The sequence below is a fragment of the Parafrankia sp. BMG5.11 genome, from assembly GCF_004337455.1.
The window spans coordinates 1-57,671 of the sequence record NZ_SJXI01000020.1; the positions used below are offsets into that span (position 1 = coordinate 1).

Annotated in this window: 44 protein-coding genes and 1 pseudogene (1 of these 45 running past the window's edge); 14 read left to right on the forward strand and 31 right to left on the reverse strand. The window is 73.3% G+C overall.

The window, feature by feature from the left end; all coding sequences use genetic code 11:
* Positions 1-19: 19 nt before the first annotated feature.
* The 5 genes from E0504_RS15885 to E0504_RS15905 all read right to left on the reverse strand — a co-directional run bounded on the left by E0504_RS15885 (position 20) and on the right by E0504_RS15905 (position 6,079).
* The gene (locus E0504_RS15885) at positions 20-649 is read right to left on the reverse strand and encodes a hypothetical protein (RefSeq protein WP_112106542.1); all 630 of its coding nucleotides are present in this window, start codon (positions 647-649) and stop codon (positions 20-22) included.
* A 43-nt stretch (positions 650-692) separates the two neighbouring features.
* Entirely contained in the window at positions 693-1,550 is an 858-nt protein-coding gene (locus E0504_RS15890) for a hypothetical protein (RefSeq protein WP_165938530.1), read from the reverse strand.
* A 210-nt stretch (positions 1,551-1,760) separates the two neighbouring features.
* Positions 1,761-2,633 carry a succinate--CoA ligase subunit alpha gene (gene sucD / locus E0504_RS15895; RefSeq protein WP_020463421.1) on the reverse strand — a complete coding sequence of 291 codons (873 nt, stop codon included), beginning with the start codon at positions 2,631-2,633 and terminating at the stop codon, positions 1,761-1,763.
* Between the two features lie 22 nt (positions 2,634-2,655).
* A complete protein-coding gene (sucC, locus tag E0504_RS15900) occupies positions 2,656-3,822 on the reverse strand; it encodes an ADP-forming succinate--CoA ligase subunit beta (RefSeq protein ID WP_071066100.1) in 1,167 nt (388 codons plus the stop codon).
* A 466-nt stretch (positions 3,823-4,288) separates the two neighbouring features.
* On the reverse strand, positions 4,289-6,079 hold the full coding sequence (locus tag E0504_RS15905; protein ID WP_131625055.1) for a protein kinase: 1,791 nt from the start codon (positions 6,077-6,079) through the stop codon (positions 4,289-4,291).
* Positions 6,080-6,437: 358 nt separating this feature from the next.
* On the opposite strand from E0504_RS15905, the gene E0504_RS15910 reads away from it, so the two are divergent.
* The 3 genes from E0504_RS15910 to E0504_RS15920 all read left to right on the forward strand — a co-directional run bounded on the left by E0504_RS15910 (position 6,438) and on the right by E0504_RS15920 (position 9,926).
* Positions 6,438-8,033 carry a carboxyl transferase domain-containing protein gene (locus E0504_RS15910; protein WP_131625056.1) on the forward strand — a complete coding sequence of 532 codons (1,596 nt, stop codon included), beginning with the start codon at positions 6,438-6,440 and terminating at the stop codon, positions 8,031-8,033.
* Positions 8,020-8,961 carry an alpha/beta fold hydrolase gene (locus E0504_RS15915; RefSeq protein ID WP_071066103.1) on the forward strand — a complete coding sequence of 314 codons (942 nt, stop codon included), beginning with the start codon at positions 8,020-8,022 and terminating at the stop codon, positions 8,959-8,961. Before E0504_RS15910 ends, E0504_RS15915 begins: the two co-directional genes overlap by 14 nt.
* Positions 8,962-9,071: 110 nt before the next feature.
* Positions 9,072-9,926, forward strand: a complete 855-nt coding sequence (locus tag E0504_RS15920) for a M23 family metallopeptidase (protein ID WP_235014025.1) — start codon at positions 9,072-9,074, stop codon at positions 9,924-9,926.
* A 39-nt stretch (positions 9,927-9,965) separates the two neighbouring features.
* Here the strand turns inward: E0504_RS15920 and E0504_RS15925 are convergent, their stop codons facing one another.
* Complete coding sequence (locus tag E0504_RS15925; RefSeq protein ID WP_200835300.1) at positions 9,966-10,514, reverse strand: TetR/AcrR family transcriptional regulator; 549 nt, start codon at positions 10,512-10,514, stop codon at positions 9,966-9,968.
* Here E0504_RS15925 and E0504_RS15930 point away from each other — a divergent pair.
* Positions 10,509-10,913: an FAD-dependent monooxygenase gene (locus tag E0504_RS15930; RefSeq protein ID WP_304598624.1), complete on the forward strand. Its 405-nt coding sequence runs from the start codon at positions 10,509-10,511 to the stop codon at positions 10,911-10,913. The genes E0504_RS15925 and E0504_RS15930 overlap by 6 nt on opposite strands.
* Positions 10,914-10,956: 43 nt before the next feature.
* Here the strand turns inward: E0504_RS15930 and pcrA are convergent, their stop codons facing one another.
* The 3 genes from pcrA to guaA form a co-directional block, all read right to left on the reverse strand.
* On the reverse strand, positions 10,957-13,548 hold the full coding sequence (gene pcrA / locus E0504_RS15935; RefSeq protein WP_112106538.1) for a DNA helicase PcrA: 2,592 nt from the start codon (positions 13,546-13,548) through the stop codon (positions 10,957-10,959).
* Between the two features lie 173 nt (positions 13,549-13,721).
* Positions 13,722-15,152, reverse strand: a complete 1,431-nt coding sequence (locus E0504_RS15940; RefSeq protein WP_112106537.1) for a pyridoxal-phosphate dependent enzyme — start codon at positions 15,150-15,152, stop codon at positions 13,722-13,724.
* 918 nt (positions 15,153-16,070) lie between these two features.
* On the reverse strand, positions 16,071-17,675 hold the full coding sequence (gene guaA / locus E0504_RS15945) for a glutamine-hydrolyzing GMP synthase (RefSeq protein WP_071066107.1): 1,605 nt from the start codon (positions 17,673-17,675) through the stop codon (positions 16,071-16,073).
* A gap of 463 nt (positions 17,676-18,138) precedes the next feature.
* On the opposite strand from guaA, the gene E0504_RS15950 reads away from it, so the two are divergent.
* The 4 genes from E0504_RS15950 to E0504_RS15965 are packed head-to-tail and all read left to right on the forward strand — an operon-like array spanning position 18,139 to position 23,395.
* Complete coding sequence (locus tag E0504_RS15950) at positions 18,139-22,014, forward strand: nitrate- and nitrite sensing domain-containing protein (protein WP_165938531.1); 3,876 nt, start codon at positions 18,139-18,141, stop codon at positions 22,012-22,014.
* Positions 22,011-22,433 carry a roadblock/LC7 domain-containing protein gene (locus E0504_RS15955; protein WP_020463433.1) on the forward strand — a complete coding sequence of 141 codons (423 nt, stop codon included), beginning with the start codon at positions 22,011-22,013 and terminating at the stop codon, positions 22,431-22,433. The genes E0504_RS15950 and E0504_RS15955 overlap by 4 nt, the downstream gene beginning before the upstream one ends.
* Before the next feature lie 25 nt (positions 22,434-22,458).
* Complete coding sequence (locus tag E0504_RS15960; protein WP_006541596.1) at positions 22,459-22,818, forward strand: DUF742 domain-containing protein; 360 nt, start codon at positions 22,459-22,461, stop codon at positions 22,816-22,818.
* Positions 22,799-23,395, forward strand: coding sequence for an ATP/GTP-binding protein (locus E0504_RS15965; RefSeq protein WP_020463435.1), 597 nt, complete (start codon positions 22,799-22,801; stop codon positions 23,393-23,395). The genes E0504_RS15960 and E0504_RS15965 overlap by 20 nt, the downstream gene beginning before the upstream one ends.
* A 189-nt stretch (positions 23,396-23,584) precedes the next feature.
* On the opposite strand, the gene E0504_RS15970 is transcribed toward E0504_RS15965, so the two are convergent.
* The 5 genes from E0504_RS15970 to guaB form a co-directional block, all read right to left on the reverse strand.
* Positions 23,585-24,883, reverse strand: a complete 1,299-nt coding sequence (locus E0504_RS15970; RefSeq protein ID WP_235014023.1) for an ABC transporter substrate-binding protein — start codon at positions 24,881-24,883, stop codon at positions 23,585-23,587.
* A 428-nt stretch (positions 24,884-25,311) separates the two neighbouring features.
* Positions 25,312-28,440 (reverse strand): hypothetical protein, encoded by a 3,129-nt coding sequence (locus E0504_RS15975; protein ID WP_131625058.1) that lies wholly within the window; start codon positions 28,438-28,440, stop codon positions 25,312-25,314.
* Between the two features lie 490 nt (positions 28,441-28,930).
* On the reverse strand, positions 28,931-30,358 hold the full coding sequence (locus E0504_RS15980; protein ID WP_131625059.1) for a hypothetical protein: 1,428 nt from the start codon (positions 30,356-30,358) through the stop codon (positions 28,931-28,933).
* Positions 30,359-30,476: 118 nt separating this feature from the next.
* Positions 30,477-31,607 (reverse strand): GuaB3 family IMP dehydrogenase-related protein, encoded by a 1,131-nt coding sequence (locus tag E0504_RS15985; RefSeq protein ID WP_071066114.1) that lies wholly within the window; start codon positions 31,605-31,607, stop codon positions 30,477-30,479.
* Positions 31,608-31,766: 159 nt separating this feature from the next.
* A complete protein-coding gene (guaB, locus tag E0504_RS15990; RefSeq protein WP_071066115.1) occupies positions 31,767-33,398 on the reverse strand; it encodes an IMP dehydrogenase in 1,632 nt (543 codons plus the stop codon).
* Between the two features lie 540 nt (positions 33,399-33,938).
* Between guaB and E0504_RS15995 the strand changes: the two genes are divergently transcribed.
* Together E0504_RS15995 and E0504_RS16000 are read left to right on the forward strand one after the other, a co-directional pair.
* Entirely contained in the window at positions 33,939-34,355 is a 417-nt protein-coding gene (locus E0504_RS15995) for a DUF5319 domain-containing protein (RefSeq protein WP_018505081.1), read from the forward strand.
* Between the two features lie 527 nt (positions 34,356-34,882).
* Complete coding sequence (locus E0504_RS16000; protein WP_083391293.1) at positions 34,883-35,215, forward strand: WhiB family transcriptional regulator; 333 nt, start codon at positions 34,883-34,885, stop codon at positions 35,213-35,215.
* Positions 35,216-35,672: 457 nt separating this feature from the next.
* On the opposite strand, the gene groL is transcribed toward E0504_RS16000, so the two are convergent.
* From groL to E0504_RS53470, 4 genes are all read right to left on the reverse strand, one after another.
* The gene (gene groL, locus E0504_RS16005) at positions 35,673-37,322 is read right to left on the reverse strand and encodes a chaperonin GroEL (RefSeq protein WP_112106531.1); all 1,650 of its coding nucleotides are present in this window, start codon (positions 37,320-37,322) and stop codon (positions 35,673-35,675) included.
* Between the two features lie 125 nt (positions 37,323-37,447).
* Positions 37,448-37,756, reverse strand: a complete 309-nt coding sequence (groES, locus tag E0504_RS16010) for a co-chaperone GroES (RefSeq protein ID WP_026240216.1) — start codon at positions 37,754-37,756, stop codon at positions 37,448-37,450.
* A gap of 124 nt (positions 37,757-37,880) precedes the next feature.
* Complete coding sequence (locus E0504_RS16015; RefSeq protein WP_131625060.1) at positions 37,881-38,171, reverse strand: hypothetical protein; 291 nt, start codon at positions 38,169-38,171, stop codon at positions 37,881-37,883.
* Between the two features lie 19 nt (positions 38,172-38,190).
* A complete protein-coding gene (locus E0504_RS53470) occupies positions 38,191-38,898 on the reverse strand; it encodes a MarR family winged helix-turn-helix transcriptional regulator (protein WP_306769245.1) in 708 nt (235 codons plus the stop codon).
* A gap of 257 nt (positions 38,899-39,155) precedes the next feature.
* Here E0504_RS53470 and E0504_RS16025 point away from each other — a divergent pair, with 257 nt between their 5' ends.
* The gene (locus E0504_RS16025) at positions 39,156-39,791 is read left to right on the forward strand and encodes an FMN-dependent NADH-azoreductase (protein WP_112106529.1); all 636 of its coding nucleotides are present in this window, start codon (positions 39,156-39,158) and stop codon (positions 39,789-39,791) included.
* 127 nt (positions 39,792-39,918) lie between these two features.
* Here the strand turns inward: E0504_RS16025 and tsaD are convergent, their stop codons facing one another.
* From tsaD to E0504_RS16055, 6 genes and pseudogenes are all read right to left on the reverse strand, one after another.
* Positions 39,919-40,941 (reverse strand): tRNA (adenosine(37)-N6)-threonylcarbamoyltransferase complex transferase subunit TsaD, encoded by a 1,023-nt coding sequence (tsaD, locus tag E0504_RS16030; RefSeq protein WP_112106528.1) that lies wholly within the window; start codon positions 40,939-40,941, stop codon positions 39,919-39,921.
* Positions 40,942-40,993: 52 nt separating this feature from the next.
* Positions 40,994-41,551 carry a ribosomal protein S18-alanine N-acetyltransferase gene (gene rimI / locus E0504_RS16035; RefSeq protein WP_071066121.1) on the reverse strand — a complete coding sequence of 186 codons (558 nt, stop codon included), beginning with the start codon at positions 41,549-41,551 and terminating at the stop codon, positions 40,994-40,996.
* A 218-nt stretch (positions 41,552-41,769) separates the two neighbouring features.
* A pseudogene (gene tsaB, locus E0504_RS16040) lies at positions 41,770-42,564 on the reverse strand (tRNA (adenosine(37)-N6)-threonylcarbamoyltransferase complex dimerization subunit type 1 TsaB); the annotation flags it as partial.
* 682 nt (positions 42,565-43,246) lie between these two features.
* On the reverse strand, positions 43,247-44,140 hold the full coding sequence (locus tag E0504_RS16045; protein ID WP_131625061.1) for a TetR/AcrR family transcriptional regulator: 894 nt from the start codon (positions 44,138-44,140) through the stop codon (positions 43,247-43,249).
* Between the two features lie 721 nt (positions 44,141-44,861).
* Positions 44,862-45,383 (reverse strand): tRNA (adenosine(37)-N6)-threonylcarbamoyltransferase complex ATPase subunit type 1 TsaE, encoded by a 522-nt coding sequence (gene tsaE, locus E0504_RS16050; RefSeq protein WP_112108866.1) that lies wholly within the window; start codon positions 45,381-45,383, stop codon positions 44,862-44,864.
* Positions 45,384-45,529: 146 nt separating this feature from the next.
* Complete coding sequence (locus E0504_RS16055) at positions 45,530-46,795, reverse strand: alpha/beta fold hydrolase (protein ID WP_071066125.1); 1,266 nt, start codon at positions 46,793-46,795, stop codon at positions 45,530-45,532.
* 216 nt (positions 46,796-47,011) lie between these two features.
* On the opposite strand from E0504_RS16055, the gene E0504_RS16060 reads away from it, so the two are divergent.
* Positions 47,012-47,317, forward strand: a complete 306-nt coding sequence (locus E0504_RS16060) for a hypothetical protein (protein WP_071066126.1) — start codon at positions 47,012-47,014, stop codon at positions 47,315-47,317.
* Between the two features lie 34 nt (positions 47,318-47,351).
* On the opposite strand, the gene alr is transcribed toward E0504_RS16060, so the two are convergent.
* The 3 genes from alr to E0504_RS16075 form a co-directional block, all read right to left on the reverse strand.
* Entirely contained in the window at positions 47,352-48,494 is a 1,143-nt protein-coding gene (alr, locus tag E0504_RS16065) for an alanine racemase (RefSeq protein WP_071066127.1), read from the reverse strand.
* Positions 48,491-50,026 (reverse strand): NAD(P)H-hydrate dehydratase, encoded by a 1,536-nt coding sequence (locus E0504_RS16070; RefSeq protein ID WP_131625062.1) that lies wholly within the window; start codon positions 50,024-50,026, stop codon positions 48,491-48,493. The genes alr and E0504_RS16070 overlap by 4 nt, the downstream gene beginning before the upstream one ends.
* Before the next feature lie 104 nt (positions 50,027-50,130).
* On the reverse strand, positions 50,131-50,673 hold the full coding sequence (locus E0504_RS16075; RefSeq protein WP_131625063.1) for an SWIM zinc finger domain-containing protein: 543 nt from the start codon (positions 50,671-50,673) through the stop codon (positions 50,131-50,133).
* Between the two features lie 128 nt (positions 50,674-50,801).
* Between E0504_RS16075 and E0504_RS16080 the strand changes: the two genes are divergently transcribed.
* Positions 50,802-51,752, forward strand: a complete 951-nt coding sequence (locus tag E0504_RS16080; protein WP_131625064.1) for a PadR family transcriptional regulator — start codon at positions 50,802-50,804, stop codon at positions 51,750-51,752.
* A 98-nt stretch (positions 51,753-51,850) separates the two neighbouring features.
* On the opposite strand, the gene glmS is transcribed toward E0504_RS16080, so the two are convergent.
* From glmS to rplM, 4 genes are all read right to left on the reverse strand, one after another.
* Complete coding sequence (gene glmS, locus E0504_RS16085; RefSeq protein WP_112108129.1) at positions 51,851-53,746, reverse strand: glutamine--fructose-6-phosphate transaminase (isomerizing); 1,896 nt, start codon at positions 53,744-53,746, stop codon at positions 51,851-51,853.
* A 185-nt stretch (positions 53,747-53,931) separates the two neighbouring features.
* Entirely contained in the window at positions 53,932-55,335 is a 1,404-nt protein-coding gene (gene glmM, locus E0504_RS16090; RefSeq protein ID WP_112108127.1) for a phosphoglucosamine mutase, read from the reverse strand.
* Positions 55,336-55,494: 159 nt separating this feature from the next.
* Positions 55,495-55,902: a 30S ribosomal protein S9 gene (rpsI, locus tag E0504_RS16095; RefSeq protein ID WP_020463457.1), complete on the reverse strand. Its 408-nt coding sequence runs from the start codon at positions 55,900-55,902 to the stop codon at positions 55,495-55,497.
* Positions 55,903-56,034: 132 nt separating this feature from the next.
* Positions 56,035-56,478, reverse strand: coding sequence for a 50S ribosomal protein L13 (rplM, locus tag E0504_RS16100; protein ID WP_071066133.1), 444 nt, complete (start codon positions 56,476-56,478; stop codon positions 56,035-56,037).
* A 546-nt stretch (positions 56,479-57,024) separates the two neighbouring features.
* On the opposite strand from rplM, the gene E0504_RS16105 reads away from it, so the two are divergent.
* A protein-coding gene (locus tag E0504_RS16105) for a hypothetical protein (protein ID WP_131625065.1) crosses the window boundary here: on the forward strand, positions 57,025-57,671 show its start. It continues 1,051 nt past the right edge of the window; only the first 647 of its 1,698 coding nucleotides appear in the window; the start codon lies at positions 57,025-57,027; the stop codon falls past the right edge of the window.

Sequence of the window (57,671 nt, forward strand, 5' to 3'; positions counted from 1 at the left end):
TCCGAACTTGGAACAGACCCTAACCCTCGGCCCGCGCGCGGCGCAGCGCCCACGCACAGGCGACGAGTTCGACCGTCGTGCCCGCGAGCCCGGCGAACAGCCCGTCCCGGGCCACACCGGGCATCGCCGGATGGCCGCCGGCCGGCAGGACGGGATCGGCCATGGCCGGCGCCGTCATCCACCCGATCAGGATCGCCATCACGGCCGCGCCGGCGACGGCAACGGCGACGGCGGCGGTCAGCCGGGCGGGCGGCGTGTCGGCGACCCGCAGCGCCACCCGGGCCGCGAGGCCGCCGAATCCGTCGGCGCCATCGGAACCGCGCGGCGCGCGCGCGAGTCGCGCCGTGGCCCATCCGCGTACGTCGTGGTGACGGCGGTGGGCCCAGCCGAGCATCCGGTCCTCGGCACGAGACAAAACCGGGAGACGTCGGATGATCAGGGGAAGGAGAACGCCGGCGGTCAGCAGCAGGCCGAGGACCAGCGCGAGGCGCCCGGCCGGACCGGCGTCCCAGCCGGCGGACGACGTCCCGTAGGCGGCGTCCGCCGGGGCGAACCAGGGGCGGAACCCGGAGATGAGGACCAGCGCGCCACCAGCCGCAAGCCCGTACGTGACCGGGCGGCCGGCGAACCGGCCAGCGGGTGGCGCCACTGGCTCTCTCCCTCCGTCACCGGACGTCGTCCGGTGAGGGGATCTAGCGATCCGACGGCGGCTGGCCGTAACCGCCCTGCGGCGGCTGGCCGTACCCGCCCGTGGGCGGCTGGCCGTACCCGCCCGTGGGCGGCTGCTGGCCGTAACCACCGGCCGGCGGCTGCTGTCCGTAACCGGGCTGCTGACCATAGCCGCCCTGCTGCTGGCCATAACCGCCCTGCGGCGGCTGGCCGTACCCGCCCGTGGGCGGCTGCTGCCCGTAACCACCGGCCGGCGGCTGCTGCCCGTAACCGGCCGGCGGCTGCTGGCCGTACCCGGCGGGCGGCTGCTGGCCGTAGGGCTGGCCGTACCCGGCGGGCGGCTGGCCGTACCCGGCGGGCGGCTGGCCGTACGGTGGCTGGCCCTGGCCCGGCCAGCCACCGGGCTGCGGCGGCTGGCCCGTGACACCAGAACCGGAACGGATGTTCAGTACCCCGAACACCGTCTGCGCGATGGCCGCGATCAGCCCGATGAACAGGCCGTACGAAGCGCCGCCCTCAAAGCCTTCAGGAATCTTGGGGTAGGCGATCCAACGGATCAGAATCAGCAGCACGGCGAGCCCGGAGGCACCGGCCAGGACCAGCGGGAGCGGGACCGGGAGCGTCGGGAGGCGGAGATTGGCGACGAACGTGAGGGCCGCGGTCAGCCCCGCGACCGCGAGGAGGAGGAGGATGGCGAGCCATCCCCAGAACCAGCCACCGACGTCGGTGTTCCACGCGCTCGCGCTGTCGGAATAGGACGAGCCGAAGAAGTCGCCCTTGAGCGAGAACCACGCCAGGAAGCTGAAGATGAACGCTACGGCGCCGGCGGCCATGATCCCGACGTCGTTGGTCGCGACGTTACGACCACCAATCTGTACCACGACAACAATCCCCACTTCGTCAGGTCGGTCGGTCGGGTGGGCCGACCATCGTCCCACAGCCCACCCTGACCACATCAGGAGTCTTACAGCAACGCCGCAAGACGGAAAGCGTTCGCGTCCGCGTCCCCGCCCCAACGACCCAAAGAACCCCTGGACCGCCCGACGCGGGGGCCTTCCCCCAGGTCAGAGGAAGACCCCCCGCGAACAGAGCTACAACGAACGCATGATGTCAGCCATCAGTCGCGCCGTTTCGGTTGGGGTCTTGCCGACACGCACACCGGCCTTCTCGAGGGCCTCCTTCTTGGCCTGCGCGGTACCCGAGGAGCCCGAGACGATCGCGCCGGCGTGGCCCATGGTCTTGCCTTCCGGGGCGGTGAACCCGGCGACGTAACCCACGACGGGCTTCGTCACGTGCGCGTCGATGTGGGCCGCGGCACGCTCCTCCGCGTCACCGCCGATCTCACCGATCATGACGATCGCGTCGGTGCCCGGGTCGGCCTGGAACGCGTCGAGGGCGTCGATGTGCGTGGTCCCGATGACCGGGTCACCGCCGATGCCGACGCAGGTGGAGAAACCGAACTCACGCAGCTCGTACATCATCTGGTAGGTCAGCGTGCCGCTCTTGCTGACCAGGCCGATCCGCCCGCCCGGCGTGATGTCGGCGGGGATGATGCCGGCGTTGGAGACGCCCGGGCTGGCGATTCCGGGGCAGTTCGGCCCGATGATCCGGGTCGTGCCCTTGGACTGCGAGTAGGCGAAGAACTCGGTCGTGTCGTGCACCGGCACGCCCTCGGTGATGACGACGGCGAGCGGGATCGCGGCGTCGACCGCCTCGATCGCGGCATCCTTGGTGAACCTCGGCGGAACAAAGATCACCGAGACGTTGGCGCCGGTCTCGGCCATGGCGTCGGCCACCGAGCCGAAGACCGGGACCCCCTCGACCTGCTGGCCGACCTTGCGCGCGTTCACGCCGGCGACGACCTTGGTGCCCGCCGCCAGCATCCGCCGGGTGTGCTTGCTGCCCTCGCCACCGGTGATGCCCTGCACCACCACGCGGCTGTTCTCGTCAAGCCAGATAGCCATCGGTTGTGTCCTCCGACCCAGGTCAGGCCGCGGCCGCGGCGAGCTCGGCGGCGAGCTTCGCTGCGCCGTCCATCGTGTCCACCGGCTTGACCACCGGGAGGTTGGCCTCCTTCAGGATCCGGCGGCCCTCCTCGGCGTTGTTGCCGTCGAGACGCACCACCAGCGGGGTGCTGACGTCCCCGACGATGGCGAGCGCCTGGACGATGCCGTTCGCGACGGCGTCACAGGCCGTGATCCCGCCGAAGATGTTGACGAAGACGCTCTTCACGGACGGGTCGCTCAGGATGATCGACAGGCCGTTCGCCATCACCTCGGCCGAGGCGCCACCGCCGATGTCGAGGAAGTTCGCCGGCCGCTGGCCACCGAACTCCTCACCGGCGTAGGTCACGACGTCCAGCGTCGACATGACGAGGCCGGCACCGTTGCCGATGATCCCGACCTGGCCCTCGAGCTTGACGTAGTTGAGGCCCTTCTCCTTGGCCTTCTGCTCCAGCGGGTCGACCGCGGCGACGTCGACGAGCTCGGCGTTCTCCGGGTGCCGGAAATCCGCGTTCTCGTCCAGGGTCACCTTGCCGTCGAGCGCGATGACCTTGCCGTCGCCGGTCAGGATGAGCGGGTTCACCTCGACCAGCGTGGCGTCGGCCTTGACGAACACCTCCCACAGCTTCACCAGCAGCACGGACGCACCCTCGAGGGCGGCCTCGGGCAGCTTGGCGGCGACGGCGATCTCGCGGGCCTTGGCCGCGTCCACGCCGGTCAGCGGGTCGATGTGGATGCGCGCGAGCGCCTCCGGGTTGGTGGCCGCGACCTCCTCGATCTCCATGCCGCCCTCACGGGAGGCCATGGCGAGGAACGTGCGGTTCGCCCGGTCGAGCAGGAAGGAGGCGTAGTACTCCTCCGCGATGTTGCTGGCCTGCTCGACGAGGACGGAGTGGACCGTGTGGCCCTTGATGTCCATCCCCAGGATCGCCGACGCCTTCTCGAACGCGTCGTCGGGCCCGTCGGCGACCTTCACACCGCCGGCCTTGCCTCGGCCTCCGGCCTTGACCTGAGCCTTGACGACCACCTTGCCGCCGAGCTCGGTCGCGATCTCACGTGCCTGTTGGGGGGTTGTGGCAATCTTCCCGGTGGGTACCGGTACGCCATGTTCGGCGAAAAGCTTCTTCGCCTGGTATTCGAAGAGATCCACGGTCCGTCCAGTCGGATGCGGTCGGTCAGGGGATGCACAGAACGCCTGCGAGCCTACTGACGAGGCCGTTGGGACGCTCGGCGCCGGCCGGTGACCCAGAGTTGATCCCCGTCACCTCCTCCACGGGCACCGCCCGGCCCCGCACCCCCGCCGCGCACCCGTCCGCCGGGCCGGCCGGCGCGCTTTCGTGCCAGCGGCACTTCGCGCGGAACCCTCGTCAGGAGTGCGGGTTTCGCTTCATTTCGTGTCCGGGACAGCCCGCGAGACCGGCAACCGCAGGGACACCGCGGGGCAACACGCCCCGTGGCGGACCGTTACCAGGCCCGCGCGCGGGCGCACCGGCCTCGGTTTCCCACCGCGACGGCACACTCGGATATGTCCGATCTCACACAACCATGGGGAACACTGATCAGCTCACGGAGGAGATACGCGCCGCGAGAGCCCTTCCGCTCCGCAGAGAAGTTCCTCAGAGAATGAGCCGCACCAGGGCCGCGATCACCGCGCTCGTGGCGATGCCGAGCCACCCCAGGCCGATGCCCACCGTCGCGGCGAGCGAGCCCCGCTGGCCCCGGCGGCGGATCTGCAGCCGCCCGACATGGCCCAGCGCCACCGCCGCGACGCTGCCGAGGCCAAAGATCCACAGGATGCCCAGGGCCAGCGACAGCAGCGCGCAGGTGTTCCACCGCTCGAAGGGCCCAGGGCCCTGACCGGCGCGGCGGGCGGGCGACGCGCGGCCGCCGGGGGCCGGCGGCCGGGCCGCCTGTCCCGCCTGTCCCGCCTGTCCCGCCGGCCCGTGGTGCCCGGCCGGCCCGACGGGCGGCGGGTACCCGGCGGGCGCCTCCGGCACGGCCGCGGGCGCGACGGGCCCGCCCGGCCGCGCCTGGGCGTACCCGCTCGGTACCGGGAACGGCGCCGGCCCCGCGGAGGTACGTCCGGGCTGGTAGGGCGGCTGCGCCGGATCAGCGCCGGCCGCCGGCCGCCCGGACGCCGCCGCTCCCCGCGCCGGCCACGATCGCGGGTCGGGCGGAGCGGCCGGCGGCATCGGGTCAGCCGGGCGGTACGTGGATTCGCCGCCGGGGCCGCCCGGGCCGCGCCGCGCGAGACCGGGACCGGAGGTCGCGCGGAACGCCGAGGCCGGCGGCGGTGGACCCAGCGGGCCCGACGCGGTGGGTGGCGACGGCAACGACGGCCCCGGTGCCGACGACGACCCGGGCGTCGACGACGGGGTGGGCGCCGCGGGCGGTCCCGGCGCCGGAGAGACCCCCGGCAGCCAGGCGGCCCCCGGCGAGTTGGCCCATCCGGACGGGCTGGAACGCGACGGCCCACTCGAAGCCGGCCGGGCGGGAGGGCGCGCGGCCACGGCCGGCGGCGTGCCGAACGCCGGCGACGGCCCCGTCCAGGTCTGCTCGAGGACGGACCCCGCGGCCGCGTCGGCGTCGGTGACGCCGTGTACCTCATGCCCGACGAGCGCGGCCAGCAGACCGGACGCCCCCGGTCGCTCGCGCGGTGCCTTGGCCAGCGCCTGGCCGACCAGGCCGCGCAGGTAGGGCGGAACCGCGTCGAGGTCGGGCTCGTCGCGCTGGACGCGCTGCGCCAGCAGGTCGGGGGCGTCGGCGTGGAACGGGTGGCGACCGGTCGTGGCGTAGGTGACGCAGCTCGCCCAGGCGAAGACGTCCGCCGCGGTGCCGGCCGGTTCGCCGCGCATCTGCTCCGGCGCCATCCACGCCAGGGTGCCGATGACATGACCGGTCCTGGTCAGGGTGGCGCTGTCGGTGAGCTGCGCGATGCCGAAGTCGATGACCTTGGGGCCGTCCCAGGCGAGCAGGATGTTCGACGGCTTCAGGTCGCGGTGGACGACGCCCGCCGCGTGGATCGCGACCAGCGCGTCGGCGAGGCCGACAGCCAGCCCGCGCACGAGGTGCGCCTCCAGCCGCCCCCGGCGGCGGACGGCGTCGGCCAGGCTGACGCCCTCGACGTACTCGGTCACCATCCACGGCTGGGCGGCGCTCGTGTCCGCGTCCAGCACGCTGGCCACGGCACCGCCCCGGACCCGCAGCGCGGCCCGGACCTCGCGCTCGAAGCGGGACCGGAACTCGTCGTCCTCGGACAGCTCGGCGGCGGCCACCTTCACCGCGACCGGTTCGGAGCCAGGGGTGAAGCCGAGGTAGACGGTGCCCATCCCGCCGGCACCGATCCGGTTGTGGAGCCGGTACCGGCCGACCTGCCTCGGGTCGTCGTCCGTCAGCGGTGTGAGCATGACTCCCCTCGGCCGGCCGGGCGCCGTGTGACCGCTCCACGAACAGAGCACACAAGACTATTCCGCACCTTATGACGCACGGCCGACGGGTCAGCGACAGCGGGCGACAACGTAACCGCACCCTGCCGGCGTCCAGGACGATTTCCGAGCCTGCCTCGCCCGCCTCATCCCAGCCGCGGCATCCCACCTGCGGCGCCCCGGCCGCGGGACGGCGTGCCGGCGCCGGACGATTCAGGACCCCGGCGGGAACGGGCAGACCGGCCGGCCGTGGCGGGCCGACGGTGACCGGGGGCGGGCGGACGAGCGATCCCACACGTCACAGCACTGCCGGAGCCGATCGCGGCGAGGATCTGTAGGCATGGCTGAGCGCGATTCCACCGCCACGGCCCGGGACTGGCGGGCCGCCGTCCTGGCCGATGTCATCCGCCGGCCCGCCGTCGCCGGCGCGCCCAACCGCCTCGGCTGGCCGGGCTACGACGGACGTCCCGCGCTGTGGTGGGGCACCGGCCCGGTCGAGGGCGTGGACGCCGTCGTCGCGGTCTGGGACTTCGCGGTCAACGGGGGCAGCTTCGGGGAGGCCGACGCGGGCGCGTTCGCGGACGCGGCGGGCGCGGCCGTCGCCGGGCGGCTTCCGCTGGTGTCACTCGTGCGCAGCGGTGGGACGCGGCTGCAGGAGGGCGTGGCCGGGCTGGTGGGGCTGGCCCGGGTGTCCCTCGCGCTCGCCGAGGTCGCCGCGGCGGGCCTCCCCCATGTCGCCGTCTCGGACCAGCCGACCACCGGCGGGATGTGGGTCACCGTGGGCTCCCGCGCCGATCTGCGGTGCGCCGTGCTGGGCGCGACGGTGGGGTTCGCCGGGCCCCGGGTGGTGGCCGCGGTCACCGGCGAGGCTCCCCCGGCCGGCGCCAGCCACACGGCGGCGGCCGCCCACGCCGCCGGGCTGGTGGACGCGGCCGTCGCGCCAGCCGCCGTCGCCTCGTGGCTGCGGCGCGCGCTGGACGCGGTCGCCGTTCCCGCCCGTGTCCTGCCCGCCGCGCGCGCACCCGACCGGCCCGCCAGGACAGACGCCGACGGCGACCGGGCCGGCATCGCCGACAACAGCCGGGCCGACGCCAGCCGGGCCGACGCCAGCCGGGCGGGGAGTGGGCCGGCACCGGCCCGCGGCGGGTGGGAACAGGTCCTCGCCGCCCGCACCGGCCAGCGCAGGCATGCGGGCGACATCCTGGACGGCCTGTTCCCCGCCGGGGTGGACCTGACCGGCCCGGACCGCACGGTGCGCGCCCGGGTCGGCCGGCTGGCCGGGACGCCCGTCACCGACGGGGAACACAGCGCCGACGGGGAATTGAGCGCAGGCGGTGAACCCGGCGCAGGCGGGCTCGGGCCGCGCGCCGTGGGGGTCGCGCTGGCGGTCGAACGCGGCGGCGCGCCGGGGCCGGCCGGGTACCGGCTGCTCGTGCGGGCCGCGGGCCTCGCCAGCCGGCTCGGCCTGCCACTCGTCACGCTGGTCGACACCCCGGGGGCGGAGTGCGGGCCAGCGGCCGAGGCGGGTGGCATCGCGGCCGAGATCGGCGCGGCGATGGCGGAGGTGCTCGGCTGCGCGTCGCCGACGCTCTCCGTGATCGTCGGTGAGGGCGGCTCGGGTGGGGCGCTGGCGGCGTGCTGTACCGATGTGGTCCTGATGTCGCCGGACAGTTACGTCACGGCGCTGTCACCCGAGGGCACGGCCACCACGCTCCGGATCAGCGTCGAGCAGGCCGCGGACACCGCGGGGCTGCGCCCGTCGGACCTGGTCAGCCTGGGTTTCGCCGACGGCGTCCTCACGCCGCGCGACACCGGTCCGCCCGGCCTGGCACACCGGGTGACCGAGGTGCTGACCGAGCTGACGATGCGCGACAGTGATGTCCGCCTTCGCCAACGAAGGGCAAAATGGTCGACAGGATTGGGTGGCTTTCTGTAACGTCGTTAACCCAACCTGCCACGGGAGACAGGTCGTCACGAAGGGGACGGTCATCGGCACTCGGCTGTTCACCCGAATCGGCGGCGCCCAGCTCGACGGCGTGAAGGGCCTCGTGGTCGAGGCCGCCTGCCTGGCCACCCACGCCGCGCTCTACCCGGCCGCGGCACTGCCGCGCCGGCGCCGCGACGACGACGGACTCGCCGACCGCTACCGGCTCGCCGGCCTGACACCATTGCAACGCGGCCTGCTCATCGGCGACCCGATGGCGGCCGGGACGCCGATCCTGCTGGTACACGGCCTCGTCGACAACCGGTCCGTGTTCGCCCGGCTGGAACGCTCCCTGCGCCGCCGCGGCTTCACGACTGTGACCTCGGTGGACATCCCGCTGTTCGCGACGAGCGTCCAGGCGGCCGCGGCGCAGCTCGCCGAGACCGTCGAGCAGGTCGCCGGCCGCCACGGCGACACCGGCGTGCACATCGTCGCCCACTCGCTCGGCGGCCTGGTGGCCCGCTACTACGTGCAGCGGCTCGGCGGCGGCGACCACGTGCAGACCCTGGTCACGCTGGCGACGCCACACAACGGCACCCGGCTGGCCTGCCTGGTTCCGAAGGCCGTCTCCTACCGGCTCGTCAGCCAGCTTCGCCCCGGTTCACCGCTGCTGAGGGAGCTCGTCGAGCCGGCTCCCGGCGTCCGGACCCGCTTCATCGCCGTCGCCGGCGGCCTCGACACGGTGGTCCGCCCGGGCGAGGCGGCGCTCACCCATCCCGACCTGGTGACCGAGAACGTGGTCGTCGAGGGGGCGGGGCACCACGGCCTGCCGTTCAGCAGCGGGGTGGCGCACATGATCGCCCGCAGGCTGGCCACGGACTCCGCCGGCGGTCGCCAACCGTCACAGACCACCACGAAAGTGCCACATCTTTGTGGCTAGCTAGGGGTATCTGTCCGAATCGCACGGTGTAGCCTCCTCATCGGTTTAGAGGTCCCCCTCCCCGACCGGTTTGTCCGGCGGATGCCTTGCGACCATGGGAGTGCGTGTTGATGCGACCGCAGTTCCCGAGATCCGAACACGGAGCACGCCGCCGCCGGAATGCTGGATCCTCCGACGAGCAGGACTCGTCCGCGTTCGGTAGATCGGGTTTCACCGCCATCCAGCTACGGCGCACGGGTGTCGCCACCGCGGTGGCGTCCACCATCGGGCTTGTCATGATCAACAGTACCGGGGTGGCGCACTCGGAGACCTCCCCGTCGCCCGAGATCCGACCGACCGGCACTGTGCTCGGCGCGTCCGCCGGCCCGAGCGGTACCGCGCCGGGAACGGTCAACGTCATCTCCGCCGACGGAACGGACGATCTCTCCGCCGGGGCCCCCGACGGCGAGGCCGCCGAGGCCCAGCGCCGGCTGAGCGCCTACCTGCAGGTCACCGACCAGATCGTGGCCCGCGAGGCCGCGGCCACGTTGAGCCAGCACGCCGCGGCGACCGCCGCCGAGACCGAGCGGCTGGAGGCCGCCCGGTGGGTCCGCCCGATCGAGGCACGGATCACCCAGGGATTCGGCGGCGCCAACCGTCACATCGGCGTGGACTTCGGCGCGGCGCACGGGACGCCGATCCACGCGGCGCACCGCGGCACCGTCATCTACGCCGGCTGGGAGTCGGGATACGGCAATTTTGTGCAGATCATGCACGAGAACAACGTGGTGACCAGCTACGGCCACCTGTCGCGCATCGACGTGCGACTCGGGCAGGAGGTCGCCACCGGCGAGCAGATCGGCCTGGAGGGCAACACCGGCAAGTCCACCGGTCCGCACCTGCACTTCGAGGTCCGCCTCAACGGCCAGTACGGGACGAAGGTCGACCCGCTGACCTGGCTCGCCGGTCACGGCGTCCACTACTGAGACCGAGCCTGGTGCGACCGAGTCGCCGAGGCCGAGCCGCTAGCTCGGGTCACCGGCCTCCGGCGACTCGCCCCGCACACCGGCGAGCAACAGCTCGGTGAGCGTGCCGACGACTTCCTCGTCGGAGAAGCCGGCCTCGTTCGACGGAAGCAGGGCGTAGGCCAGCGTCGACAGCAGCGCCCCCATCGCCGCGGCGACGAGAACCGGCTCGCCGGGCAGCCGGTGGCCGCGGTCCCGCAGGTACTCCAGGTGCTCGCGCAGCACGGCCGTGTCCTGGACGAGCTGCTCCCACAGGGCATCCGACCGGACCCCCCGGGTGATGGCCGACTCGTACAGCGCGACCACGACCGGCAGGTTGGCCCGCATCACTCGCCAGGCCACGGCCAGGTGCGCACGCATCTGCGCGCGGTCGGTGAGGTCGTGCTCGCGGGGATGCTCCGTGCCATCCCCCGGTTCCTCCCCCGCGCCCGGCATCGCCCCGTCCGCCATCGCCTCGCCCGCCTGCCCGTGCATGTCGGCCAGCAGGGCCTGCAGCAGGTTCTCCTTCAGCGGGCCGTCGCCGTCCTGCGCGCGACGACCCGCGTGCACGGCGGCACGCTCCTGCACACCCTGCCGCTCGTGCGTGGTCACCATGACGGCCGGATCGTCCTGATCGGCGACGCGGCCCATCCGGTGGGCGCCGGGCAGGGCGCGTCGATGGCGCTGGAGGACGCCGTCGTCCTCGCGCGGGAGCTCGGCCGGCGGACCACTACGAGCGACGCGCTGGCGGTCTACGACCGGCTGCGCGGCGACCGGCTCGGGAAAATGGTGAAGGCCGCCATCGCGAACCGCGATGCCAAGACCGCGGGCCCGGTGGCCGCCCGGCTGCGTGACCTGATCATGCCGATCGTCTTCCCGCGGATGTACGAACGGGCGACCGGCTGGCTCTACGACTACGACCTCGGTGCCCTGCCGACCGCGGCGTCGGCGACAGCCGACGCGGGCTGACCTCGCCCCACGCCCCACGCCGCCGCGCCGCCAGACCTCCGGGCTAGAGCTTCTCGACCGGGGCGTAGCGCAGGAGGAGGTCCTTCGTGCCGGTCTCGGCGCCGAAGTCGACCTTGGCCTGGCGCGAGTCCCCCACCCCGCTCGTCGTGACGACCACACCGAGACCGAACGTGTCGTGGGTGACACGGTCGCCGGGGGTCAGCTCGATGATCGGACGCGCCGCCGGGCGGCTGGGCTTCGCCCCGAACGGGGAGCTCGGCAGCTTCCCGCCGGACCCACCGGAACCGTTGCCCGCGCCCGCCGACCCACCGCCGGAGAACCGCCCACCGCCCGCGGCCGGGGCAGGCTCGGGCAGCCGCCGCCACTCCACGAGCGAGTCCGGCACCTCCCCCAGGAACCGGGACGGCGGGTTGTAGGCCGGCTGCCCCCAGGCGCTGCGTACCTGGGACCTGGTGAGGTACAGCCTCGCACGGGCCCGGGTGACGCCCACGTAGGCGAGCCGGCGCTCCTCCTCCAGCCCGGTCGGGTCACCAAGCGTGCGCATGTGCGGGAAGACGCCGTCCTCGAGCCCGGTCAGGAACACGACGGGGAACTCGAGGCCCTTCGCGCTGTGCAGGGTCATCAGCGTGACCACGCCGTCCGAGCCGTCGTCGTCGGGTATCTGGTCGGCGTCGGCGACGAGCGCCACCTGCTCCAGGAACTCGGCGAGGGTGCCGTCCGGGCGCCGCTCGGTGAACTCCTGGACGACCCCGACGAGTTCGCGCAGGTTCTCCACCCGGCCCTGTGCCTCGATGGTGTCCTCCGCGACCAGCTCCGAGAGGTAGCCCGTCCGTTCCAGCGTCGCCTCGATCACGGCCAGCGGGCCAGCGGGCAGCTGCTCGCGCAGGCCCTCCAGGAGGGCGACGAAATCTCGGATCGAGCGGGCCGACCTGGTCGCCACGCCGGGTACCTCGTCCACCCGGGTGAGCGCCTCGGAGAAGGCGATCCGCTCCCGCTCGGCGAAGGCCGAGACCATCGCCTCCGCGCGGTCACCGATGCCGCGCCGCGGAACGTTCAGGATGCGCCGCAGGTTCACCGTGTCCGTCGGGTTCACCAGCACCCGCAGGTAGGCGAGAAGATCACGGATCTCGCGGCGCTCGTAGAACCGGACGCCGCCGACGACCCGGTACGGCAGGCCGACCCGGATGAAGATCTCCTCGAACACGCGGCTCTGCGCGTTCGTCCGGTAGAAGACGGCGACGTCCGCCGGCCTGGCCAGGTTCTCGTCGCCGAGGCGGTCGATCTCCTCCGCGACGAACGCGGCCTCGTCGTGCTCGTTGTCGGCGACGAAGCCGACGATCCGCTCGCCGTCACCGGCGTCCGACCACAGGCGCTTGGGCTTGCGCTGGGCGTTGCGGGCGATGACCGCGTTCGCCGCGGAGAGGATCGTCTGCGTGGAGCGGTAGTTCTGCTCCAGCAGGATGACCGCCGCGTTCGGGAAGTCCTGCTCGAACTCGACGATGTTGCGGATGTTCGCGCCACGGAAGGCGTAGATCGACTGGTCCGCGTCACCGACGACACACAGCTCCGCGGGCGGAACGGCACCCGACGGCGGCACCGCCTTCGCGGGCCACCCCGCCCCGTCGGGCTCAGCGGAACCGCCGTACTCCGAGGAACCGTCGGGCTCCGCGGAACCGCCGGAGTACACAGCCTCGCCGGAGCCCGCAGCCGGCTCGTCAGCCGAGGACGCCGAGCGGCCCACGAGCTCACGGATGAGCACGTACTGGGCGTGGTTGGTGTCCTGGTACTCGTCCACCAGGACGTGGCGGAACCGGCGCCTGTAGTGCTCGGCGACGTCCGGGAACGCCTGTAGCAGGTTGACCGTGGTCATGATCAGGTCGTCGAAGTCCAGCGCGTTCGCCTGGGTCAGGCGCTGCTGGTAGGCGGCGTAGACCTCGGCGACCGTGCGCTCGATGTGGTTCGTGGCCCTGTCCCGGGCCGTCTCCCAGTCGACCAGCTCGTTCTTCAGCGCACTGATCGCCGCGGCGAGCCCACGGGCCGTGTGCCGCTTCGGATCGAGGTCGAGATCCCTGGTGACCAGCGTGATGAGGCGCTGGGCGTCCGCCGCGTCGTAGATCGAGAAGGAGGAGCCGAAGCCAAGCCGGCTCGCCTCCGAGCGCAGGATGCGCACGCAGGCGGAGTGGAAGGTGCTCACCCACATCGCCCGGGCGCGGCCGCCCACGATCGCCTCGACGCGCTCCTTCATCTCGCCGGCGGCCTTGTTGGTGAAGGTGATCGCGAGGATCTCGCCGGGCCGCGCGCCGCGCGCCGCGAGCAGGTACGCGATCCGGTGCGTGAGCACGCGGGTCTTGCCGGACCCGGCACCCGCGACGACCAGCAACGGCGAGCCGGCATGCACCACCGCGGCACGCTGCTGCGGGTTGAGCCCCTCGAGCAGCTCGTCCGGGTCGAGCCTGGGCGCCCGGGCGCGGGTGGCTCCGCCCTGCTCGAGCACCGCCGGGCCGAAGGCCCCACGGGACGCCCGACCGCCACCGGGAAGATCACCGTGCGGCTCGTGGCCGTCGCCGGAGCCGGCCGGGGCACCGCCGTCGACCAGGGCCCCGGGGCCGAAGGTGTCGTCGAAAAGAGTGCTCATCAGACCTCGATCGTACGTTCGACGGGCCAACCACCCGGCGCCGCGGCCACGCCGACCGCCACGCCATGCTGCCGGGCGGGTCCGACACTTCCATGCCCCGCCCGAGCCCTCGCGGCCGGGTCTCGCCTGCCCCAACCTCCGGGCACAGGCCCGCCGGTCGGCGCCGCGGGCGGTCAGGCAACCGTTCGACGGCCCGCGGCCGAGCCGGCCGGGTCGGCACCGACGCTGCCGGTACCGGCAGCGCTGAGAGCACCGGCGCCGGCGAGTGCGGCGACCCTGGCGTCGACGGCCGGGTCAAGGTTGCCGCCGGAGATCACCACCGCGGTGGGCCCGACCGCGAGCCGGGGGGTCCGCAGCAACGCGGCGACACCCGCCGCGCCCGCGGGCTCCACCCGCTGGCCCGCCCGGCGCAGCAGGACCATCGCCTCCCAGAACGCACTCTCGTCGACCGTGACGACGTCGTCGACGAGACGGGTGGCGAGCTCGAGGGTGAGCCGCCCGGGCGCGGCCACGGCCATCCCGTCGGCGATGGTGCCGGCGGCGGTTCCCGGCTGGCCGACCGTCTCCGTCGTGCCGGCGCTGCCCGGGGGCACCGTGACGCGGCGACCGGCGCGGAAGGATGTGGCGAAGGCCGGCGCGGCGGCGGACTGGACGCCGATGACGCGGACGTCCGGGCGCAGGCCCTTGATCGCTACGGCAAGGCCACACAGGAGACCACCACCGCCAACTCCGACGATGACGGTGGAGAGGTTCGGGACCTGCTCGAGCAGTTCCAGCCCGATCGTCCCCTGCCCGGCGATGACGGCGGCGTCGTCGAAGGGATGGACCAGCAGCCGGCCGCCCTCGTTCGCGAACGCGGCCGCCGCCGCGAGCGCCGCGTCGACCCCGCCCGGGACGTACTCGACCCGGGCGCCCCAACGCCGGGTGCTGGCGACCTTCGACGGGTTGGCGCTCTCCGGCACGAAGATCGTCGCTTCGACGCCGAACCGGGCCGCGGCGAAGGCGACGCCCTGCGCGTGGTTACCCGCGCTCGCGGCCACGACCCCCCGCTCGCGGGCGTGCGGGCCAGCGGCCGCGATCCGGTGATATGCGCCGCGCAGCTTGAACGAACCGGTGTGCTGCTCGTGTTCGCACTTGAGCCAGACCGGCGAGCCGGTGAGCCGGGTCAGGTCGGCGTCGGCCACGACCCGGGTGCGCCGGGCGACCCCCCGCAGCCCGTCGGCGGCGGCCACCACGTCGGCGACGTCGACCGCCAGCGCGCCGACCGACAGCGCCTCTGCAGCCAGCGCCTCAGCAGCCAGCGTTCCTGCCGGCACCGTGGCATCGGGCGGCAGCGGGGTGCCGTTGCCTGGGCGGCATCCTGCTTCCCGGCCGGACGCGGCCGCTCGGGGGCCGAACGTACGTCGCGTGGACGCCCTGCGCGCGCTGCCTGGCCGCAGCAGCCCCGGCCGCGCTCCGACCCGGGCGGCGGCCGGGGTGACCGGAGTTACGGCCGGAGCTGCCACGGCCTCGCGATCTCCCGTGTCGTCAGCGTCAGCCGTGTCGCCCACCCGGGACGGCGAGGCGCCGGTAGCCGAGGGCCCGCTCACGGATGGTGATGTCATCGAAGATCTCCTGGGTGGCTCGGCGGCCACCTCGCTGTGGCCGCGGCAAACAAAAAAGCCCCCCGCCGTAGGGCGGAAGGGCTGGGCGCGCGACCCGTTCGAGGACGGTCACGCGCCTACGTAATCACCATGAGGTGCTGCGGCACTCATCCAGCGTGCTCCGCGGCTCGGGCGTAGTCAAACCGGCCCCTCCACCGGGGAACCACCGCAGCGGCAGGTGTGCGGGCGCACCGGCCGCCCGGCTTCCACGGTCCGCGGCGCCGGGGAGATCACCGACGGGCGCGGCGCCGACGACCCGTCAACCGCGCACGGGAACACCCTAAATGCCCCGATTCGGGCAGCATTCGCCGTCTTTTTGCTCCACAAACAAGACGTACGGCCCACAACCCGCCAACAAGAATGTCTCGCAAGAGATCTCGACGGGTACGGAAGTCGCCTGGGAAGTCACCGGCGCGGTGCCGCCGGGAACGGCGACGAATGGCGTCTGGCGAGATGCGGGAGCGCGAAGTCCGGCCAGATGTGGCGACATGTCCGCCCGGAACGGGCGGCGCATCTCGATGCCGCCGGGCCGGTCCACGGGAAGGGCGCCGGCGTGCGCGGACAACCGCCGGCGGGCGCAATACGACCCGCCCCGCGCAGGCACTGGCAACTTTCCGACGGGTGGCTGACGCGATTCCCCAGGAGGCGAATCAGCACCCGACACCATTTGACGGCAATACCCGGACACGAATCACGCAACGCCACCCCGACGGGCGACGGAGAGCCTGGTAGGACGTCCCGGCGGACGCTCCGGCAGGCGGCTGACGCCCTGGCGGACGGCCGACGACGGACGCCGGCCGGGCCGCCCGCCCCGTAGCGCGGACGGCCCGTAGCACGGCACGGCGCCGCGGCCGCGGCGCCAGCCTCACCCGTGGGGGGCTACTCCCACTCGATCGTGCCCGGCGGCTTCGAGGTGATGTCGTAGACGACCCGGTTGACCTGCCCAACCTCGTTGACGACCCGGTTGCTGATGCGTTCCAGCAGGTCGTAGGGCAGCCGAGCCCAGTCGGCGGTCATCGCGTCCTCGCTGGTCACCGCGCGCAGCACCACCGGGAAGCCGTAGGTCCGCTCGTCGCCCTGGACGCCGACCGACCGGACGTCCGCCAGCAGCACGGCGAAGACCTGCCAGATCTCCCGGTCGAGCCCCGCCCGGCGGATCTCGTCCCGGACGACCGCGTCGGCGGCCCGGACGATCTCGAGCCGCTCGGGGGTGACCTCACCGATGATGCGGACGGCCAGCCCCGGGCCCGGGAACGGCTGGCGCCAGACGATGTCCTCGGGCAGGCCGAGCTCCTCGCCGAGCCGGCGGACCTCGTCCTTGAACAGGGTGCGCAGCGGCTCGACCAGGTCGAACTGCAGGTCGTCCGGCAGCCCGCCGACATTGTGATGAGACTTGATCTTGGCGGCGGTGGGCGAGCCGGACTCGATGACGTCCGGGTAGAGAGTGCCCTGGACGAGGAAACCGATGTGCGTTCCCTCCGCCTCCGCGCGGGCGTCGAGCTCACGCGCGGACTCCTCGAAGACGCGGATGAACTCCCGACCGATGATCTTCCGCTTCTGCTCCGGATCCGTCACCCCGGCCAGCGCGGAGGCGAAGCGGTCCGCCGCCTTCACGTGAACGAGGTCGACGCCGGTGGAGGCGACGAAGTCGCGTTCGACCTGTTCCGCCTCGCCCGCCCGCAACAGCCCGTGGTCGACGAACACGCAGGTCAGGGTGTCACCGACGGCTCGCTGCACCAGCGCGGCGGCCACCGCCGAATCGACCCCGCCGGACAGGCCGCAGATCAGCCGGCCGTTGCCGACCTGTGCCCGCACCGCGGTCACGGCCTCCTCGACGATGTTGATCATCGTCCAGGACGGCCGGCAGCCCGCGCCGACCAGCAGGAAGTGCCGCAGGACGTCCATCCCGCGCTCGCTGTGCACGACCTCGGGGTGGAACTGCACGCCGTAGAGCCTGCGGGTGGGGTCCTCGAACGCCGCGACCGGGGTGGACGGCGTCGACGCGGTCACCCGGAAACCGGGGGGCGCGGCGGTCACCGAGTCGCCGTGCGACATCCAGACCTGCTGGCTGGTGGGGAGGCCGTCGAAGAGCACCCCGGGGTCGGCCACCCGCAGCCGGGTGGCTCCGTACTCGGCGGTGCCGGTGCGGGCGACCGTGCCGTCCAGCGCCTGCGCCATCACCTGGTGGCCGTAGCAGATGCCCAGGACGGGCACCCCGGCGGCGAACAGCGCGGGGTCGACCCGGGGGGCACCCGGGGAGTAGACGGACTTCGGCCCGCCAGAGAGGATGAGCGCGGCCGGGCGCCGGGCCAGGATCTCGGCTACCGGCATATCCCACGGGACGATCTCCGAGTACACATGGCACTCGCGAACGCGCCGAGCGATCAACTGGGCGTACTGGGCGCCGAAGTCGATCACGAGAACCGGATCGTAACCGGGATGTGCGCCGGTGGAGCCATAGCTGGCGCGAGGTGACTCGTTCACCCATCAAGCCTACGGAGGACGGTGGACCCGAGCGTCAGGCGGCATGGCCGTGCACTCGCCCCCCCATTGGGGCCGCCTTCGGCCATCGCGGCGAACCGCTGACGAACGACCGCCGAACCGACGAACCGTTCGATCGGACGAACCGTTCGATCGATCGAACGGGCCACCGAACGCGATGAACCCCCAGATGCCATCGTTAAGGCTCCTTGAACGTCACTGATGACGATGGACAGACCGACCGACAGTGCTCACCGAGGAGGTCATCCGTGACTAACTCGGCGCAAACCGCCCACAACTGGCCTCAGCCCGACAACGGGCGTACGGTGGGCGCCTTTCGGGTGCTCAGTACGTACCGCTAAGGTGCGTTGTGAGGGACATCCGGGCCCGATACCGAGCCATCCTGGTACGACCCTGTTCCGGGAGGCTGGCGGAGAGGTTGCGAAGGTACGTGCGCAGACAACCGATGGCCAGCAGCACGGGCATGGCCGCAGACCGGCCGCCGATGACGGCGGCTGGTTCGTCCGTGGAAGACGAGGGCCACCACGACGACCGGCCCCCGACGCCGCCCCGGCCCGAGCGGTCCGGTGGTCGGAGTCTTCGTCATGCGGTGACCGACCCCACCAACTGGCGGGTGCGCACCAAGCTGATCGCCATTCTCGCCGTGCCGATCGTGGCCATCCTGGTCAACTCGTCGATCCAGGCGGCATCGGTGCTGACCAGCACCCGTGACGTGAACCGGGTACGGGATCTGATCGAGATCAGCAGGTCGGCGTCCACGCTGGTCTACTCCCTGCAGCAGGAGCGCACGTTCACCACGGGCCTCGTGGCCCGCACCGGGTCGCTGCCCGCGGTCGAGTCCCGGCGGGCGGCGGTGAACGACGCCTACACCGCCTACCAGAACGTCACCAAGGGGCGCGCGGAGTCGTTCGGCCCCGAGGTCCGGGAGGCTCTGGAGGCGGCCGACAACCGGCTGAGCCGCCTGGACTCGCTGCGCCAGGCCTCCGTGCGGATGGTGGACCCGAGCTCGGTGCGGGCGGTCTACAAACCCCTCATCGACTCGTTGATCGATCTCGTCGTCCGGATCCCTCAGGGCAACGACGACCAGCAACTCCTCACGAGCGTCACCGCCACGGACCATCTCGTCCGGGCGAACGAGGAACTCGCCGTGGAGCAGGCACTGGTACACGGAGTGGCGATCAGTGGGCGTCCATTCACCACCGAGGACTACCGAGAGTTCCTGAGCACCTACTCACAGCGCGTGGAACTGCTCCGAGCGTTCGAGGAAGACGCGACTCCCGCCGAGCTCACCATTTACCGGGACAAGCTGAACTCCGACGAGAACAACGACATCGAGAACACCGCTCTGTACACGGAGCAGGTCCTCAACGCTCCCGTCGGGCAGCCCCTGGAGGTCATCGACTCCGAGAAGTGGCTGCGTGCCACCAAGGAGACGATCGACCTCGGCACCGAGGTCACCGGCAGCCTGCTGGGTATCACCGACGACCGGGTCGGCGAGCTGCGCGGCCAGATCCAGCGCGGCGCGCTCCTGTCCGGTCTGCTGATCGTCGTCATCCTCGCCAGCGCCCTGCTCGCCGCCGTGGTCGTCGCCCGCTCGCTGGTCCGGCCACTGCTCGCGCTGCGGACCGCGGCCCTCGACGTCGCCGGCCGGCGACTGCCCGAGGCGGTCCGCCGGCTGCGAGATTCCAGCGATCAGGACATCTCGGACGACGTCGAACCGATCGGTATCGACTCCGACGAGGAGATCGGCGAAGTCGCGCGGGCCTTCGACGCGGTCCACCGCGAGGCGGTCCGGCTCGCGTCCGAGCAGGCCGTCCTGCGGAACAACGTCAACGCGATGTTCGTGAACCTCTCCCGCCGAAGCCAGGGCCTCGTCGAACGGCAGCTCCGCCTGATCGACGACCTGGAGAACCGCGAGCAGGACCCGGACCAGCTGGCGAACCTGTTCAAGCTCGACCACCTCGCCACCCGTATGCGGCGGAACAACGAGTCCCTGCTGGTCCTCGCCGGCACCGACACCGCCCGCCGCTGGACGCACCCCGTCCCGGTCAACGAGGTCGTCCTGGCCGCGATCTCCGAGGTCGAGCAGTACACCCGGGTCAAGCAGACCGGGGCGGCCTCGGTGTCCATCGCCGGCAGCGGTGTCAGCGACGTCGTCCACCTGATCGCCGAGCTGCTCGAGAACGCCACCTCCTACTCGCCACCGGTCACCGATGTCATGGTGTCCAGCCACTCGCTGGGCCCGGGTGCCGGCGCGATGATCGAGATCGAGGACCAGGGCATCGGCATGCCGGCCAAGGAGCTCGAGCGGGTCAACGACCGGCTCGCGAACCCGCCGATCGTCGACGTCTCCGTCTCCCGGACCATGGGTCTGTTCGCCGTCGGTCGCCTGGCCGGCCGGCACGGGATCCGCGTCCAGCTCCGCGAGTCGGCGTCCGGCGGTATCACCGCGGTCGTCCGGCTGCCCGCGAAGCTGGTCACGGGCGACGGCGGCGCGATCCCCAGCGCCCCCCGCCCGGCCGCGGCGATCGGGCCGGGCAGTGGAGGGCCGGGCAGCGGAGGGCCGGGCGGCCAGCCCGGTGGCCGGGAGGCCGTCGCCCGCGGCGGCTCCAGCGGGCTCGCCCTGCCCCGCGGCAGCGACCGCAACGGCGCAGGGAGTGGCCTGCCGACCACCAACTTCAGTCCCACGGTCGACCCGGCCGCGTCCGCCGCCGCCGGCGGATCCTCGCTGGCGCCGGGCAGCAACGGCACCGGGACGGGTCCCGGGTTCGGGCAGGGCTTCGGCCAGGGTCCCGGACAGGGCTCCGGGTTCGGCCAGGGTCAGGGCCTCGGGCAGGCCTTCGGGCAGAGGCAGGGCTTCGGGCAGGGTCAGGGCTTCGGGCAGGGTCAGGGCTTCGGGCAGGGACCATCCTCCGGAGGCTCCCCCGACAGCGGCCCCGTGTCCCTGTTCGGTGGAGGCGGGGGCCAGGCGGACGGGCCCGCCCGCAACGGGCACCACCCCGGCGACGGCCCCGACGAGCGCATGCTCAACGGGTCGGGGCAGTCCCGGCGCGAGGAGAGCGGCCCGTTCCCGACCCAGGGCCAGACCGGTCCCGAGGACTCCGCCGAGTTCGCGCTCGAGGCGTTCGACTCGGGCCCGCTGCCCCAGCGCCTGGACGGCCAGAACGACGTCGACCCGCACACCGGGGAGCACCCGTACACCTACCCGATGGCGATCGGCCGCGGCGGCGAGGGCGACGAGCCCGACCCGGAGCGCGCCGACACCGGCGGGTACCTCCTGCCCGACACCCAGGCGGAGCAGGACGAGTACTCGGCGCAGGTCGGCCCGCCGACCGGCCCGACCTCGATGTACGCCGAGCCGGAGACGGACGCGCTCTCCCGGCCGGGCGGGGTGTTCAACCGGGCGCCCACCCGGCCCAGTCCCGACCAGACCGGGCCCTTCCCGCGGACCGGCCCCAACCTGGCCGCCGCGTTCCGCACGCCCAGGGAGACGGGCCCCCTCGAGCGGCCCGTCCAGCCTCAGGCCGAGGACACCGGCGAGCTGGCCGCCGCCGAGCAGGGCGAGGACGTCGACACCACGCCGATCTTCGACTCCGTCTCGGCGTGGTTCCAGCGCAGGTCGCCGGCGCCCTCGAACGGCTCGGCGAACGGGCAGGGTGAGCGGCGTGGGCAGCGACCCACCCGCGGCCCGGTACGGGCCCAGGGCGCCGGGCAGCAGCCGCCGGCGACCCGGCAGGCTCCGCCCGCGCAGCAGCCCATCCACCAGGTCACGCCACTGCCCCAGCGGCCCCAGCCGTCGGCGCCGGTGCACCGCACCACGCAGCCTCCCGCGATACCGCGTACGCCGGCCCGGGGGGAACCGGTCGTCGAGTCCCCCGCGCGGGGGATCCGCCGTCCCGGTCTCGGCGCTCCGATTCCCGGGGCACAGATCCCAGGGGCACCGGTTCCGGCCGGCGCGGCGCAGGCACCGCGGCAGGCTCCGCAAACAGGACCGCAGCCTGTGGTCGCCGGAGGGCAGTCGCCGGAGGGCTCCTGGTCGTCCGCCGGCGATGCCGGCTGGAAGGCCGCGGAGCAGCTCCGGCAGCCCAGCGCCGGCGGCACCACACGGTCCGGACTTCCGGTTCGAGTTCCCATGACCCATCTCGTGCCCGGCAGCGCCGAACCAGCGGCTAGCCGGCGTCCCCCAGTAGAGCCGACGACACGCTCCCCAGAGGTTGTCGGTGGTCGGCTCGCCAGCTTCTACCAGGGCGTGCGGCAGGGACGTGATGTCGGAACGGACACCACGAGGAACCCCCGACGTGACGCGCAGGAGGAACGGTGACACCCGTGAGTTCCGAAGCCCAGAACCTCAACTGGTTGATCAATAACTTTGTCGACCGGGTTCCGGGCGTCGCCCACACCGTGGTGGTCTCCGCCGACGGACTGCTGCTGGCGGTCTCGGACGGATTCCCCCGCGACCGCGCCGACCAGCTCGCCGCGGTGGCCTCCGGGCTGGTGAGCCTCACCGGCGGAGCCGCCCGGGTCTTCGAGGCCGGCGCCGTCACCCAGACCGTCGTGGAGATGGAGCTCGGATTCCTTTTCATCATGGCCATCAGCGACGGGGCCAGCATGGCGGTACTCGCCGCACCGTCCTGCGACATCGGACTGGTCGGTTACGAGATGGCACTGCTCGTCACCCGTGCCAAGGACGTCCTCACACCGGCTCTGCGAGCCGAGCTGCAGGGAACGCTTCCGCGGTGAACATGGGTAGGTCCAGGGAGTCAGGGTGAGCATCGATCCCGAGAACGCGCCCGGACCGGTCGTCCGCCCCTATGCGATGACCGGCGGGCGGACTCGGTCACGTTACGAGCTCGCCATCGAGGCACTCGTTTTCACGACACCGCTCGGCGAGGAGCGGGCGCTAAGCCTCAACCTGGAGCAGCAGACCATCGCCGCCATGTGCCGGCAGGTGCGATCCATCGCCGAGATCGCCGCCGGTCTGAGGGTGCCTCTCGGAGTCGCCCGCGTCCTGGTAGGCGACATGGCGGACGAAGGCTTCGTCCGCGTCCACCAGCAGCCGGACCGCGATGAGGCACCGGATCTCGCGTTGCTCGAAAGGGTTCTCAGTGGCCTTCGAAAGCTCTGACCACAGACGGGTCAACTCCGCCGTCGCCACGACCTCGGTGAAGATCGTGGTGGCGGGCGGATTCGGCGCCGGCAAGACGACGTTCGTGGGCTCCGTGTCCGAGATCGTCCCGCTGCGCACCGAGGCCGTCATGACCGAGGCCGGCGCGCACGTCGACGACCTCACCCACCTCGTGGACAAGACCACCACGACGGTCGCCATGGACTTCGGCCGCGTCTCGCTGGACGAGGACCTGATCCTGTACCTGTTCGGCACGCCCGGGCAGTACCGGTTCTGGTTCATGTGGGACGACATCGTGCGCGGTGCCATCGGCGCGATCGTACTGGCGGACACCCGACGGCTGGCGGACTGCTTCGCGGCGGTCGACTACTTCGAGCAGCGTCAGCTGCCGTTCGTCGTCGGCGTGAACTGCTTCGACGGGATCCTGCGCCACTCGATCGAGGATGTCCGCGAGGCCCTGCAGATCAACCAGGCCGTCCCGATCATCACCTGCGACGCCCGTAACCGCGACTCCACGAAGAGCGCGCTGATCGCCGTCGTCGAGCACACGATGTCCCGCGCGGCGGCGCGGACCTGAGGCATCGCCGTTCCGGGATCTCCCGGTCGGAAAGGCGTGGGGGGTGCTCCGAAACCGGAGCACCCCCCACGCCTTTGGCTTTTCCGGACTGTCCCGCGCCGCTACCGGCTCCGGATACCTCCGCTTCCGCCACCGGGGGCCGGGGCCGCCGTTCCCGGCCCCGGCCCCGGCCCTGTTTCGTACCTCGGATCAGCGGTTCTGCACCGTCTGCAGGTCCTCGACCGGCCCGTCGGGCGCGATGTTGCTGCCGTTGTTGGCGACGACGCGCAGGTTGAAGGTGTTGTTCTGCTGACGCCACTGGCCGCCCACCAGCGGGATGCTCCCCACGTTCTTGGGGACGTTCTGGGCCCCACCGAAGGTGACGGTGCCCACGATCGTGTTCGCCTTCACCCGGGCGATGGCGTCGGCGATGCCGCGCGCGTTGTCGATGGAGTCGACGTTCACCAGCGCCTGGGCCAGCACCTCGTACAGCGCGTGGGTGAAGCCCAGGGACGGGGCCCAGGGCCGTCCTGTCTGGTCGACGTACTCGCTGGCCAGCTCCTCCGCGGTGCGGTTCGTGAGGTAGCTGCGGAACTGGTGCTTCGGCGACCAGCTGACCTCGGTGGTGAAACCGTTCGCGGTCGCACCGAGGTTCTCCACGTCCCGCTCGAAGGCCAGCGCCTTCGACATGGTGACGGCCTTCGGGAGGTAGTTCCGGTCGTTCAGCGTCCGCCAGAACACGGCGAAGTCGTCCGGATTGGGTACACCCGCGACGATCTCCACGTCGTTATCGATGATCTTCTGGACCTGTGCACTGAAGTCACGTTCACCGACCGAATAGGGCGGGACGTCGGAAAGTATCTGGAAGCCGGCCTGGGCCAGCGCGGGCAGGCCGAACACGCCGTTGGAGAAGGTGACGCCGTCCTGGTCATTGGGAAGCAGCAGGGCGACCACGCGGGGTACGTCCAGCTGCCCCCACATGGTCGTGTAGGCGCCCCGCAGGTCGCCCATGCCCCAGTAGAAGTGGTAGGTCCAGGAGAACGGCGCCTGGGCGTTGCCGCCGCGCCCGTAGAACCACGACTCCCACGGAGCCTCGGTGGAGATACACGGGACGCCGTTGGCCTCGCACGCGTCGGACACCGGGTTGGCGTTGTCCGAGGTGCCGCCGACCAGGACGACATCCACCTGGTCGGTGAAGATGAGGTCGGTCGCGGCGGCCGCGGCCCGGTTGCGGTCGGACTGGCCGTCCCGAACGAAGATCTCCACCGGCAGGGTGCTCCGGCCGACCCGGATGCCATCCTTGAAGATCGTGCGCATTGTCTCGACGACATGCGCGTCGACCTCGGAATAGAGCCGCAGCGAGCCCGTGCGCGGGCTGACCATGCCGATGCGCACCGAGCGTGCGCCGGAACCACCGGAGCCACCGCCCCCGCAGGCCGCCAGCAGGCTCGTGGCGGGCGCCGCGACGGCGGCCATCCCGGCGGCCTTCAGCAGGCCGCGGCGATCCACCAGGCGCCACCCCTCCGGCCGCGTCTCCACCCGCGGGCCCAGGGGGCCCCGCGCTACCGGGGAGCTCGCCGCGGCCACGGAATCCGATGCCTCCGGAGAGCTCTGCGCCGCCGTTACCGGGTCGGGCCGAACCGGATGAAGGAGGCCGCGGCCTCCGTGGTTCGAGACCTCGTGGGCGGCCTGCCGCCGCCTGGTACCCGCAACACGGTCAGACCAGAACATGACACCCGATCCTGCCGCATGGCCAATAAAACCATCTCACCGGGTCCACCAACACCGCGCCCCGCGGAAGCGAGCCGGATCTTCTCCGACACCATTTGCCGGAATTCTAGCGATACATGCTCACGGAGCGCAGTGAACCAGATCCGTCGCGCTGACAGCGCTCATGCGCAACCGCCGCTGTCCCGCGGGGGATTACGCGAAGTGGTTCAGTTCACGAAGCAACTCCGGGCGGACACGTTCGGCATGGCGTCGAGCAGCAGCGTGCCACTCGCAATACCACTGTTTTCCTTGGCGGTGGTAAGGCTCTTGCCGGTGACTCCTTGCAGCGGACCGCTGGTGAACTGGACCTCGGCGATCACCGCCGCCGCGGCGTCGCCTTGCTTCGGCGTGATGGTGTAGACGCCCTGACCGTCGTTCCAGCGATACGTCAGGCCCGTCGGATCGACGACGAGCTTGTCGGGAAGAAGGTCACCGGTGCGGGTGTCCCCCCCCTCCACCACCATAATTCGGCAGCGCCAGGTGCCGTTGACCAGCGCCTTGCCCGCGAGAGCCTCCGGATTGGTCGGCGTCGGCGGCTCGGACTGCGTGACCGTGGGCTCGGTCGGGGGCTTGTCGCCGCCGTCCCCCGTCAGCAGGGTGTAGGCGCCGACCACGAACAGGGAGACCACCAGCGCGATGGCCAGCGGGCCGATCCAGCCCTCCTTGAGCCAGGCCAGCCGGTCCGGGGTGGACGGCTGGTCGTCCGCCTCGTCGTCCACCTCGGCCGGCTCGAGCACCCCGACCGCGCGGGTCGACGGGCGGTCGTCCCCGGCACCCCGGCCACGCCCGCCGCGGCCACCGGCGCCGCCGCCGTTACCACGGGCTCCGCCCCCGCCGCCTGACCCGGCCAGGCCAGCGCCACGCGCCGCCGACCGGCGGTTCTCCGGGTGCAGGTCCTCGACGTCCGTGCCTCCCCGGCCCGGCCGGTCCGCGCGGGACCGGCTCGACCGGCTCGACCGGCCAGTCGAGCCGGTGTCCTCGGGGGCGTCGGCGGGCCGTGGCGTGGTGCGCCGCGCCGGCGGCGCGGAGACGGCCTGGAGGCTGTTCGTGTCCGTGGTCGGGTTCGGGGTGCGCCTGCGGTCCGCGGGCACCCCACGGGCACCCGTCCGGCGAGCCCCCCGGGACGGCTGCCAGCCGGAGTCGTCTCCCCGGTCGGCCGCGCCGGCGGCACCCGCCCGGCCCCGGCGGGTGACCAGGGAGGTCATCTCCGCCGCGCTCTCAGGACGTCTGGGCCGACCCGGCGCGGCACCCGCCGCGGCCGGTCCGGGCAGCGCGCGCGGGCCGGTCGCGGTGCGCGGGCCCGTCCCGGCACCGGGCGCCGGTGGCGGCGTGCCTGGAACCGGTGCCTGGTCGGCGCCCGGGGCGCCCGGCGCCGCCGAACGGCCCGGGGGCAGCGCCGGCAGGGCCCCCGACCCGCGGAACGGCGAGCGCGTGGTGGTCATGGTGTCCTCGACAGCCGCGCGGGGCGACGGAGAACGCCACGGCCCGGACGGCGCCGTCCCCGGGGCGAGCGGCTCCGCGCGCGCGGCCCCGGCAGGGCCGGTTCGGCCGCCCGGCTCAGCTCGGCCCAGCTCGGGTCGACCCAGCTCCGGCTGGCCCAGTTCCGGACGGCCCAGTTCCGGACGGCCCAGTTCCGGACGGCCACCGGGGCGTCCGGGCTCGGGACGTCCCGGCGGCAGAGCGGCGACCGGCAGCGGACCGGAGAGCGGATCGTTCGCCAGCGGCGGGAGGCCGGCGCCGCGAGGGCGATCGGGCGGAAAGGCCGCGGGATCATCCCGGTGCGGCGACCGCCACGGGCCGGACGCGTCGCCGTTCGGGGAACCGGGCCGGTCCGCTGCGTGCCGACCGCTGTTCAGACGCCCGTCGATCGGAAGCGCCCCGCTCAGGGACCCGGACCAGGAGCCGGGCGGCAGCGCGGCCGCGCCCGGGGTCGCGCCACCACCGGGTGCCGACATACCGCCAAGAGCACCAGGCCCACCAGGAGAACTTGGCCCGCCGGGAGAACCAGCGCCGCCGAGAGGTGCTGGGCCGCTGCCGGGGTCACCGACGCGGTAGCCGCCGGTGGTCGGGCCGCTCGCCCCGTAGCCGTCCGGGGCGCGTGCCGCGCCGTGGTCGCCACGGGACTGGTCCGGACGGACCTCGTAGCCACTGTGCCCATGGGAGTCGTAGCCGTTGCGCCGCTGGTCGTCCCGGCCGCGGTCGGTGGACGGCGTGCCTGCCCGGGGAGGCAGCGACAGGTCGGGGCGTGGCCCGGAGCCCGTGCTGTGGCCGTTCCACGGGTCGACCGGCCGCGGAGCCGGCCGCTCGGGCTCGCCGGGCCGGCTCGGGTAGGCGGCGCCGGGGCGCGCGAACCCGCCGGTCTGGTCCGGGCGCGGCAGACCGGAGCCACCCGGATGGCCGGCGCCCGACTGCGGCGGCGGGGGCGTGCTCTGCGGACGCGCCGGGTCATAACCCTGGTAGGCGCTGGGCCCGGGAGCACCCCCGGATCTCGCGGCGGGCGGCTGCGTCCGGCTCGTCGGTGGCAGTGGGAAGCTGCCGGTCACCGGGTTGATGCCGGGCGCGCCCGCGCCCGGGCTCGCGGGGCCCCAGCCGGGCGCCGAGCCGGTATCCGGGCCGCCGATGCGGACCGAACCGGTGTCCGGGCCCCCGGCGCGGCCCGGCGGGGCGGACCCGCGTTCGGTCGGGAACCTCGGCGGCGGTGTCGGCTCCACGTAGGAGCGCGGGGACGCGGGCGGGGCCGACTCGTACCCCGTCGGGACCCGGAAGCCGCCCGTCACCGACGGGCCCGCCGGCGGTAGGCCCACCTGCGGCGCCGAGGCGGGCGGGACGGGCGTGTGTGGTGCCGCGGGGTGCGGCGCCGGCGTGTGCGGCCCTGGGGAGTAGGGCCCTGAGGAGTGCGGTGCCGGGGAGTGCGGCGCGGGCTGGACGTCGGGTGCGGCGCGGCCCAGGTCGGACGGCGGCCCCCCGATGACCGGGGCGGGCCCGTTCCAGGTCGAGCTGACGTCGAACGGATCGTCGCCAACCGACGGCCCGCCGCCCACGGTCGGACCGCCGACGGCCGGGCCGCCCAGCACTGGGCCGTCCACCAGCGGACCACCCACGACGCCACGGGCCGGACCACTGCCGGCGCTCACGTCCAGGTCGGAGGCCGGCCACGGGGTGACGTCCCAGCCGCCGTCGGCCGCGGGGGCCGGGCGGGAGACCGCGGTGTCGTCGGGTTCGCCGACCCGTTCGACCGCGAAGAAGTCGTCGTCACGACGACCGCCAGTGGGTCGGTCGGTGCCGTCCACGGTCACGGAGCGATCACCCACCTGCCGCCGAGGTAGCCGGATGCCCACGTCCCGGCACCGAACCCACGTCGCGCTGCCGCCGGGACGTCGACCATGCTCATCGACCACACTCGCCGGTGAGCATCGCCCGCCTCTCTGATCAGCGTCCCAAGGCGGTCAGCCGTCTGAATGTACCGGCCATGAACGTACTGGCCGAATTCACGCTGGCCGCTTCCTGTCGCGCCGTTAAAAGTCGACGCCACCCGAACACGAGACCGCTCACCGGGACCGGACCCGCCGCTGCGGACACACCACGCGCCGGCCGGCGGGTGACCGACCGATCCGGGCACCCCGCACGAAACCCGTGCGCGACGCACACGCTCCGGACGAGTCCGATCTGGATGCGCCCGTCTCCCCGTTCGCAACGGCAGCCTCGCCGTTGCCGTTGCCCTGGCCCTTGCGGGCGGAAAGCACGAATCGGTCGCAAACGGGATCATCCCACTGTACACGGGGGCTCTCACCGGAGATTGCGGCAGGCCGCGTAAATCTCGCGCACGATGCGCTGGGAGTTGTCGGACTCGACGTCGCTGTTGAAGGCCAGATACTGCTCCTGGGTGTAGTCAGCCTCGAGTTTCTCCAGCGTGCAGGTGCAGTAGCGCTCGTTGCCGTCGCTCACGCCGAGGCAGGCGTCGATGTAGTCCTTCCGGACGGCCGCGTCGTACCTGCCCACCCCGGCGGACGACGCGGAGGCGGCCGAACCGCTGTCGTCGCCCCTGCCGAGAACGAGGAACCCGGCCACGCCGAGCGCGACCACCAGAGCGAACGCCGTGGCCACCGCGAGCACGGTCGGCCGGCGCAGCATCGCGGCGATCCCGCGGGCGGGGTCCTCGGCCGCCGGGTAGCCGTCGGGCCTGCCGCCGTTGTCGGACGTCCCGCCCGGGCCCGCCACGCCCCAGCGCGCCCGGGGATCCAGTGCGGACGCCCGCAGCCCGCTGACGAACCGCCGCGCTCCCCCGCCCTCGGGGCCGTGGCCGTCGCCCGGCCTGGCACCGCGGCCCCGGAGGCCCGCCTCATCCTCGTCATCGTCACCGGCCCAGCGGTCCGGGTCGGCGTCGTCCAGGTGCGGGCCGTCCAGGTCGGTGTCATCGAGATCGGCGTCGTCAAGATCGGCGTTGTCGAGATCGGTGTCGGCCACGTCGAGCTGCCCGGCCGGCCGGGGCCGCCGCGGCCGCGTCATCCGGCGAGGGATGCCCGTCGTGTTCTCCGCAGGATCGCTCGGCGCCACGGCGGAGTCCGCCCGGCTCCCGGACGCGCCCGTGGCTGTCCGGGCGGTTGGCATCGGCCCCGTCGGAATCGGCCCGGTGGCCATCGGCCCGGTGGCCATCGGCCCCGTGGGCATCGGCCCGGTCTGAAGCTGCCCAGCTGGAAACGGGCCGGTCGAAAACGGGCCGGTCGTTGTGGGCCGGCCCGATTCCCGCGCGGCCGGCGTCTGGCCCGCCCGCACCGGGCCCGTCCATGCCGGATCTGACCGCGCCGGGTCTGACCTTCCCGGGTCTGACCGTGCCGGGTCCGGGTAGCCGGAGCCAGGGCGGCCGCCGTAGGAGGAGTCTGTGTCGGCCGGCCCCGCGTACGCCTGCCCGGTGTAGATCGGCCCGGTCGCCCCGGTGCCGGCGGAGCCGCCGGAGCTCGGGGCCAGCGGACCCGTGTGCGGCGGTGTCCAACCCGCCTGGCCGGAGCTGGTCTGGCCGGAGCCCGCCTGCCCCGGGCCCGCCTGGCCCGAACCGGTGTGGCCCGGACCGGTCTGACCCGAGGCCGTCCGGCTCGAGCCGGTCGCGGGCATGGCGGACGGCGACGTGGCATTCGCCAGCCGCCAGGTCTGGGCCGCGTCATCCCAGACATAGGCGCCGTCGTCGCTGACCCAGCGGCCGTTCTCGTCGAGGCGCATCGGTCATCCTTCGATCCGGAGACGGACGGCTCCAAGGGTGCCACGGCGGACTTACACCCAAGGCGTCCGGGTCGGCAGCACGACCGACGCACACCGCTGGCTCTCCGGGCCCGTTCCGCTAGCGCCCGGCAGCGATCATGATCTCCGCCTTCTGGAACTCCTTCAACGTCGCGTAGCCCGTTGTGGCCATCGCCGCCCGCAGGGCCCCGGCGATGTTCGCCACACCGTCCTCGGCCGCGACCTCGCCCCCGGTGAGGATCTCGGCGACGGTACGTGACGTCTCGACCGGCGCCCACCGCCCGCGCGGCAGGTCCGAGTGCAGGATCTCCATCGACCAGACCGAGCCCCGCCCAGGGGCGTCCACCGCCTGCGCGAGCGGCGAATCCACCATCACGGCGTCGGCTCCGCAGGCCACGGCCTTCGCCGCGTCCCCGCCGGTGCGCAGGTCGCCATGCGCGATGACGTGGACGTACCGGCCGCCGGACTCGTCGAGGTACCGCATCCGGGCGCCGGCCGCGTCGGCGATCGCGGTCGCCAGCGGAACACCAATTCCGAGGGTCTCGGCCGTGTCGTCGCCGAGGCCGGCACCGACTCCGACGATCACGCCGGCCGCGCCCGTCCGCATGAGATGCAGTGCCGTGGAGAAGGATGCACAGCCACCGACGATCACCGGGATGTCGAGCTGTCCTATGAACTGTTTGAGATTCAGCGGCTCGGTGCGCCTGGACTGGTGCTCGGCCGACACCGCCGTGCCATGGATGACGAGGAGGTCCACGCCCGCGGCCAGCACGTGCGGGCACAGTGCCCGGACCTTCTGCGGGCGCAGCGCGGCGGCGGTGACCACGCCGGCCTCCCGCATCCGCGCCAGCCGCGCCCCGATGAGCTCGGGCTGCACCGGCGCCGCGTAGAGCTCACGCAGGCGCCGGGTCGCCGCGACCGCACCGGAACGCGCGCCCAGCTCCGCGACCTCGTCGAGCAGCGGCTCGGGGTCCTCGTGCCTGGTCCACAGCCCCTCGAGGTGCAGCACACCGAGCCCACCCTGGCGCCCGACGGCGATCGCGGACTCCGGCGAGGTCACCGCGTCGGCCGGCGCCGCGACGATCGGCAGATCGAAGTGATAGGCGTCGATCTCCCAGGCGAGTGACACGTCGGCTGGGTCCCGGGTGCGCCGCGAGGGAACGATGCCAACGGCGTCAAGGCCGTAGCCCACTCGCACGTTCTTCCCGATACCGATTTCGACGTCTGCCACCGTGTCCCGGCCTCCTGGTCAGCCCGTTTGGTCCCGCCGACCATCCTGCCTGGTACGTCGGCGTCCGGCGGCGGGGATACGGAACGACGAGCGCCGCGCGGCCGCTGGAACGGCTGGCGGCCGGTGGCGGAGAGAGACCTCCCGACCACCGACCACGGCTCACCGGGTGTAGTTCGGCGCCTCGACCGTCATCTGGACGTCGTGCGCGTGGCTCTCGGTCAGGCCGGCCGACGTGATCCGCACCAGCTGGCTGTTCTCCTGGAGATCACGAATGGTCGCGGCACCCGTGTACCCCATCGCGGCCTGCAGGCCGCCGATCAGCTGGTGGGCCATCCCGGCCAGCGAGCCCCGGTAGGGCACCTGGCCCTCGACGCCCTGGGGGACGAGCTTGTCGTCGGAGAGGACGTCGTCCTGGAAGTAGCGGTCCTTGGAGTAGGAGCGGGTGTCGCCGCGGCTGCGCATGGCGCCGAGCGAGCCCATCCCCCGGTAGGACTTGTACTGCTTGCCGTTGATGAAGATGAGCTCTCCGGGGCTCTCGTCGACACCGGCGAGCAGGCTGCCGAGCATCACGGTGTCGGCTCCGACGGCGATCGCCTTGGCGATGTCACCGGAGTACTGCAGCCCGCCGTCGCCGATGACCGGCACGCCGGCGGCCCGCGCCGCCCGCGCCGCCTCGTAGATCGCGGTGACCTGCGGAACGCCCACGCCGGTGACCACCCGGGTCGTGCAGATCGAGCCCGGCCCGACCCCGACCTTGACGGCGTCCGCGCCGGCCGCGATGAGCGCGGCGGCCCCGGCCGCGGTGGCGATGTTGCCACCGATGACGTCGAGCGGACGGCCGTCCACCCCGGCGGGCATGTCGGCCTTGATCCGGGCGATCATGTCGGGGACGGCATGGTGGTGGCCGTGCGCGGTGTCGACGACGAGGAAGTCCACCCCGGCGGCGACGAGGACCTGGGCACGCTTCAGCGCGTCCTCGCCGACGCCGACCGCGGCGCCGACCACGAGGCGGCCGTCCGCGTCCTTGGTCGCCCGCGGGTACTGCTCGCGCTTGGTGAAGTCCTTGACCGTGATCAGCCCGCACAGCCGGTCGTGCCCGTCGACGATGGGCAGCTTCTCGACCTTGTTGTGCCGCAGCAGAGCGAGCGCGTCGTCCGCCGAGACCCCGACCGGTGCCGTGATCAGCGGCATGCGGGTCATCACTTCGTGGACGCGGCGGGTGTAGTCCCGCTCGAAGCGGATGTCGCGGTTGGTCACGATCCCGACGAGGCGGCCGTCCGGCTCGGTCACCGGGACGCCGGAGATGCGGTAACGCGCCATGAGCACGTTCGCCTCTTCGATGGTGGCGTCCGGCCCGCAGGTGATCGGGGAGGTGATCATCCCAGACTCGGACCGCTTCACCATGTCGACCTGCTGTGCCTGGTCGTCGACGGACAGGTTGCGGTGCAGCACGCCGACGCCGCCCTGGCGGGCCATCGCGATCGCCATCCGCGCCTCGGTCACGGTGTCCATCGCGGAGGACACCAGCGGGACCGCCAGCGAGATGTTGCGGGACAGCCGCGTGGTCGTGTCAACGCCCGACGGCGCCACCTCGGACGCCGCCGGCAGCAGCAGGACGTCGTCGAAGGTGAGGCCGAGCATCGCGAGCTTCGGCGGGAGCGCCGGCCCCTCGGCGCCCAGGCTGTCAGCAACGTGCCGAACGGCGCCGGGCCGGCCGGGCGACTGGTCGAGGTCGGGTTCCCCGGTCGCGCGCGTGATCGAGGTCGTCGGGTTGGCGGGGGAACCGTCCATGGCACCTTCCGTTCGCATCGGCCCGGCGCCGGCGGGAGCGTCCCCGCGATGTCCGGGGAGTCCCGCGCCCGGGAACCGGCGCGAGCCGGTCTGCCCGGGCAGGCGGGTGAAGCATGCTGGGCTCCGCGCGGCCCGCCGGTCGGGCGACGGTGATACTCCATCGTAGAGGCCCGGCAACGGCTCCGAACTCCCCGGCGTGACCGAGAGCACCACGCATGCCACAGGACGGGCGCCGGGGCCGGGGGCGCACCCGTCCGTGGGCACCCCGTCCAAACAACGCTCACCAAAGGTGCAAAACGGACCAGCTGCTACCACGAGGGCCGGCGTCGCGGATCCGGAATCACATAAATGGGTCACAGACAACCGGCGCGTGGAGCACGGACCATGCGCGCGACCCGTCACTGCCACACCAGACGAGCTGACCCGGCACGAAGGGAAGCCGTCCAGGCTGGGACAGATTGGGGCATGCTGGAGCGAAAGCCCCGCACGTCAGTGCCGGACTCCGTATCGGGACCACTAAGCTTGGGCCGCGAGCGTAGCGTGTTCCTCGTGAGCAACGAGCCCCTCGACCCCTTCGCGGGCGACCCCGAGGACCCGGCGGCCGAGCTCGCGCAGCTCGACTCCGCCGAGGATCTGGAACTACTCGAACCGCTGTCCCTACGCGAGCGGGAAGAGATCCTCGCCGAGCTGGGCGACCTCGACGTCTTCCGGACCCTGCTCGAACCACGTGGTTACCGGGGTCTCGTCGTCGACTGCGAGGGGTGCGCCGAGCCGCACTACTTCGACTGGGACCTGCTGGCCGGCAACCTACGGCACCTCCTGGACGAGGGCCGTACACGGGTGCACGAGCCTGCCTTCGCCCCGGATCCGGCGTGCTACGTGAGCTGGGAGTACGCCCGCGGCTTCGCCGACGGGGTGTACGAGGCCTCAGCCGCCTCCGAGGCGGACACCCGCTGACCGACCGGCTCTCACCAGCCGTTACAACCCGGCCCGGCCGACACGGGCCGGGCACCCCTGCCCGCCCGCGGCTCCGGCGACCGACGCCGGGGCCGGCGCCGGAGGCGGCCGTTCGCCCCGCCCCGCACAGCCCGCCGCGGCGAGCGTGTGGGGAAACTCGATGTCGGTTCGTGTGACCCGCACCGGCGGCGGGTAGGCGAGGGACTGTCGGCGGGACGCGCACCACCCGTGACCGGCGGTGATCCGCACGCGTCGACACCGGCGGTCGGACGTCCACGGTTCCATCTGGTCGCGCCGTCCCGCCCGCTGTCTGCGCGAGCCTGCGCCGGTAGCGCGGTCCGTCAGCGGTGGACGGCATCCACGGTGTCCCGGCCTCTCGGTGAACCTACCGGGCGGCAGGGACCTCACCGGGGAGGCGGCGCCGGTCGACCGGGTGAAATTCCAAGATCTCCAGTCGATGGCGAGCGGCTACGGTGACCGGGTAGTCGCGGCGCCAGCCGCTCAGGTCGAAAGGGGGGGTCAGGCCGATGACCGACGTCCGACGACTTCCAGGCCCCGGCGCGGAGAAGTGGGAGTGGCAGCTCCACGGCGCCTGTCGAGGTGAGAGCACCGAGCTGTTCTTCCATCCCGAGGGCGAACGCGGCCCGGCCAGAGCCGCGCGGGAGGCGGCGGCGAAGGCGATCTGCGCACGCTGCCCGGTAATCCGGGCGTGTGGGGAACATGCCCTCGCCGCCCGGGAACCGTACGGCGTGTGGGGCGGAATGAGCGAGTCCGAGCGGGAGGCGGTCCTCACCGGGCGCACCCGCAGGGGCACCGCCCGTCACACGCCCGCCCGGCCGGGGCTCGCCCCGGCCTGCTGAAACCGGCCGCCGGATGCGAAGATCCCCCGGCCCGTACTCCCGCTCCGGGACGTACGGGCCCGGGGATCTTTTCTTTTGCCTGGAGTACGCGCGCCGCCGGCCGAGCACCGGGGCTCGTGTTCCCGGTGTCTCCCCGCCGGCGCCGCTCCCGCCAGCAGGCCGGTTCGCGCAGCCGTATGCGGGCATGTCTCCCCATCCCCGGCGACCACCCGCGACGGGTGAGCGCCCCGGGGCCGCTGTCGGATCCCTGACCTCGGGTGGCGCCGCGCGCGCCGGCGATACCCGCACCCCGGGCCAGGGCGGGTCACGGCCCCGGGCACGACAAAGCCCGGTCGGTCCGCGGACCGACCGGGCCTCACCTGCCGAATCACCGCACTACCCGCCACAGGTGCCGGGCAGTGCACCGCCGGTCACCCGACGGCTCAGCTCACTCAGACGGCTCTGCTCACCCGACGGCTCAGAAACCCGGCCCGTGCGAGTGGCCGTGGCCGTGGCCGCCGTGCGAGTGGTCGTGGCCGTGGCCGGCCTCGGCCTCCTCGGGCTTCTCCGCCACCAGGCTCTCGGTGGTGATGAGCAGCGCGGCGATGGAGGCCGCGTTCGCCACCGCGGAGCGGGTGACCTTCACGGGGTCGACCACGCCGGCCGCGACCAGGTCGACGTACTCGCCGGTGGCCGCGTTGAAGCCCCGGCCGACGTCGCCCTCGCGGACCTTGGACACGATCACCGCGCCCTCGAGGCCGGCGTTGCGCGCGATCCAGGTGAGCGGCGCGTCGAGCGCCGCGCGCACGACCCGCACCCCGGAACGCTCGTCGCCGGTCAGGCCGAGGTCACCGTCGAGGACCTTGGCCGCGTGGACGAGCGCGCTGCCGCCGCCCGCCACGATGCCCTCCTCGACCGCGGCCCGGGTCGCCGACACGGCGTCCTCGAGACGGTGCTTCTTCTCCTTGAGCTCGACCTCGGTGGCGGCGCCGACGCGGATGACGGCGACCCCGCCGGCCAGCTTGGCCAGGCGCTCCTGGAGCTTCTCGCGGTCCCAGTCCGAGTCGGAGAGTTCGATCTCCGCCTTCATCTGCCGGACGCGCTCGGCGACCGCGTCGGCGTCGCCGGCACCGTCGACGATCGTGGTGAGGTCCTTGTCGACGACGATCCGCCGCGCCCGACCGAGCTCGGCGAGCGTGATCGAGTCGAGCTTGAGACCCACCTCGGTGGCGACGACCTGGCCACCGGTCAGGACCGCGAGGTCCTGCAGCATCGCCTTGCGGCGGTCACCGAAGCCGGGGGCCTTCACCGCGACGACCTGGAAGGTCTTGCGCACCGCGTTGACGACCAGGGTCGACAGCGCCTCGCCCTCGACGTCCTCAGCGATGATCAGCAGCGGCTTACGCTCCTGCACCACCTGCTCGAGGATCGGCAGGATGTCGTTCAGCGCGCTGATCTTGCCAGGGTGCAGCAGCACGTAGGCGTCCTCGAGGACGGCCTCCATGCTCTCCTGGTCGGTCACGAAGTACGGCGAGATGTAGCCCTTGTCGAACTGCATCCCCTCGGTGAGCTCGAGGTCCAGACCCATGGTCTGGCTCTCCTCGATGGTGATCACACCGTCCTTGCCGATCTTGTCCATCGCCTCTGCGATGAGTTCGCCGACCTGGACGTCCTGCGCCGAGATCGCGGCGACCTGCGCGATGGTCTCCTTCGAGCCGATCTCGATCGCGGCTTCCAGCAGCGCCGACGAGACAGCGACGACCGCCGCCTCGATGCCGATCTTGAGCGAGAGCGGGGCGGCCCCGGCCGTCACCTGCCGCAGGCCCTGGCGCACCATCTCCTGCGCCAGCACCGTGGCCGTCGTCGTCCCGTCGCCGGCGACGTCGTTGGTCTTGGTGGCGACCTCCTTGGCGAGCTGCGCCCCCAGGTTCTGGTAGGGGTCGTCCAGCTCGACCTCACGCGCGATCGTCACACCGTCGTTGGTGATCGTCGGCGCGCCGTACGACTTGCTGATGACGACGTTGCGGCCGCGCGGGCCGATCGTCACCTTGACCGCGTCCGCGAGGGCGTTCACGCCCCGCTCGAGCGAGCGGCGGGCGTCCTCGTTGAACGTGAGAATCTTCGGCATACCTGTGTGTCCTCCCGACACCGCGGCCCGGCGAAACAAGAAGGGCGCGCCCCACCGCGGCCCCCCGGCGGAAACCAGGGGACCACCGGTGGGACACGCCCTGCCTGCTGCTACCGGCGTCCGGTCTACTTCTCGATGATCGCCAGGACGTCCCGAGCGGAGAGCACCAGGTACTCCTCGCCGGCGTACTTGACCTCGGTGCCGCCGTACTTGCTGTAGAGCACCACGTCGCCGACCTTGACGTCGAGCGGGACGCGCTTGCCGTCCTCGAACCGACCCGGGCCGACGGCAAGGACGGTGCCCTCCTGGGGCTTCTCCTTGGCGGTGTCCGGGATCACGATGCCGGACGCGGTGGTCGTCTCGGCGTCCGAGGGCTGGACGACGATCCGGTCCTCGAGCGGCTTGATTGCAACCTTGGTGGCGGTCGTCACGATCGACCTCCCCCTTCCTTCGCTGGATGAGAGAGCGACCCTGGCGGCCTGCCGTCGCGGGTGAACAGGCGCCTGTCGCTGGCACTCTCAAGTGCCGAGTGCCAACCTAGCACCCGCACCACACACGTCAACCAAGAAGGTCGGATCTGTCAAGACGGTTCGACCCACGCTCGAACTGCCAGGCATGCGCGGATCCGGCAATGAGCCCATCCGGGGGGTCCGGGAGCGGCGGGTCGCCGGCGGCACTCGTGGACTCCTCGACGCCGAGGTGCAGGAGGACCACCACGAGGCCCGTGGACGGCCCACGGCCGAGATAGATCTCGGCATCCCGCCCGCGCACCGCCGCTCGGGCCCATCGCTCCAGCTCCGCGGCCTGGCCGGGGGCCGCCTTCGCCTCCCACATCCACGTGACCGTCATCGCGGCCCGACCCGCCCGGTCAGCAGCCCGGCTCGGCGCGGCCGGCACCGGGCCCGCCGGTGACGTCGGTGGCGTCGGCGACACCCGCGCAGGCACCGGGGCCGTCACAACCGGTGGTGGCACTCTGCAGCGTGACCTCGGCCGTGGCGCACGCGGCGGCACCCCTGGTCGGATCCATCGCGACCAGGTGTGCCGCGACGAGCCGCGCCAGCCCGGTGAAGACCTCCCGGTCCGCGGGCGCCAGCGGCGCCAGGACGTGGTCGTCGACGGCGCGCAGCTGCCGCCGCACCCGCTCGTGCTCCTGGATTCCCCGCTCGGTGGCGATGATCATTCGCGCCCGGCGGTCCGCCGGGTCCGGCCGGCGCTCGACCAGGCCGGCGCGCTCCATCTCGTCGACCAGCCGGACCATCACGGTCCGGTCGATGGAGAAACGGCGGGCGACCTCGATCTGGTTGTGAGCCGTTCCTCCGACCGCGGCGTCCAGCACGTAGAAACCCTTGAGACCACCGGGCAGGCCACCGACGGCGCTCGCGGACGCGGCCAGGTACCCGTGCTGGATCTGACCGACGATCCAGCACAGGTCGTCGCGGACCTCGTCGGGCAGTTCGAGCTCCGCGTCGGCGGCGACGGACGGACAGCCGGCGGCAGACGGGCCAGCGGCGGCCGACGGCTCATCCTGTCGCTCCGCCGCCGGGGAGGCGGGCCGGAGCACGACGGAGGCCGGCATCGGCGACGCGCCCGAGGACCGCTCCACCCGAACACAGTACCCCGATCATCATGAACTAATCTGCGAAACAGATAGGTGTTGACAGAGATTATTGCTCAGTACGACCATCTGTTCGCACACCAAAATCACCGGAGTCGACGGGGAGTCGACGGGACGCACACGGCGCCAGCGCCGGATCGGCCGGATCGGCACCCTCCCTCCCGCGGCGCGCGCCGAGACCGGCACCCGCCTCCCGATCGTGATCAAGGAGAGCTCCGATGCCCCACCTGCTGCACATCGACTCCAGCCTCGCCCCGGAGGGCTCCGTCTCCCGCGGGGTCGCCGAGGCCTACGCCGAGTCCTGGCGCAAGCACCACCCGGACGGGACGCTGACCCACCGCGACCTGGCCACCAGCCCGCCGCCGCACCTGAACTGGGCGCTGGTGTCCGGCGGCCAGACACCCCCCGAGCAGCGCACACCCGAGCAGGCCGAGGCCGTGAAGATCCGCGAGGAGTACCTCGAGGAGGTCGAGAGCGCCGACGAGTACGTGATCTCGGTGCCGATGTACAACTACGCCTACCCGTCGACGATCAAGGCCTGGCTGGACCAGGTCATCGTCATGGGCCGCACGGCCGGCGGGACGGCCGGCGACGGCGTGCTGGCGGGCAGGAAGGTCACCGTCATCACCGCGCAGGGGGGCTCCTACGCCCCCGGCGCCCCCAAGGAGGGCTGGGACCACCAGGTCCCCTACCTGCGCCACGCCTTCGAGGTACTCGGCGCAGACAACATCGAGTTCATCACCGTCGTGATGACGCTGTCGAAGGTGAACCCGGCGCTCGCCGCGTTCACCGACGTGTTCGAGGCCTCCCGGACGGCCGCGGAGCAGGCGGCCCGCGACCGCGCCGCCGCCTGAGCGCCGCCCGGCCCGGGACCCGTGACGGGTCCCGGGCCGGCGAAGGCGGTCAGAAGGTGGTCAGCGGACGAAGGCCGTCAGCGGACGGAGACGGTCGGCGGGTGGAGACGTCGGCGGGTGGAGACGGTCAGAGGGCGAGCGTGGAGGACGCGGGAAGGTCCAGCGGCGAGGGCTCGACGCCGGCCTCGACCCGCAGCGACCCGAGCGCCGCGACCATCGCGCCGTTGTCGGTGCACAGCCCCGGCCGCGGGATCCGCAGCGTGATGCCCGCCGCCTCGCAGCGCAGCGCGGCGAGCGCGCGCAGCCGGCTGTTGGCCGCGACACCGCCCCCGACCACCAGGGTGTCCACGCCGTGCGCCCGGCAGGCCGCGACCGCCTTCGCGGTGAGCACGTCCGCCACGGCCTCCTGGAACGACGCCGCGACATCCGCGACCGGCACGGGCTCGCCGGCCCGCCGCCGGGCCTCCACCCAGCGGGCGACCGCGGTCTTGAGCCCGGAGAAGGAGAAGTCGAACGTGCCGTCCCCCGCCTTGGCGCGCGGGAACGGGATGTGCGGGCTGCCCTCGCGGGCCGCCGCGTCGATCGGCGGGCCACCCGGGAACGGCATGCCGAGCAACCGGGCGACCTTGTCGTAGGCCTCCCCCGCGGCGTCGTCCACCGTGGCCCCCAGCGACTCGACCGGCTCGGCCGCGAGATCGGGGACCAGCAGCAACGAGCTGTGCCCACCGGAGACCAGCAGCGCCACCGCCGGGCGCGGCAGCGGGCCGTGCTCAAGCGTGTCAACGGCGACATGCGCGGCGAGATGGTGCACCCCGTGCAGCGGGACGCCCAGCGCCAGCGCGTACGCCTTCGCCGCGGCGACCCCGACCAACAGCGCGCCGGCCAGCCCCGGGCCGGACGTCACCGCGACGGCGTCGACGTCCCGGGGGCGCAGGCCGGCGCGGTCCAACGCCAGCTCGATCGTCGGGACCATCGCCTCCAGGTGCGCCCGCGCGGCGATCTCGGGCACCACGCCGCCGTACCGGGCGTGCTCGTCGACCGAGGAGGCGAGCGCGTCGGCGAGCAACTCGCCGCCACGGACGAGGCCGACGCCGGTCTCGTCGCACGAGGTCTCGATGCCCAGCACCAGCGGTCGGGCCGGTGTCCTCATGTCCAACCCCCCGCCGCGGCGCCGGCGGCCCTCACGACGGTGCCGAGGGCCCTCACGAGGCGGCCCTGGCGTCCCGCAGGACGGCCGCCTCGACCCGGTCCAGCAGCGTCCCGTAACCAACGGTGTCGATCGGCCGCACGCGCATCACGTAGGCGTCGCCGCCCGACGGCTGGTAGTAGCCGCGACGGACGCCGAGATCGACGAACCCGAGCCGGGTGTAGAGGGCCCGCGCCGGCCGGTTGTCGGTGCGCACCTCGAGCCCGCAGCTGCGGGCGCCACGCCGCCGCGCCTCCCGGAGCTGGGCGATCATCAGCCGCGATCCGAGGTGACGCCCGCGCATGGCCGGGACGACCCCGATCGTCTGGATGTAGGACTCGTCGCCCTGCAGCGCCAGCCCGGCGTAGCCGACGATCGAGCCGCCCGCGACCGCTACCAGGTAGTGCCGGTTGTCGCCCTGCGCGAGCTCCGACCAGAAGAGCTCGGCAGACCAGGGGTCCACGTCGAAGACCTGCCGCTCCAGGGTCGCGATCTCGCCCAGGTGCCACCAGCGCATCGGCACGAGGTCGACGTCGCCCGCGCTCGGCGTCGGGTCCACGGCAGCGGCGCTCATACCGGCATCGTCCCGGCCGGCGCTGTTCCGGCCGGCGCTGTTCCGGCCGGCGCTGTTCCGGCCGGCGCTGTTCCGGCCGGCGCTGTTCCGGCCGGCGCTGTTCCGGCCGGCGCTGTTCCGGCCGGCGCTGTTCCGGCCGGCGCTGTTCCGGCCGGCGCTGTTCCGGCCGGCGCTGTTCCGGTGGCGGCCGTGGCCGACCGCGCCGGCTCCGGGCGCGAGGCGGTGACGGCTTTGGGGCCCCGGGGCTCGGCGGCGTCGGGCCGCCGCAGGTAGCGGGGGGTGAGCGGCCCGGGATCACGCCCGGCAACGATGTCCGCGGCGACGAGGCGGGCGAGCACCTCCGGCGCCGGATACTCCGGCTCGGCTCCACTCAACCCACCCGAACCACTCGGCTCGCCCGAACCACTCTGGGCGCCTGAACCACCCTGGGCGTCCGAGCCGCTCTGCTCGCCCGAACCGGTCAGCTCGCCCGGACCGCCGGCGGGCGGGGTGCCGAAGCCGGCGAACGCGTCCGGGTACAGACCGGCCCCGGGCCCTGTCACCCGTTCGACGCCGGCGGCGCGCAGATCCGCGGCGACGGTCGCCGGGGCTCCCACACCGGGCTCGCCGACACGCGTTCCGTCCTGGTAGCGGGCCCAGAACACCTCACGGCGCCGTGCGTCGGTGATGACGCCGACCGGGCCGGTCGTCGCGGCCCCGATGCCGTCCAGGGAGCAGACGCCGTAGGCCGGGACGCCGAGCGCGGCGGCGAACGCGGCCCCGGTGACCATGCCCACCCGCAGGCTGGTGAACGGGCCCGGGCCGGCCCCGACGACGACGGCGCGCACCTCGGGCGGGCGGACGCCGGCCGCGGCGAGCACGTCGCGCATCATCGGCGCCAGCAGCTCACCGTGGCGGCGGGCGTCCCAGACCACCCGGGAGGCACGGACCAACGGCCCGGCGGGCGGCGCGCCGAGCTCGACCAGCGCGACCGCGCAGGCCGCCGTCGAGGTGTCGAGCGCCAGGACGAGCACCCGTCCAGCCTACGGACCCCCGCTGTCGGGCCTGCACCCGGCGCGCGGCACCGGGTGCGGGGGACTGATCGATCCGTATGCCGAGCATCCGCCCAGATGATTGGGCAGCGCAGTTGCGCGGGCCTCCGGAAGGAGTCCCGGACCCCCGACTCCGAGAAAATCCGCAGAAAACTCGCCGGGACGGCGTCCCGACGGTGAACGCTCCCGCGAGCGCATCAACGACAAGAGAATTCACCGTATGCCCGGGAGGAATATCGGACCGGAAAGGCAGCAGGGCGAAAGAAGTGCATTCCTCGACATCGGCGGCCGGTAACAAGAGGTAACACGAGCGCCGGGCCACACCCCCCGGACCGCCGGGCCGAGCCGCCAAAAAATCACAACAGAAGAACTACCGGAACCACGCGGGCCGACCGGAGCGGGTCGGACCGGCGGACCCGGACCCGACCGGCGCGACCACCAACGCCGCCCAGAAAAACAACGGGAACCAAACGCATCGAGTGGCGCGGTGGCCGGGCGGGCCGGCGTCGAGTGGCCCGCGGGCCGGTCGGGGGCCGTCATCGGTGGTGCGGCGTACCGGGCGGGCCCGTCAGGGCGTCCGTCAGGGCGTGGCGGTCGCCGGACGGCGGCCGGACGCGTCAGACCGGTCCCGACATGTACGCCGGGACCGGTCCGGGAGAAAACGCTAGTGGGTCAGCCGGCCGGCGCCGCCGGAGCGGAGCCTGATCCGGGGGTCGACGCCGCCCGCCGGCGCGCCGGCGCGAGCCAGCACCGGCCCGGCGCCGAGGCCGCCCGCACCGCGCGTCGCGATCCCGCCTGGACCAGCGGCTCCGTGGCGGCGCGGGGGCGAGGCGGGCACGGGGGCCGGGGGAACCGGGCCGGCGGCGGGCGCCTGCGCACCGGAGCCCGCCGGCGGGAAGGCCGGCCGTAGGGGGGTCCAGCCGGTGTAGCCGAGCATCCGCAGCGCCGAGGCGGTGAGCTTCTGCGCGACCTGCTCGACCGACCAGCCGAGGGTGTCGAGCAGGTCGACGATCACCCGCTCGTCGAAGACCGAGGCCCACAACAGCACCGCGTACTCGGGCTCCTGAGGCGGCAGCACGCCGTTGTCCACCAGGCCGAGCACGACCGGCGCGAGCACCTGGTGCAGCTTGGAGACGAGGTCGTCACGGGCCTGCAGCCGGGCGAGGTACCCATGGGCGGAGCGCACGTGCACCGCCGCCCGCCCCCACCGCGCGGCCGAGCGGACCCACACCTCGCAGACGACCTCGAAGTTGCCCAGGTGGTCCTCACCGACCGCCAGGGCGCGGATGTCGGTTACCAGTACGTCGATGAGCTGGAGGTAGTACACGTCGAGGGCGTCGTGGACGTCGACGAAGTGGCGGTACGCGGTCGCCGTCGAGACGCCCGCCTCCGCGGCGAGGTCGACGAGGCTGAAGCGGCGCCCGTTGCGGGCGAGGAGCCGGCCCACGGCGTCGAGCAGATCACGCCGGCTCGCGAGGAAGTCGCTGCGTGTACGGCGGGACCGGGTCGACCGCTCCACCGGAGCGTCCACAAGGTCGGCAGCGGTGCTGCTGCGCACTCGCCCCCCTCTCCCGGCCACAACGGGCCATCCCGGTTCTCCGCGGCCCTTACATGAAGCAGTCAGGCCGCTACATGCATGAACTTCGCGCCTACGCCGCCAATATAGCGGAACAACTCATCAACTACGGAACGTTGACTATTTGTCCTCAAGCGCTACTTGCCACGACACGCCCACCCGAGACGCGGTATAGGAACGGGGTCGGGGGCGAACATTAACACTGGGACATCTGACCTTAACATGATCTAGGTCGCCCGCTGCTATGCGACGGCTCACGTCCGACCGCCAACGCCATTCCGGAACGGCAGCGAAAATTCACCGCCGGTGAGCCCCCGTGTTCCTGGAATCACTTCACCGGGTTACCCGAACATGCCCACCCGAATAGGTGCTAGGACGGCGCGGAGCCCGGCGGCCTGCCTGGCCGTCCCGGGAATTCCACCGACGGGGGCTGGTTCCCGCGCCACGGGCGCCCGCCGCACCGAGACGGTTCCCGCCCTCAGGACATCGCGGCATCGCGGCCGGCACGGGTCCGGGCGCGGGTAGCGCGTCGTGCGTGCCACGATCCCGGCGGCACGCCCGGCCACCACCAACAGGCCGGCACCAACAGGTCGACGCGATCCGGCCCGAGCTCGACAGCACCCGACCCGCCGCCCGGCCCGGTAAGAGGCCGGCACACACCGGCGGACGCCGACGGGCCGGGTGCACCGATGGCACGACTCGGCTAACGCGCCGCGGGCCCCTGCGGGTGCGGTGTGCGGTCCGGAGTGGCCAGCGCGGTCAGCCGGGCGGCCCAGTCGGCCCCCTCGGGCCGCAGCCGCACCCGCCGCACATCGCCGGTCTCGTCGCCGGACGGACGGCTGATCTCCACCCGCAGATGGGCCGCGGCCATCTGCTCCACCAGCCCGGAACCCCACTCGACCGCGCACACCGACCGCCCGAGATCGGCGTCCAGATCGAGATCGTCGACCTCGGCGGCGCCACCGAGCCGGTAGGCGTCCACGTGGACCAGCGGCAGGCGGCCGTCGGTGTGCACCCGGGCGAGGACGAACGTCGGCGACGTCACCGGGGAGCACACCCCGAGGCCGGCCGCGAGCCCCTGGACGAAAACGGTCTTGCCGGCGCCCAGCGGACCGTCCAGGATGATCAGGTCACCGGCGCGCAGCAGCGGCGCGAGGCGCGCACCGAGCGCACGCATCTGGTCGGGATCCTCGACCGCGATCTCGGGGACGGCGGGCGTGGTCATCGGTGCGTATCCGTCCTCGTCCGTGGTTCTTCGTATGTCGCCGGCGCGCCGTCGTCACCCGGCCCGCCGTCGGGCGTCGCGGAGCCGGGTCCGACGCCGGCGCGGTACCGGGCCGACGTCACGTACCGCTCCCCGCGGGCCCGCCGTCACGGCCCGACGGGGTCGGGCGCCCGCAGCGGTGCCCGGCGCGGCGGGCGGACCCGTTCGACCAGGTCGCGGATGGCGGCGTTCACCGCGGCCGGTCGTTCCAGCATGACCGCGTGCCCCGCGCCCTCCTCGACCCGCAGCTCGGCGTCGGGCAGCAGCTCGGCGAGGGTCAGGCTGTGCGCGAGCGGCGTCATGAGGTCGCCGTCCCCGACCAGCAGGATGGTGGGAGAGCCGCGGAGGTTGACGGCGGCGTCCAGCTTGTCATGGTCGAGCAGGGTGGACATGAAGGAGGCCATGACGGTGATCGGCGTGTCCCCCACCATCGTCTCCAGGAACGAGACAACGGACGGGGGCACATCGGTCGAGCCGAAACCGATCCGCCGGGTGATCTCCCAGGAGAAGTCGCTGCCCCGCCGGCGGGCGCGCTCGAACAGCGACGGGGCGCTGCGCATGCCGATCGCGAGCCCGGGTAACACCCGGCGCACGCCGCCCGTGATCAGTGCTGGTAGGCCGAAGGTCACCCGGGGGAGATCACCCGCGCTGGTCGAGATGAGCGCCACCCCGATGACGCGGTCACCGAAGAGCTCCGGATGCTCCCCCGCCAGCGCGAGGATCGTCATGCCGCCCATCGAGTGGCCGATCAGGACGATCGGACCTTCGGGGACCCGCTCGGTGAGGACCTGGTAGAGGTCTGCCGCGAGCTGGTCGATCGTGCAGTTCGCCGCCTCGGACGGGCCGGAGCGGCCGTGCGCGCGCTGGTCGTAGAAGACCATCGGACCCAGGTCGCGCAGGGCGCGGTACTGGAACACCCACGAGTCGCTGTTCACACAGAAGCCGTGCACGAAGACCAGCGTCGGCGCGGCGGAGCCCGCTCCGGATCGGGGCGGGGGGTCCTGCGCGGTCTCCTCCACATACAGCGGGACACCGTCCGCCACGGCGACCACCATGTCGGCCCGGCCGCCGATCGGGCCGACCCGTTCCCGGTCCGGCAGGTCGGGTACGGCCCGGTGGCGCCGCACGGCCCGGCGCTCGGCGATCAGGCCGGCCGCGATCGCGGCTCCGACCAGGCCCACCGTGCCACCACGGCGCGCGGCCCGGGAGCCCGCGGCGGATCCCGTTGCCCGGGCCACCGCCCGCGCCGCGCCGGCGGTCGCGGTCAGGGCGCCGGCAGCCCCCGCCGAGCCGACCGAAAGGGCGGCACGGGCAGCGCCAGCCGAGCGGACCGAACCGCCGGTGGAACCACGATCGGTTGGGGCGCCTGCCACCGTCTGCCCACCTTCCGGCCATAGAACGCACGACACCCCGATGATGCCCGATGGTGCCCGATGCCCGAAAGCGATGTCATGAGCAGACCCGGGAGTACACGTCTCGGCGCAGGCGGATACCCGACAGGGGATCACAGAGATCCACCGGGTCCGCTCCGCGATCCTCCGCTAGCGTGGACCTGGTCGAGCCGTGTGGTTGCGACCAGGGGAGGCGTCGTGAAACTGCGGTGGCGGAAGAGCAATCTGACCACGTCGCCCACGTATGGCGGCGCTGTCGATCTCGACGAGGATCTCGACGAGATCGATGACGACCTCGCCGAGGCCGGTGCCCAGCCGGCCGCTCCCGCCCAGAGCGGGCCGGTGATGCTGACACTGACCACGCGCGACGAGATCGAGAAGGCCGCCGAGCGCGCGGCGAACCCGCAGCCGGTCCGCCGCCGGATGGAACGCGGCATGTTCGGGGGCGCCACAGCCGGCCACGAGCACGGCGGCGGCGCGTGCGGCACCGGCGGCTGCCGCTGACCAGACGTCCCGGCCGATCAGGCGTATCCGGCGGTCAGATGTAGACGCGCGGTACCCGCGGGCCGATCCGGGTGACGATCTCGTAGTTGATGGTGCCGAGCGCGCGCGCCCAGTCGTCCGCGGTCGGCTCGCCCCGGTCGCCGGGGCCGAAGAGGATCACCTCGTCGCCTACGCGCACCGGGTCGGCACCGACATCCACGACGAACTGGTCCATGCAGACGGTGCCGGCGATGCGCCGCCGGCGCCCGCCCACGAGCACCTCGGCCGTGTTCGTGGCCGAGCGGGGGATGCCGTCGGCGTAGCCGAGCGGGACGACGGCGAGGCCGGTCTCCGCCGACGTCCGGTAGCGGTGCGCGTAGGACACTCCGGTGCCCGCCGGCACCCGCTTCACCAGCGCGGTGCTGGCGCGCAGCGTCATCGCGGGCCGCAGCCCGAACGCGGACGGCGGCCCGACCTCGGGCCCCGGCGACAGCCCGTACACCGACACGCCCGGCCGGACCATGTCGAAGTGCGCCTCCGGGCTGACCAGCGTCGCGGCCGAGTTCGCGAGGTGGCGCACCTGCGGGCGCAGCCCGGCCTTGCGGGCGACGTCCACCGCGTCGCCGAACCGGCTGATCTGCGCCTGGACGGTCGGGTGGCCGGGCGCGTCGGCGAAGGCGAAGTGGCTCCACACGCCCACGACCTCGATGAGCCCGTCCGCCTCGAGCGCCGCGGCGCTGTCGCACAGGCCGGGCCAGTCCTCGCCGGTGGCCCCGGCCCGCCCGAGGCCGGTGTCGATCTTGAGGTGCACCCGGGCGGCCCGGCCGGCGGTGCGGGCCGCGGCGGCGAGGTCGTCGAGCGCCCAGCCGGCGGACGCGGAGAGGTCGACATCCGCCGCGATGCCCGCGGCGAGGCGCTCACCCGGCGCCGCCAGCCAGGAGAGCACCGGGACGGTGATCCCGGCGGCCCGCAGCGCCAGCGCCTCCTCCAGGAAGGCCGTCCCGAGCCAGCTCGCGCCGGCGTCCAGGGCGGCCCGGGCGCAGGGCAGCATTCCGTGCCCGTACCCGTCCGCCTTGACCACGGCCATGGTCGCGGCGGCGCCGGCGCGGGCGACCAGGGCCGCGACCGAGTCGCGCACGGCGTCGAGCTCGATGGCCGCGTAGGCACGCGGCGGGTGCGATGGGGGCTGCGGGCTCACCCCTCGACGCTAGCAAGCAGGTCCTCGACGACCCCGGGCAGGAGCGCGGGCAGGTCTGCGGCGGCGAGCGGCACGGGCCCGCGCTCCCCCGCCCGGCCATGCAGGAACGCGCCCACGGCGGCCGCCTGCGGCGCCGGCAGGCCCGCGGCCAGCAGGGAACCGGCGAGTCCGGTGAGAACGTCACCGGATCCGGCCGTTCCCAGCCATGGCGTCCCGGTGAGGTTGACGAGGGCCTCCCCGCCGGGGGCGGCGATGATCGTCCGGTTGCCCTTCAGCAGGACGACGGCGCCGAGGTCCCGCGCCGCCTGGCGGACGGTGCCGAGACGGTCGGCCCGCAGGCGCTCAGATGTGCCGGCCTGGTCCCAGCCGAGTGCCGTGCCGGTCAGCCGGATGAACTCGCCCTCGTGCGGGGTCAGGACGACGGCGCCCGCGCGGTCCCGCAGCACCGCCGGGCGGGCGGCGACGGCGGACGCGAGCGCGTCCAACGCGCCGGCGTCCACTAGCAGGCCGCTCTCGGTCTGCTCGAGCAGCGCGTCGACGAGGCGCCGGGTGGCCTCGTCCGGTACGAGGCCGGGGCCGATCGCCCACGCCTGGACCCGGCCCACCCCGAGCATCGCCTCCGCGTCCCCCGCCTCGATCACCGTCAGCACGGATTCCGGGTGGGCCCGGCGGACGTAATCGGCGGCGCCGGCCTCGGCGACCACCCGCAGGTAGCCCGCGCCGCCGCGCAGCGCGCCGCCGACCGCCAGCACCGCGGCTCCCGGGTACCGGTCGCTGCCGCCGACGAGCCCGAGCACGCCGCGGGAGTACTTCGAGTCGGCCGCGACCGGGACGGGCAACAGCCGGGCCACGTCGACGTCCTGCAGGGCTCGTAGGTCGGGCTCGGGCAGGGTCAGCCCGATGTCGACCAGCTCGACCCGCCCGGCGTGGACAGCTCCGGGTCCGACCAGCAGGCCGCGCTTGTACGTGCCGAAGGTGACGGTGCCGGCCGCCCGCACGGCCCCCTCCGCCACCGCGCCGGTGTCCGCGTCGACCCCGCTGGGCACGTCCACGGCCACCGTCCGCCGGGCCGGCGCGAGCGTGGTGAGCCGGGCGTACGGCTCGCGCAGCTCGCCGCGGCCGCCGATGCCGAGCAGCCCGTCCAGGACGAGGTCGGCGGAGTCGAGGAGGTCGGCGGCCGCGTCGGCGCCCATCCCCTCCGGTGCGGGCGGGTCGACCGGGCCGGTGCGGTGCAGCCGCCCGCCGGCCGCGAGGAGGGCGGCCGTGCCCTCGGGATGGGTCCGGCCGGGAGCGAGGGCGTGGACACGGGCGCCGCGGGCGGCCAGCCGGGCACCGGCCCACAGCGCGTCACCGCCGTTGTCACCGGAACCGGCGAGGACGACGATCCGGGCGCCGTACACCCGGTCGACGCGGCGGACCGCGTGCGAGACGAGACCGGACACGGCGCGCTGCATGAGCCCGCCGGAGGGCAGGGACGCGAGCAGGGGCGCCTCGGCGTCCCGTACCTCGGCAACAGTGTGTGCTTCGAGCATGCGGTCATGCTCCCGCCGGGAGTGCCCCCGGTCGCGCAGATCGACCCCAGGCGCGGCGCGATGCCGGACGGCCCCGCGCCGCGCGTACCGCGGCGGCCCGTCGGTCAGACGGCTCCGTGCTGGCGGCCGTGCCAGGCCACCGTGGCCTCCCAGAGCACGTCCGCCACGACCTCGTTCTCGTCGGCGGCGTCGAGGAGCGTCTCGACCAGCTCCGCCCGCGGGACGCGGCTCAGGAACACCCTGATCGCCGCGTGCACGGGATCGTCGGCGAAGAGGTCCTCGGTGTGGCCGTCCTCCTCGTCGTCGTCCTCCGCCATCCCGGCCGAGCCCGTGGCGACCAGCGCCACCGCCACGGCATGGCGGCAGAAGACCCCGCCCGAGCTGTCGGAGCAGGTGCACGTGGAGCCGGGACCATCGTCGCCAGCCTCCAGGCGGACCTGCTGGTGCCCGTCGTCGTCGACGGTTCCCGACGCGTTGGTCGGCCGGATCCGCAGCTGCTCCACCCGGCCGAGCAAAGCAAGGCTGACGCCCTCCATGAAGACGGCAGTGCCCGCGCGCTGGGCACACGCGCGCTCCTCGAAGGCGGCCTCGAGGGGGATGACCGCCCCCTCACCGTGCCCGTCGCCCTCCGACGCCGAAATGATCATTCACCAATCCTACGGAACGACGGGACTGGTCTGCCCGCTAGGTGGAGAGGAAGGGTAGCCATCCGCTCCATCGCGATATATCGTGAACGTACGCGAAGCAACGCGACCCACTTGCTAAGGAGATCACAATGAGTTCACACGCCATGCCGGGATGGGATGCCCGCTGGGACACCTGGGGCCGGTACCTACCGTTCGACCCCACCCGGCTCCTGGATCCCGCCCGACTTCTGGCACTCGCCGAGGCGGCCCGAGGCTCGTGCCGGCCGGGCGAGCACAGCCACGTGCACGGCGAGCACCGCGGCCATGCGCACGGTGAGCACCGCAGCCACATGCACGGTGACCACGGGCCCGGCGAACACGGTGGCGACCACGGCCCCGGCCCGCGCGGGCGCGGTGGGCGGGGCGGCCGGCCGGGCGGGCCCTTCGGGCCGGGCGGGTTCGGGCCGGGCGGCTGGCCGTTCGGCCGCGGCTTCCCGCCGGGGCCCGGTTTCGGGCGCGGGGCACGGGTCGCCCGCGGCGACGTCCGCGAGGCACTGCTCGCGTTGCTCGCCGAGGAGCCGATGCACGGCTACCAGATGATCGGCGAGCTGGCCTCCCGCAGCGGCGGGGTCTGGCGGCCGAGTCCCGGCTCCGTCTACCCCGTGCTGTCGCTGCTCGCCGACGAGGGGCTGGTCCGCGCCGAGGAGCGCGACGGGCGCCGCGTCTTCCACCTCACCGACGCGGGCCGCGCCCACGTGGAGGCCCGCGCCGGAACGGCCAAGCCGTGGGAGACCGCGGCGGCGAGCGCGGACGACGAGACAACCGCGCTGCGGACCCTGGCCTTCGGGGTCGGCGCGGCGGTCGTCCAGGTCGCGCAGGCCGGCGACGCCGACCAGATCGCCGCGGCCCGGGACCTCCTCACCGAGACCCGGCGCGGCCTGTACCGCATCCTCGCCGGCGACCTGACGGATTCACCGGCGGCCGGCCCGGCCGAGGACGGCGGCGCATCCGGGCCCGCCGGCACGGCCGGTGCCACCGATCCTGGCCCGGCCGCTGGCGGCGCGAGCGCACCCGGCGGACAGCCGAAGGACCTGGGCTGACGCCAGACGGGGGCGTGCCGGCCACCACGCCGGCGCGCCCCTCCGCCGCGGTGCCGAGGCGACACACCTGACGGCCCTCGGCCCGGGCCGCGCTGGTGCTACTCGACCGTGACGGACTTGGCCAGGTTGCGCGGCTGGTCGACGTCCAGCCCGCGCGCGAGCGCGAGCTCGCAGGCGAAGACCTGCAGCGGCAGGGTCGTGACCAGCGGTGCGAACAGCGATGACGTGGCGGGAACCCGGATCAGGTGGTCCGCGTAGGGCTCGACGGCGGTGTCGCCCTCCTCCGCGATCACGATCGTGCGGGCGCCGCGGGCACGGACCTCCTGGATGTTGGAGACGATCTTCCCGTGCAGACTCGCCCGCCCGCGCGGCGACGGCACGACCACGACCACCGGCAGGCCGGGCTCGATCAGCGCGATCGGGCCGTGCTTCAGCTCCCCGGCCGGGAAGCCCTCGGCGTGCATGTAGGCCAGTTCCTTCAGCTTCAGCGCGCCCTCCAGTGCCACCGGGTAGCCGACGTGGCGGCCGAGGAACAGCACCGCCTTGGCGTCGACCAGGCCGCGGGCGAGCTCCCGCACCGGCTCGACGGTGGCGAGCGTGCGCCGGACGAGCTCCGGGACGCGCTGTAGCCGGTCCACGTAGGCGGCGACCTCGTCGCCGTAGAGGACGCCCCGGGTCTGCGCCAGGAACAGGCCGACGAGCAGGCAGGCCGCCACCTGCCCGAGGAACGTCTTCGTCGCCGCCACGCCCACCTCGGGACCACACCGGGTGTACAGAACGGCGTCCGACTCGCGCGGGATCGTCGAGCCGTTCGTGTTGCAGATCGCCAGCACGCGGGCCTTCTGCTCACGGGCGTGCTTGACCGCCATCAGGGTGTCGAGCGTCTCGCCGCTCTGGCTGATCGCGACGACCAACGTCGAGCGGTCCAGCACCGGGTCGCGGTAGCGGAACTCCGAGGCCATCTCGACCTCGCAGGGCAGCCGCGTCCAGTGCTCGATCGCGTACTTGGCGATCAGGCCGGCATGGTAGGCCGTCCCGCAGGCCACGATGAAGACCTTGTCGATGTCGCGGAAGTCCTGGTCGGAGAGGCGCTCCTCGTCCAGGACGATGGTGCCCTCCGCGGAGAGCCGCCCGCGCAGCGTGTCGGCGAGCGCCGTGGGCTGCTCGCTGATCTCCTTCAGCATGAAGTAGGGGTAGCCGCCCTTCTCGGCGGCGCTCGCGTCCCAGTCGACGTGGTAGCGGCGCCCCTCGACGACGGCGCCGGCGAAGTCGTAGACGGTCACACCGTCGCGCCGGGCCTCGACGAGCTGGTCCTGGCCGATCTCGAGCGCCTCACGGGTGTGCGCGATGAACGCGGAGACGTCGCTGGCCAGGAAGGTCTCGCCCACGCCGAGGCCGACGACGAGCGGGCTGTTGCGCCGCGCGCCCACGACGACCTCGGGATGGTCCCGGTGCAGGACGACGAGCGTGAACGCACCCTCCAGCCGGCGGCACACGATGCGCAACGCCTCGCTGAGCGGGTGCGGGAGCGCCGACCCCGCCGCACCCCCCGCCGGGCGGGAGCCGGGATCGCGGGCCATCTCGATCTCGAGCAGGTGGGCGACGACCTCGGTGTCGGTCTCGCTGGCCAGCTCGTGACCGGCGGCCTCCAGCTCGGCGCGCAGCTCCGCGAAGTTCTCGATGATGCCGTTGTGGATCACCGCGACGGTGCCGGTGCAGTCGGTGTGCGGGTGGGCGTTGACGTCGGTCGGGCCGCCGTGCGTCGCCCAGCGGGTGTGCCCCATCCCGGTTGTGCCGGGCATGGGGTCGTTGTCCTCGCCGAGGATCTTCTCCAGGTTCGCCAGCCGCCCGGCGCGGCGCGCGGTTCTCAGCGCACCCGCGCCGACGACGGCGACACCCGCGGAGTCGTAGCCGCGGTACTCCAGCCGACGCAGCCCGCTCAGCGCGACGTCCAAGGCTGATTGATCACCGACGTAACCAATGATCCCGCACATGTTGCTCAGCGTACGCAGTCCGGTCCGAGCGCCAGGCACGGACCACTCGGTTGCCGGAGATGTCCCGTCGGCGTCGGCCGAATCCACCGGCACGTGCCCGACGTTCCCCGCCCGCGGAAATCGGGCCCGCGGAACGGGCCCGCGGGTGACGGGTGCGAACGCGGGTTCAGCGCAGGGCGCGTTGGTCAGCGCAGGGTGCGCTGCACGACGTCGGCGAGCCGGCCGGCGACGTCCCGGGCGAGCTCGTCCGTCGGTGCCTCGACCATCACGCGCACCAGCGGCTCGGTGCCGGACGGCCGCAGCAGCACCCGGCCGGCCCCGGCCAGCTCCGCCTCGGCGTCGGCCACCGCGGCGCGCAGCTCGTCGGAGGTCTCCGCCCGCGCCCGGTCGACACCGCGGACGTTCACCAGGACCTGTGGCAGCCGGGTCATCGCCTTCGCCAGCTCGTGCAGCGGCTGGCTGGTCTCCGCCATCCGGCCGAGGATCTGCAGGGCGGTGAGCAGCCCGTCGCCAGTGCCGGCATGGCGGAGGAAGACCACGTGCCCGCTCTGCTCTCCGCCGAGCGAGTAGGCGCCGGAGCGCATGGCCTCCAGGACGTAGCGGTCCCCGACCGGGGTGGTGACGACGTCGATGCCGGCGTCGCGCATGGCGTGGTGGAACCCGAGATTCGACATCACGGTGACGACCACGGTGCCGCGCTCGAGCTCGCCGCGCTCGGCGAGCGCCAGCGCGCACAGAGCGAGGATCTGGTCGCCGTCGACGATCTCCCCGGCGGAGTCCACGGCCAGGCACCGGTCGGCGTCGCCGTCGTGGGCGATGCCGGCGTCGGCGCCGTGCGCCACGACGGCGTCGCGCAGGCTGTCGAGGTGGGTCGCCCCGGAACGGTCGTTGATGCGCAGCCCGTCGCCGTCGGCGTGCAGCGCGATCACGTCGGCGCCGGCGGCGCGCAGGACCCGCGGGGCGAGATCGGAGGCGGCGCCCTGGGCGCAGTCCACGACGACCCGCAGGCCACGCAGGCCCCCGGGGCCGCCGGGCAGGGTCGCGAGCAGGTGGTCGACGTACCCGTCGACGAGCGTGCTGTCGTCGCGGACCCGCCCGACCGCGGCCGCCACCGGGCGGCGTGCCGCCGGGCCGGCGATGCGGCGCTCGATGGCGTCCTCGACGTCGTCCGGCAGCTTCAGCCCGCCCGCGGCGAAGAGCTTGATCCCGTTGTCGGGCATCGGGTTGTGGCTCGCGGAGAGCATGACGCCCAGGTCGGCGCCGGTCGCCGCGACCACGTAGGACACGGCGGGGGTCGGCACGACCCCGATCCGGGTGACGTCCGCGCCCGCGCGGGCCAGACCGGCGACGACCGCGGCTTCGAGGAACTCACCGGACGGGCGGGTGTCCCGCCCCACGACGACGAGCGGCCGGTGGTCGATGCCGTGGGCGGACCGCGCGACGGGCACGCCGTCCACCGGACCGGGCGGTGGCGTGCCGCGGTCCGCGACCTCCTCCACCGCGGCGGACGCCAGCGCGAGCGCCAGCTCCGCCGTCAGGTCGGCGTTCGCGACACCGCGGACGCCGTCGGTGCCGAAAAGCCTCGCCACTGAGGCCTCCCAAGGGATCGGAGCAGCACCGCCACGCGCCACCGGCACGCCGCGCGGACATCGGAACGAGACCACTGGATGGAACGAAACCACCGCGCGCCTGTGAGCCCGGCAGGACGTGCCTGCCGGGCTCGACCACCGCACGCAGTGGGCAGCGGGTCAGCGCTTGCTGTACTGAGGCGCCTTACGGGCCTTCTTCAGGCCGTACTTCTTCCGCTCCTTCACCCGTGCGTCCCGGGTGAGGAAGCCCGCCTTCTTCAGGGTGGGGCGCGCCTCCTCGTCGACGACGATCAACGCCCGGGCGATGGCCAGGCGCAGCGCGCCAGCCTGACCCGAGACGCCGCCGCCGTGCAGACGGGCCACCACGTCGTAGGACTCGGCCCGCTCCAGGGTCTTCAGCGGCTCGTTCACGAGCTGCTGATGCACCTTGTTGGGGAAGTACTCCTCGAGCTTGCGCCCGTTGAGGTTCCAGTTGCCGGTGCCCGGGATCAGGCGCACCCGGACGACCGCCTCCTTGCGCCGCCCGGTAGCACGGGGGTTGCCCTGGGCGTCGGTCACGACAGCCACGTCGCGTTCCTTCCTTGTTTGTAACCAGATCGCTCGAGGCCACCCGAAACGGCCCGATCGGTCATGTCGGGCCGTTAGTCGGACGGACGCTGAACGCCGCCCGCGTTATTCGGGATGCCCATCGAGCCGCGACTACTGCGCGACCTGCTTGATCTCGTACGGGACGGGCTGCTGCGCCTGGTGCGGGTGAGTCGGACCCGCGTACACCTTCAGCTTGCTGCCCTGCGCGCGGCCGAGCCGGTTGTGAGGCAGCATCCCACGGATCGCCCGCTCGAGGATCACGTGGGGACGCGTGTCGAGCAGCTCGCCGTAGGACGTGCTGCGCAGACCGCCCGGGAAGCCCGAGTGCCGGTGGTACTTGGCCTGCTCGCGCTTGTTACCGGTCATGGCGACCTTGCCGGCGTTGATGATCACCACGAAGTCGCCCGTGTCGATGTGCGGGGCGAAGTACGGCTTGTTCTTGCCGCGCAGGAGCTGGGCCGCCTGGCTGGCCAGCCGACCGAGCACGACGTCGGTGGCATCGATGATGTGCCACGCGCGCTGTACGTCCGCGGGCTTGGGCTGGTACGTGCGCACAGGTCTGCCTTCTCGTTCGGACGAACTCGCGGGGAGCCTCGTCGGTGTCGCTAGCGAGGTGCCCTGCAAGGCGAGGTGCGTTGCAAGGCGAGGTGTGCCAGATGCATTGCCAAGAGTCGCGTTACCAGAAGTTTGGGCGCGGTCCCCCAGCACGCGGGGCTTGAGCCCACGGAAGTCGTTGAGTCCCGGGGCTGTATGACCGCAGCAGTCTTTGAGGTTACCAGGCGATCGGCGGAGCAGGACCGACGGCTCCCGGCCGCGGGGCGGACGCCCGTTGAGATCACCCCGAACACCCGGGGTTATCCCGCCGTCCACAGGCGTCATATGCGCGGTTCGGACCGTTGACCCGCCCCTTCGGGGGGCCGCGGCGGGCGACCGAACAGCCCCGACAGGCCCATATGACTAGTTCCGATATTCTTTCGCCCACCGGCCGGGCGCGTCGGCTTCCCACGGGAGCCGCGCCGCCCTCCGCCGGCCGAGCGCCGCGCGGAGCTGGGAACAGGCAGCAGGCGGCAGGCCGTCGGGGGGATGAGCGAGGAGGAGCGCATGCCACCCGAACCCGGCAGCGGCGGACCGCCCACCGGCGCGACCGGGCCGCACGGCGGCCCATCGCCCCACGACGACCTCCAGTGGGCCCTGGATCCACTCGCCGCCGCCGCGCCCCCCTGGTACGGGGCCCCGGGCGGTCTCCCCGGCCCGGTGGACGCCGCCCCTGGCGAGCCCACGCCGCAGTGGGGCGGTCCGACCCCGTCCCATCCGGACGAGAGCCCGGTGGACGCCGACTCGGCGGGCATGGGGTCGGCGGACGCCGGGGGCTGGACCACGCCGGCACCAGATGCCGGGGACTGGGACGCCCCGGACACGGGCAGCTGGACGCCACCGGTCGAGGACCCGCTCTTCGGCCCGATGCCCACCTACGCGACCGGCGCCTATCCCCTCGCCGGCCGCGCGCCGGGCGGCTATCCGACCGGCGGGCATCCCATCGGCGGACACCCCGCCGACGAGCTGCCCACCGACAGAACGCCGCCGTTCGGGCAACCGTTCACCGGCGCACCCACCGCCGATACGGCGGCGGGCGGCACCGTCCCGGGCGGCACCGTCCCGAGCGGCGCGGTCCGGGGGAACGCTGACACGGCCGGCGGCATCGGCGGCGCGGCCGGGCCGGCGGGTGGCCCGTCGACCGGTCCCCGAAC

Bases quoted from the DNA above. Each gene is read 5' to 3' on its own strand.
- sucD (WP_020463421.1), bottom strand. From the start codon at position 2,633: ATGGCTATCTGGCTTGACGAGAACAGCCGCGTGGTGGTGCAGGGCATC.
- E0504_RS15905 (WP_131625055.1), bottom strand. From the start codon at position 6,079: ATGCTCACACCGCTGACGGACGACGACCCGAGGCAGGTCGGCCGGTAC.
- E0504_RS15910 (WP_131625056.1), top strand. From the start codon at position 6,438: ATGGCTGAGCGCGATTCCACCGCCACGGCCCGGGACTGGCGGGCCGCC.
- E0504_RS15920 (WP_235014025.1), top strand. From the start codon at position 9,072: ATGCGACCGCAGTTCCCGAGATCCGAACACGGAGCACGCCGCCGCCGG.
- pcrA (WP_112106538.1), bottom strand. From the start codon at position 13,548: ATGAGCACTCTTTTCGACGACACCTTCGGCCCCGGGGCCCTGGTCGAC.
- E0504_RS15940 (WP_112106537.1), bottom strand. From the start codon at position 15,152: ATGACATCACCATCCGTGAGCGGGCCCTCGGCTACCGGCGCCTCGCCG.
- E0504_RS15950 (WP_165938531.1), top strand. From the start codon at position 18,139: ATGGCCAGCAGCACGGGCATGGCCGCAGACCGGCCGCCGATGACGGCG.
- E0504_RS15980 (WP_131625059.1), bottom strand. From the start codon at position 30,358: ATGCGCCTCGACGAGAACGGCCGCTGGGTCAGCGACGACGGCGCCTAT.
- guaB (WP_071066115.1), bottom strand. From the start codon at position 33,398: ATGGACGGTTCCCCCGCCAACCCGACGACCTCGATCACGCGCGCGACC.
- E0504_RS16000 (WP_083391293.1), top strand. From the start codon at position 34,883: ATGACCGACGTCCGACGACTTCCAGGCCCCGGCGCGGAGAAGTGGGAG.
- groL (WP_112106531.1), bottom strand. From the start codon at position 37,322: ATGCCGAAGATTCTCACGTTCAACGAGGACGCCCGCCGCTCGCTCGAG.
- E0504_RS16015 (WP_131625060.1), bottom strand. From the start codon at position 38,171: ATGACGGTCACGTGGATGTGGGAGGCGAAGGCGGCCCCCGGCCAGGCC.
- E0504_RS53470 (WP_306769245.1), bottom strand. From the start codon at position 38,898: ATGCCGGCCTCCGTCGTGCTCCGGCCCGCCTCCCCGGCGGCGGAGCGA.
- E0504_RS16025 (WP_112106529.1), top strand. From the start codon at position 39,156: ATGCCCCACCTGCTGCACATCGACTCCAGCCTCGCCCCGGAGGGCTCC.
- tsaD (WP_112106528.1), bottom strand. From the start codon at position 40,941: ATGAGGACACCGGCCCGACCGCTGGTGCTGGGCATCGAGACCTCGTGC.
- rimI (WP_071066121.1), bottom strand. From the start codon at position 41,551: ATGAGCGCCGCTGCCGTGGACCCGACGCCGAGCGCGGGCGACGTCGAC.
- tsaE (WP_112108866.1), bottom strand. From the start codon at position 45,383: ATGACCACGCCCGCCGTCCCCGAGATCGCGGTCGAGGATCCCGACCAG.
- E0504_RS16070 (WP_131625062.1), bottom strand. From the start codon at position 50,026: ATGCTCGAAGCACACACTGTTGCCGAGGTACGGGACGCCGAGGCGCCC.
- E0504_RS16075 (WP_131625063.1), bottom strand. From the start codon at position 50,673: ATGATCATTTCGGCGTCGGAGGGCGACGGGCACGGTGAGGGGGCGGTC.
- E0504_RS16080 (WP_131625064.1), top strand. From the start codon at position 50,802: ATGAGTTCACACGCCATGCCGGGATGGGATGCCCGCTGGGACACCTGG.
- glmS (WP_112108129.1), bottom strand. From the start codon at position 53,746: ATGTGCGGGATCATTGGTTACGTCGGTGATCAATCAGCCTTGGACGTC.